We start from the raw sequence: 57671 nt of genomic DNA, 5'->3' as shown, positions 1-57671 counted from the left end.
CGACCTGAACTCCCTGCTCGGCATCCTCAAGCGCATGCGCGGCTGCGAGGGGGCAGATGGGCATCCTTGGCCAGAAACCGATGTGTCGCCCGGCCGACGCGTGAGCCTAGCAAGGAGCGAGCGCGCAATGGTGGGAGCACTGACGGTTCTGGAGTTGCTGCACGCCGCAGACCGCTGCCGGGTAGCAGCGGACCCGGAGCGGCATTTGGACGAGGGCGTTGTGGATGGGCTGTTTCTGGCTTGCCGGGGGCTGGTTGAGTGGGCTTGTCGGGAAGTTAGGCCGGAGTGACCTGCTTCCCGGAGCATACTTACGGCAGACTTCGTCTAGCGCCACGTGGAATAACGTCCGCTTCCGGCCACAAGCGGGACATCGACCAGCACTTGGATGCGGCCCCGCCGCGACGCGACGCGACGTCGCTTCAATTAACGCTTAGAAGCCTTTGTCGTTTGGGAGAGATTTTTCCTATCTTCCGGAACCTGCACCTTTCGATACCAAAGTCTGAAGCCGATGATGGTAATGACCAAGCCAGCCAGCAGACCTCCAGCGCATGCAATTAGGTAGCAATGCATGATACGTCTGGTGTGGATGATCTCCATCAGCTTGATGGCATCGCCTGCGTTCTTAGTCGACATTTCCCTGTTGGCGAGAACGAATTTGTCCAGCTCGGACTTGAATTCATCAAGCGAACGCCTGCTTATCGGCTGACCCGATAGTTCACTTTGGGAAATCAACTCAAGGTGTGTCCTTGTAAAATCAGCCAGGTCCGACGAAAGATTCTCTGATTCATGCTTGTGCATTCGGACCTGAGAATTCATCGAGATCAGCGCACTGTTGTACTTCTGAAAATGGGAGTCTGCAAAGGCAATGCTACCCATTGACAGCACTATTCCTAAAACAGCCATGAACTTGTAGAGGCTGTCAGTTGGTGGTTGCATCATGTTTTGCACCTAGCGAATGAACTTGGCCAAGCCGCTAAGCGGCTTCGGCTCGAATAAATTGTTAGCTCATTGGCCAAAGCTCCTGAGCTGCTGTTGGTAACTGGCCAGACGTTCTAGAAGCTCAGAGCGCTCAGTGTCATCGCGTCGGCGCAGCTCTTCACTGTAGGACATTACGCGGACCGTTGGGAGGTCGTTTGCCGCTCGTGTTGAGTGAGTTTGCACCCGCACAAACGCAAAGCTACCGCGTCTGCCTAGAGCAGGCGCGCAGTTTACCATTTATGGACTAGAGCAGATTGCCTACCCGCTCAAGCAGGTCGAGCTTGGGATGGCGGTCGGTGGAGTATGCCGCAAGCCGGGTATTGCGGAGGCGACGTTCTACCTGTGGCGCAAGAAGCACAGTGGGCCGCGTCCCACCGAGCTCAAGCGCCTGCGATTGCCGGATGAGGAGAGCCACAAGCTCAGGCAGCTGGTGGACGACCCGAGCCTAAACAAGGCGATGCTGCAGGAGGTGGTGACAAAGAGCACTGAGTGCTGCCCAAAAGCGTGCCCGGGCAGGTCAGCGCAGGAGCGATTTGGTAGCAGAGAGCGGCATGCACTGCGGATCGTGTCGATGACGTGCTCAGCGCTAGGGAAGCGGGCTTGTCTTTACGAAATTGTCGGCCGCCGCAGCCGGAGCCGCCGTCGCTGGCAATCAATCAAGGTGGCAACAGCGCCACAATACCATGCGGGGAATGGACCATGCCGTTGACGGCTTGTTCGACGGCCGCCGCTTCCGGGCTCGTGGAGAACATTTCAGACATCGAGAGATTCTTCATCTGTTTCTTCATCGTCGGCCTGGGGCTCGGCGGGCCTCATCGGTTTGATGGCAATCGCGACTGCCTTGCCCGTTTCCAAGGTTTCCCGGATGACATCCCGAAGCACCTGAGACTGACTGGGCCTCGTGCCAACCCACGCCTTGGACACCACGGTGATAAATGAGGTGTTGTCGAAATGGCGCTTTGCGTTCTCATAGGTGATCCGTAGGCCACCTCTTGGCCCTTTGATGCCTGGGTCGTTCTCCAGCAGCTTCCAGTAATCCAGCGGCAGGTACATGCCAGGCACTAGGCCCACATCATCCGGGTTGAATACCAATCTTGGGCAGAGCTTTAGGAAGAACGGGTTTTCGGTGAGCCGGTAGCCGCCAATGTCGGTGTCGGGACCACACGTCTTTAACGCACGAAGCACGGCATCCATACGGTCGATTTCTTCCTTCAACTGCGCGTCGGGCAACCGATAGACGGCTTCAGCTGGCCTATTGCGCCTCTCTTCACGCTCCATTGCTTTGTACTGAACCATGACAAAGCTCTGGTAGGTTTCGTTGAAGTAGATGAGATCGGTGCCGGTTTGCTCTTCGAGTGGAAGGCGGTTGGCAAGGATGACCGTTAGGCGTTCCGACGCGTTCTCGGACTCGAATACCGCCGCGCCGTAGGGATAAGTCTTGATCACATCAAAACCCGGCAGGTTTTGCAGGTCGTTGACCACCATCGGGTCTTCGCGCAGCCGAACGCTGGGCAAGCCGTCCAGAAAGGAGACGGGCGTCTCGTCCGATGGCGCCCATTCCTGAACAGGCTCACGGCTGATGCCGGCAATCGAAAGCGCCGTCAGCACAGCTTCTTTCTGCTGTGCCAAGTTCTCCCTCGTCTTGTCGGGCAATCGCCGGATAAGGACAGTTCTGCTTACACTGAACCGATCCAGCAGGGTGCTGGCTTGGGGCGCAAGCTGGCGAATGGTTTCGACGACTGCGGAGAAGCCTTTCTCGGTCAACAGACCGCCGGATTGAAGCCGCTTGCGCACGGATGCGGCGTTGCGCTTCGGCAGACGATTGAGAATTTTTCGAACAGAGATTGGCTCGGAGAGTACTTCTGCATTATCGATGTTCAGTCGGCTCAGGCCAGTACCGGCGCGCATACCGCGACGCCCCAAACCAATGTGCGTCAACTTTCCCGCGCCAATCACAAAGCAGACCAAAGGTACTGTCCGGCTGTGTTGAAAGTCCGTGACAGGCTCAGCAAATCCCCGCCCCTCGGCCACACATTCAAGGAGTGTGTCCATCCTATCTTTCGTTAGTAATACAGCGAAGCCGCTTGCCTTGGCCATTTGATTAACTCCCTACCGGGCCCGTGGCCTGTTGTGCGGCGTATTCCCTCATGCCATTACGTAAGATTTCGAGGAATGTGTGGTTCCTGCTTTCGGCATCCGCCACGATGGCATCGAAGGACACGACGAAGGTCGGAGTCGGAACCACCGTTCCATCCGGTCGTTCGGTTGGGAACTCCTGGTAGTAAAGCTTCCCCCTGGAGAACAGTGGCGCCCACTTTTGCTGGCGCAGTCGTGTTTCCATTGTGTCGCTGATCTGGATGATCGCGTAGTACCATATTCTCTGGATATTGGGGCAATGCGTCGCCAGTTTCACCGCACGATCAAGCAGCTGATTGATTGCGTATTGATTTTCTTTTTCATCGTCCGTTTTTCTCTTTATTTCGATGACCACAACGTCCACTGCGCGGTTGTCACTTGGATCGGCGGAAAATATCATGGCAATATCCGGCCTACCCGCATCTTCTCCGCATTCTTCGTCAAGCCGTATGGCGTTGACGACAGTATCCATCCGCTTCTCGCTCAGGATGGTACGAAATACCATGAACTTATCATCCAGCAACCAAGCGTTGTTCTGGTAAATCTCCGAAGGCATGACTTCTTTCGAGAACTCCTTGAACCTCGGCACGATGATATTGTGTATTTCGGATTCAGCATTTTCGGCCGTCATTTCCTTCATGCGGCCGATGATCTTGTCGCGGTACAAGATGTATTCGGTCAATGTGCGCGATGAAAGCTCCAGCGACTTCTCATACGCTGCTTCGGTCATTTTCTCGCATTGCAGCACCTGCTTCTGGGCACGAAAGAATTTCTGCTGCGCGATCTCCAGAGCATCATCACGATCAATCAAGCCAACAGTTTCGTTTTCGAAGTAACCCAAGAGATGCGGGAATTGCTCCTCGAACTTTTTCTTTACCTCTTGGTTCTTCTCAGTGATCTTCGGAATTTTGTCCACTAGAATCTTGCCAACTTCTCGGCGCAAAACACGATAAAGACTCGCTTCTTGGAGGCCGCCCGGAAAGATCAGCTTTTGGCGCGAACTGTCGGCATTGGAGTGAAACATTTCTGACTCGAATAGGAATACACCCATATAGCCCGCCGGAAAAGCCGAAGCTGGTATCAGGTTCACGGGAATTGTTCGGCCATCAATGTTGAAGGCGACGAGCAGGCTCCCTCTGCCAGAAACCGGCTCGACGTGATAGTGCATATCAATGGTCGAGAAAGCATCCAGAGAGCTATCTTGGATAGTGATCTTGGTCAGTGAAGGCAAATCATCAGGCGTGATCGTCACCCCGTGTGGAAAGAACTCCTTCTGCGGATTGCTCTCCGTGGTACTCAAGTTGATCCAAATCCTAAAGGTCTTGCCATCACGTTTGCGCGCATCCAGCGTTGGCAGGAACTGCTCAATCAAGAGCGGCTTGATGGCATCTGGCTTCAGATTGTCATAGGACTTTACGCGAGAACCAGAAAACCCGGTGAATGTCAGCGTCGTTCTGGCATCTTGTGCTTGCTCAAGCTGCTGGAGTGGCGCGTTGTCGTTAAAACCCTCTTTAAAGACAAATTCCCTTTGCCACTTGTCCCGCATACTGATCACTTCAACGCGATCAAAATAGTTAAGAAACACCAAGCGCCCAATCCCTTTGTGGAACTTATCCCTAGGCTTCAACAAGGTCTTAAAGCGATCAAAGTTTTCATCATTGAATCCATCACCGTTGTCCGTAACGGTGATCTTCAACGTGTCAGGCCTGTCGTATCTCTGAACATCAATCTCAATGGATACATCGGTCGCCCCCGCATCCAGCGCATTGGCTAGCGCCTCGAAATAAACCAAACTCAACGATGGGTTCGGGAGGAACAGCCTGATGGCCCCAGCGGTTTCAATATCCATTGCCTTCCTCTATTGGATCCATCACTCGATGACGAAGCGCAGCTTGGTGGCATCTTTGCGTTTGCTACAGTCGCTGATCAGCGCATCAAAGCGTTTACGCAAGTCGTCCTGCGTCGCGGGTAAGCCACCTTGCCGCCGTGCCTGCTTAAGCATCGCATTTTGATACCTACTGGGCCGCTGGCTGTCAAACTGTCGGCAAACAACAAGGGCGCCTCTCGGCGCCCTCGTTCTCTCAACTCATTCCCACTCAATAGTAGCCGGCGGCTTCCCCGAGATGTCATAGACAACTCTGGACACCCCCCGCAACTCATTGATGATCCGGTTGCTCACCGTACCCAGGAACTCATACGGCAGATGCGCCCAGTGCGCGGTCATGAAGTCGATCGTCTCCACGGCCCGCAGCGCAATCACCCACTCATAAGCCCGCGCATCACCCACCACGCCCACCGACTTCACCGGCAGGAACACGGCAAACGCCTGGCTGGTCTTGTCGTACAGGTCCGCCTTGCGCAGCTCATCAATGAAGATGGCATCAGCCTTGGCCAGCAGCTCGGCGTATTCGCGCTTCACTTCGCCCAGGATGCGCACGCCCAGGCCCGGGCCCGGGAACGGATGGCGGTAGACCATGGTGCGCGGCAGGCCCAGTTCAACGCCCAGGCGGCGCACTTCGTCCTTGAACAGCTCGCGCAGCGGCTCCACCAGGCCCAGCTTCATGTGCTCCGGCAGGCCGCCCACGTTGTGGTGGCTCTTGATCACATGCGCCTTGCCCGTCTTGCTGCCGGCCGACTCGATCACGTCCGGGTAGATGGTGCCCTGCGCCAGCCACTTGGCGTTCTTCAGCTTGTTCGATTCTTCGTCGAAGATCTCAACGAACAGGTTGCCGATGATCTTGCGCTTGGCTTCCGGGTCGCTCACGCCTTCCAGCGCAGCGAAGTAACGGTCGGCGGCATTGACGCGCACCACCTTTACGCCCATGTGCTCGGCAAACATTTCCATCACCTGGTCGCCTTCCTGCCAGCGCAGCAGGCCGGTATCCACGAACACGCAGGTCAGCTTCTCGCCGATGGCCTTGTGCAGCAGTGCCGCCACCACGGACGAATCGACGCCGCCGGACAGGCCCAGGATCACTTCGTCATCGCCCACCTGTTCGCGCACGCGGGCGATCTGGTCGTCGATGATGTTGGCGGCGGTCCACAGGGTCTGGCAGCCGCACACGTCCACCACGAAGCGGCGCAGCAGCGCCTGGCCCTGCAGGGTGTGGGTCACTTCCGGGTGGAACTGCACGCCGTACCAGCGCTTTTCTTCGTTGGCCATGGCGGCCACCGGAATGCGGTCGGTGGTGGCGGTGATGGTGAAGCCCGGCGGTGCAACGGAGACGTGGTCGCCGTGGCTCATCCAGACATTCAGCTTCGGCTCGCCGCCGTGGTCGCTCAGGCCCTTGAACAGTGCATCCGGGTTGATCACGTTCACTTCGGCGTGACCGAACTCGCGCTGGTCAGCGGCTTCGGTGGCACCGCCCAGCTGGGCGGCCAGGGTCTGCATGCCGTAGCAGATGCCGAAGATCGGCAGGCCGCTGTCGAACACTTCCTGCGGCGCGGCTGGCGCACCCGGCAGCGTGGTCGATTCCGGGCCGCCGGACAGGATGATGCCCTTGGCGCCGAACGCGGCGATCTCGGCCGGGTTATGGTCCCACGCCCAGATTTCGCAGTAGACGCCCAGCTCGCGGATGCGGCGGGCAATCAGCTGCGTGTACTGCGCGCCGAAATCGAGGATGAGGATCTTGTCGTTATGGATGTTGGTCATGGCGCCCCGGCAATGCAGTAGGGAAAACGAAATCAGATTTACGGCGGCAGATGGAGAAAGAGGAACGGGAAGTGCTTCCCCGTTCCTCTTTGCTCGGCCCGCGTCAGGCGCGGTAGTTCGGCGGCTCTTTGGTGATCGTCACGTCGTGGACGTGGCTCTCACGCTGGCCGGCGCCGCTGATCTTCACGAACTTGGGCTTGCTGCGCATCTCGTCGATGGTGGCGCAGCCCACGTAGCCCATGGTGGCACGCAGGCCGCCCATCAGCTGGTGGATGATGCCGCCCACCGGGCCGCGGTACGGCACGCGGCCTTCGATGCCTTCCGGCACCAGCTTGTCGGCGGTGGCGGCGTCCTGGAAGTAGCGGTCCTTCGACCCCTTCTCCATGGCAGCCAGCGAACCCATGCCGCGGTAGCTCTTGTACGAACGGCCCTGGTACAGCTCGGTCTCGCCCGGCGATTCCTCGGTACCGGCCAGCAGGCCACCGACCATGATGGTCGAGGCACCGGCGGCTAGCGCCTTGCCGATGTCGCCCGAGTAGCGGATGCCACCGTCGGCGATCAGCGGGATGCGGTCCTGCAGCGCTTCGGCTACCAGATCAATGGCGGTGACCTGCGGCACGCCGACACCGGCGACGACGCGCGTGGTGCAGATCGAGCCCGGGCCGATGCCGACCTTCACTGCGTCAGCGCCGCTGTCCAGCAGCGCCAGTGCGGCTTCGCCGGTGCAGATGTTGCCACCGATGACCTGCACGTTCGGGAAGTTCTTCTTGACCCAGCTGACGCGGTCCAGCACGCCCTGCGAGTGGCCGTGCGCGGTATCGACCACGATCACGTCCACGCCGGCGGCGACCAGCGCTTCCACGCGGCGATCGGTATCGCCACCCACGCCGACGGCAGCGCCGACTAGCAGGCGGGTCGACAGGTCCTTGGCAGCGTTCGGGAAGTCGGTGTTCTTCTGGATGTCCTTGACGGTGATCAGGCCACGCAGCTCGAACGAATCATTGACCACCAGCACCTTTTCGATGCGGTTGCGGTGCAGCAGCTGCAGCACTTCGTCAGACGCGGCGCCTTCCTTGACCGTGATCAGGCGATCCTTCTTGGTCATGATGTGGCGGACCGGATCGTCCAGCTCGGTCTCGAAGCGCATGTCGCGGTGGGTCACGATGCCGGCCAGCAGGCCGTCGCTGCCCACCACCGGCACGCCGGAGATGTTGTGCGCCTGGGTCAGGGCCAGCACGTCGCGGATGGTGGTTTCCGGGCCGACGGTGATCGGGTCGCGGATGACACCGGCCTCGAACTTCTTGACCTTGGCCACTTCCGCGGCCTGCTGTTCCAGACTGAGATTCTTGTGGATGATGCCCATGCCGCCGAGCTGGGCCATGGCGATGGCCAGGCGGGCTTCGGTGACGGTATCCATCGCGGCGGACAGGATCGGAAGCTTCAGCTTCAGGTCTCGGGTCAACCGCGTTTCGAGGTTGACGTCCTTGGGCAGGATGGTCGAGTGGGCGGGGACGAGCGAGACGTCGTCGTAAGTGAGTGCTTCAGCCTGGATGCGCAGCATCGGCATACCCGAGATGTGGGGAAGCGCGACATTTTACCCTGTTTTCGCGCCGCGTGGCAGGGGGTGGATGCGACGCAGTGTCGCGCGGGCGGCGATTGGTTCAGGGGGCCATCCGGGCCGGCGGCATACTGCCTTTGGTAGGTGCCAACCTTGGTTGGCACCTACCAGGAGCGAGTCATCGGCCTGCCTTTGGTGGGTGCGGACCGTTGGTCCGCACTACCCTTCAGACACCTGTGTCTCCTGCATTGTGCCGACCAACGGTCGGCACCCACCTTAAGAGGATCACTCGGGCCAGCCCTGGAGCGCCTTTGGTAGGTGCCAACTTTGGTTGGCACAAACAGCCAGAGGCCTTCACCCCACCTGGGGTCCAGGTGCCGGACGGATCGTGCCAACCAAGGTTGGCACCTACCAGGAGCGGGTCATCGGCCTACCCCGGCATTGTGCCGACCAACGGTCGGCACCCACCAACAGCAGATCTCCCCAATCGCAGGTCAGCTCAGCGCTTCCGCGGCTTCCAGGGTGTTCTGCATCAGCGTGGCCACGGTCATCGGGCCCACACCACCCGGCACCGGGGTGATCCAGCTCGCCCGCTGGGCAGCGGCCTCAAACCCGACGTCGCCCACCAGCCGGCCGTCATCCAACCGGTTGATGCCGACGTCGATCACCACCGCGCCCGGCTTCACCCACTCGCCCGGCACGATGCCGGGGCGGCCCACGGCCACCACCAGGATGTCGGCGTTGCGCACGGCCTGTTCCAGCACGTCCTTGGGGGTGAACTTGTGGCAGCTGGTCACGGTGCAGCCGGCGATCAGCAGCTCCAGGCCCATCGGGCGGCCGACATGGTTGCTCACGCCCACGATGGTGGCATTGCGGCCGCGCACCGGCTGGTCGGTGTGGCCCAGCAGCGTGGTGATGCCGCGCGGGGTGCACGGGCGCAGGCCGAACTCGCGCAGGGCCAGGTGGCCGACGTTTTCCGGGTGGAAACCGTCCACGTCCTTGCGCGGGTCGATGCGCTGGATCAGCCGGCGCGCATCGGGGATGCCCGGCAGGGGCAGCTGGATCAGGATGCCGTTGATCTTCGGATCGGCGTTGAGCTGGTCGATCAGGTCGAGCAGTTCGGCTTCGGTAGTACCGGCCGGCAGATCGTAGTCATGCGCTTCGATGCCGACCTTCTCCGCGGCACGGCGCTTATTGCGCACGTACACGGTCGAGGCCGGGTCGCCGCCCACCAGCACCACGGCCAGGCCCGGACGGCTGCCACCGGCGGCCACGCGAGCGTCGACGCGCACCTTCAGGCTGTCGAGCAGGTCCTCGGCGATGCGGCGGCCATCGAGGATGCGGGCAGGATGCGGGGCGGCGGAATCGGTCATCGGGAGCGGGCGTGGGGCGGCGGGGACGCTATTGTCCCTGATTCAGGCCCCCTCGCCCACCGCCGCGCGCCGGTAGTGCCGGCCGCTGGCCGGCAACTCCATGACGTCGGAACGTTTCCGTATCTGCCGGCCAGCGGCCGGCACGACCAACCGCCGGCTTCGGCAATTCCCCGCGCGGGTAGTGCCGGCCGCTGGCCGGCAACCTCATAACGTCGGAACGATTCCGTATCTGCCGGCCAGCGGCCGGCACTACCAACCACCGGCTTCGGCAATTCCCCTCACGGTAGTGCCGGCCGCTGGCCGGCAACTCCATGACGTCGGAACGTTTCCGTATCTGCCGGCCAGCGGCCGGCACTACCAACCACCGGCTTCGGCAATTCCCCACCCGGTAGTGCCGGCCGCTGGCCGGCAACCCCATGACGTCGGAACGTTTCCGTACTTGCCGGCCAGCGGCCGGTAGGCTTCGGCAATTCCCCACACGGTAGTGCCGGCCGCTGGCCGGCAACCCCACGACGTCGGAACGTTTCCGTATCTGCCGGCCAGCGGCCGGCACGACCAACCGCCGGCTTCGGCAATTCCCGACCCGGGTAGTGCCGGCCGCTGGCCGGCAACCCCATGACGTCGGAACGTTTCCGTACCTGCCGGCCAGCGGCCGGCACGACCAACCACCGGCTTCGGCAATTCCCCACACGGTAGTGCCGGCCGCTGGCCGGCAACCCCATGACGTCGGAACGATTCCGTACCTGCCGGCCAGCGGCCGGCACGACCAACCACCGGCTTCGGCAATTCCCACACGGTAGTGCCGGCCGCTGGCCGGCAACCTCATGACGTCGGAACGTTTCCGTATCTGCCGGCCAGCGGCCGGCACTACCAACCACCGGCTTCGGCAATTCCCCACACGGGTAGTGCCGGCCGCTGGCCGGCAACCTCATGACGTCGAAACGTTTCCGTATCTGCCGGCCAGCGGCCGGCACGACCGGGCTTTACTCTTCCTCTTCCGGCACGTCCTGCGGGTTCAACGTCTTGCTCGCCCGCTTCGGCGCGGTGAACGGCGTCGGCGTCGGTACGCCCTGGCCGGAGTTGCCGAACACCATCTTGGCGCCGGCATTCAGACCACCACCGGCAATCTCCAGCTCGAAACGCTCGGCATCGCGGCGACGGATCTGCTCGGCAATCTCGATCGCGTCGTCCTCATCCGCACCCAGCTCCACCAGCGCGGCCTGGCCGAACAACACTGCCGATTCAAACGTCTCGCGGATCTGGAAATCGACACCGGCATGGATCAGCCGCAGCGAATGCTCGCGGTCGAACGAGCGCACCATCAGCTTGGCCTGGGGGAACTCGTGTGCCACCAGTTCAACGATGCGGTCGGCGGCCTCGGCCTTGTCTACGCACACCGCAATCGCACGTGCGGTGGCCGCGCCCGAGGCATGCAGCACGTCCAGTCGCGTACCGTCGCCGTAGTAGATCTTGAAACCGAAACGCGCGGCGCTCTGGATCATCTCCACGTCGTTGTCGATGATGGTCACGTCCACGTCGCGCGCCAGCAGCGACTGGCTGGCGACCTGGCCGAAGCGACCGAAGCCGATCAGCAGCACGCTGCCGGAGAGGCCATCGGCCTCGTCCACGCCGTCCATGTTCACCGTCGGCTTCGGCGCCACGCGCTTGTAGAGCAGCACCACCAGCGGGGTCAGCGCCATCGACAGCACCACCACGGCGGTGAAGTTGGCATTGATCTCCAGGTTGATCACGCCGGCCGATGCCGCGGCGGAGAACAGCACGAACGCGAACTCGCCACCCTGCGCCATCAGCACGCCCCGGTCCAGCGCCTGCGCGTGGTCGCTGCCCATGATGCGCGCCACCACGTAGATGCACAGCGCCTTGGCCGCCATCAACGCCAGCACCAGGCCGAGGATCAGCTGCCAGTTGCCGGCCACCACGCCCAGGTCCAGCGCCATGCCGACGCTGAGGAAGAACAGGCCAAGCAGGATGCCGCGGAACGGTTCGATATCCGCTTCGATCTGGTGACGGAAGGTCGACTCGCTCAGCAGCACGCCCGCGAGGAACGCGCCCATCGCCATCGACAGGCCGGACAGCTGCATCAGCAGTGCCGCACCCAGCACCACCAGCAGCGCGGCGGCGGTCATCACCTCGCGCGCCTTCGACTCGGCCAGCACGCGGAACAGTGGGTTGAGCAGGAAGCGGCCGACCAGCACCAGGCCGACGATGGCACCGACGCCGATCGCCACCGACAGCCAGCGCGAGCCCTCGCCATCGGCGCTGCCCGCGCTCGCGCCCATCCACGCCACCAGCGCCAGCAGCGGCACGATCAGCAGGTCTTCGAACAGCAGGATGGAGACGATCTTCTGCCCCGATGGCAGCGCGATGTCACCGCGTTCGGCCAGCAGCTGCATCACCACCGCAGTGGAGGTCAGCACGAAGCCGGTGGCGCCGATGAAGGCCACCTGCCACGGCAGGCCGAACAGCTTGGCGATGCTGGTCAGCACCACCGCACAGGTGACGATCTGCAGCGTGCCCAGCCCGAAGATCTCCTTGCGCAGGCTCCACAGGTGCGAGGGCCGCATTTCCAGGCCGATCACGAACAGGAACATCACCACGCCGAGCTCGGCGGTATGCAGGATCGCCTGCGGGTCGGAGAACCAGCCCAGCCCGAACGGTCCGATCGCCAGGCCGGCGGCGAAGTAGCCCAGCACCGAGCCCAGGCCGGCCCGGCGGAACAAAGGCACCATCACCACCGCCGCGCCCAACAGGGCGACGACCTTGACCAGCTCGCTGGTCGCTGCTTCTACCGCCATGCGGTGTGTTCCCCAAGATCCAGAATCGGGTTCAACAATAGAGCAATGCCGATGACGGCAATAGCACGCATGTTGCGCCGGATTGTCTTGGAGGTGGAACGATGTAGGGAGCCACCCCAGCATCATCCCGAAACCATGCATCCGCGTCGGTGGGTGCCAACCATGCACCCGCTTCGGTAGGTGCCAACCTTGGTTGGCACGAAAACGCCGACCAAGGTCGGCATCTACCAAGGCATTCCCCGGCCAGCCTCACCCACCCCGACAAAACGCGGCGTAATCGATATACCCCGGGAACGGCACGCCCGGCGCGCACACCGGGCACTGCGGGTCCGGCCGGATGCCGGTCTCGCGGAAGCGCATGCCCAGCGCATCGAAGCGCAGCAGGCGGCCGACCAATGGCTCGCCGATGCCCAGCAGCAGCTTCAGCACCTCGGTGGCCTGCAGCACGCCAGCCAATCCCGGCAGCACACCCAGCACACCGGCCTCGGAACAGTTCGGCGCAAACTCCGGCGGCGGCGGCTCCGGGAACAGGCAGCGGTAGCACGGCGCCACGCCACGCTGGCGGCCGGCGTCAAACACGCTTACCTGGCCATCAAAGCGCTCGATGGCGGCATACACCAGCGGCGTGGCGTGCTTGATGCAGGCGTCGTTGAGCAAGTAGCGCAGCGGGAAGTTGTCCGAGCCATCCAGCACCACGTCCACGCCGTCCAACAGCGCATCCACGTTCTCGGAGGTGACCCGCTCCGGCACGGCCTCCACCTCGATCGACGGGTTGAGCGCCAGCAGCCGCTCACGCGCGGAATCGACCTTGAGCTGGCCCACGCTGGCTTCGGTATGCACGATCTGCCGGTGCAGGTTGCTGCGCTCCACGCGATCGTGGTCGGCGAAGCGCAGGTGCCCTACCCCGGCGGCGGCCAGGTAGAACCCCGCCGGTGCGCCCAGCCCACCCGCGCCCAGCACCAGCACGCACGACTGCTGCAGCCGGCGCTGGCCGGCCTCGCCCACCTGCGGCAGCAGCAGGTGGCGCGAATAGCGGTCGTAGAAATCGCGGTCGGCAGCGCTGGCCAGTGGTTGCACCAGCGGCAGCGACTGCTCGCGCCAGGCCACGGTGCCGCCTGTCACGGAAGCGACGTGGGTGTAGCCGGCCTCCCGCAGGAACTGCGCGGCATCGGCCGAGCGCTTGCCACTCTGGCAGATCAACAGGATTTCCTGGTCGTGCTTTGGCAGATGCGCGGCCGGGTCGGCCTGCAGCTCGCCCTTGGCCACGCCGCGCGCGCCCTCGGCCATCCCGCCGGCCCGCTCGTGCGCCTCGCGCACATCGATCAGCACCGCGCCATGGGTCAGGCGCTCGCGTGCCTGCGCGGGGGAAAGCTCTTGGATGCTCATGGCGGCATTATCGCGCAGACACCCTCGACGCGCCCTGCCCCGAACATGGCACCATGCGGGCGTTGCCCCCTGCATCCCGGAACCGCTGCATGCGCTCTGCCACCGAATTCTGGCGTGACCCGCGCATGCCCTTCGTCGAAAGCCGACGGGCGTGCGACAGCCGCGCCTGCCATCGCCCGCACAGCCATGACACCTTCTCGATCGGCGCCGTGGACGCCGGCAGCAGCCTGTTCACCGGCGCCGCGAAAGGGCCGCGTCTGCTGCAGCCCGGCAGTCTGGTCGGCGTGCCCGCAGGCCGCGTGCACGCCTGCAACCCCCTGCCCGGCCAGGTCTGGAGCTACCAGATGCTGCATCTGGACCCGCGCTGGATGGCCGAGGTCCGCGCCGAGTATGACGACCTGCCCGAACCCGACTGGCAGCAGGAACCGATCCGGATTTCCAACCATCGCCCGCGCTACCAGCAGTACTGCCAGCTCAACGAGACGCTGTTCTCCGACGATCCGGTAAGCGTCAAGGAAGCGGCCCTGATCGCGTTCGTCGGCGATCTGGATGAACACGATGGTGTAGCCGTCGCCGGCCCGCTTGAAGATGCCGCGTTACAGCAGCGCTTGCAGCCGGTGATGGACGTCCTGCGCCAGCGGCTCGAACACACCCCGGCCCTGCAGGAGCTGGCATCGCTGGCAGGCATGAGCCGCTACCAGCTGATCCGCGCCTTCCGACGCGCCACGGGCCTGACACCGCACGCCTGGCAGATCGACCAACGCATCCAGGAGGCCCGCCGGCGGCTGTGCGAAGGGCAGGCACTGGCCGTGGTCGCGCATGCGCTGGGTTTTGCCGACCAGAGCCATTTCCAGCGGGTCTTCAAGGCCCACGCCGGTGCGACCCCGGGCCAGTACCGGCGCTGAGCCTGCAATAACGTTCAATACCATCGCGCGGCGCATCCCCAGACTGGCGCCCCAGCCAGCCGCCGCCGGACCCGATGGAACAGTTCCTGGTCATCGCCACCGTACATTTTCTCGCCCTGCTCTCACCCGGCCCCGACTTCTTCCTCGTTGCACGCACCGCGATCACCTCGGGATGGCGCACCGCCAGTGGCGCCTGCGCAGGCATCGCCGTCGGCAATGGCGTCTTCATCGTGGCCGCTTTCACCGGAACGGCCATGCTGCGCGCAGGCAGCGCAGGGTTCATTGCGGTGCAGTTGGCGGGCTGCGGGTTCCTGCTGTACCTCGGCACGCTGTTCCTGCGCCATGCGGGTTCGACGACGTTGCAGGCACCTGAAGCTGCCGCCGGATCGCGAGCGGGTGGTGCCCACGGATGGTGGAGGGCGGCAGGGCTGGGTGCCCTGTCTGCGCTGCTGAACCCGAAGAATGCGCTGTTCTACGCAACGCTGGCGGCGATGCTCAACGGTCCGCAGGCCAGCGCCGCAACGAAGTTCTTCTATGGCGCGTGGATGTTCGGCATCGTCCTGCTATGGGATCTGCTGGTTGCCGCGCTGGTTGGCCACCCGTGGGTGCTGGGTCGATTCGCGCGTGCCCTGCCCTGGCTGGAACGGGCCGCAGGGCTCCTGATGATTGCGCTGGCGCTATGGATCGCCGTGTCGCTGTGGCTGGGCTGATGCCGGTAATTCGCGCCTGTCGCAATAGCGTTCAATACGGTGCGTCCAGCGCAGCCCACACTCGGCACTTTCTGTAGTTTGGTGGCAGGTTTTCGTGCAGCAGTTCTTCATCGTCGCGGTGCTGTACGGCTTCGCCCTGCTCCTGCCTGCGTCGAATCACGCGAAGATCCTGCGCACCGCGATGGGCGCTGGCGGGCGCGCCGCCATGGCCGCATCGTTCGGTATCGCCATCGGTACGGGCACCATCTGCGCCACGGCCTTCGTTGCGGCGGGCATGCTGGGAAACCGCGGCCTGTGGACGCTGGCGATGGAGTGCGCGGGCTGCCTGCTGCTGCTGCGCCTGGCGGGCATGTGCCTGCGCGACGCCGGGCTGACCTCCTTCTCTCCGCTTTCCCTGCAGATGCCCCGGGGCCTGAAGGCCCGCTCCCGTTGGCCGCACGCCGAGGCTGGATGCCTGTTGGCGCTCGCCAGCATCAACAACTGGACGCTGCAGTTCGCGGTTGCAGCCCTGGTCAGCGGCCTCGTTGCCGACATGGATACAAAGGCCGCCTACGTGGCCTGCCTGGGCGGCGTCGCGCTGTCGCTCGGCCTGCTGATGGCCTGGCTCGGCAGCCACCCACGCTGGGCACAGGGGTGTTGCCGATTGCTTCCGTGGCTGGAGCATGCCGCGGGCCTGGTGATCGGCGCAGTGTCGGTGGCGTACCTGGCAGGGGTACTGGGTACCACCCTGGTCTGGGCAAGCCTCACGGGGCAGGCGCAGCTGCCCGAATCGATGATGGCCGCGCCCCGCAGTGCCCCATGCGCGTTGCCGCATTGCCGCGCTCGTCGCAACAGTTCGCCATGATCGAGGACTGTAGACGTAGAGGTAGTGCCGGCCGCTGGCCGGCGACCTCGTGAACACGCCAGGCATCATCGGGTTGCCGGCCAGCGGCCGGCACTACCACAGACAAGAAAGGCGGCCCTGCGGCCGCCTTCCCGTGAATCACTTGCCCTTGACGTGCTTCATCAAGCGCCGCTTGGCCTTGACCTGCCGCTCGGTGAGGACGTTCTTCTTGCCCTCGTACGGGTTGGTGCCCTCGCGGAAGATGAAGCTCACCGGCGTACCGATCAGCTTGAAGCGCTTGCGGAAGAAGTTCTCCAGGTAGCGCTTGTACGACTCCTGCAGTTCCTTCAGGCGCGTACCGTGCACGATGAAGGTCGGCGGGTTTGCGCCGGCCGGGTGCACGTAGCGCAGCTTGGAGACGTGGCCGCGGATGGTCGGCGGCGGATTGGTCTCGTACGCCACTTCCAGCGCCTTGTTCACTTCGCTGGTGGTGAAGGTCTTGTTCGCCGATTCGTGCGCGCGGTGCACCGCACGGAACAGCTCGCGCAGGCCCGAGCCGTGCTTGGCCGAAATGCGCACCGATTCGGCCCACGGCACGAAGCCCAGCTTCAGCGACAGCATGGTTTCAGCCTGTTCGCGCTGGTACTCGGTCAGGCCATCCCACTTGTTGATGGCGATCACCAGCGCGCGGCCGGCGTCGAGCACGGCACCGAGCACGGTGGCGTCCTGGTCGGTCACGCCTTCGGTGGCGTCCAGCATCAGCACGGCGACCTGGCACTGCTCGATCGACTGCATGGTCTTGACCACCGAAAACTTCTCGACGACCTCGTCCACGCGCGAACGGCGGCGCAGGCCGGCGGTATCGATCAGCCGGTACTCACGTCCATCGCGCTCCAGGTCCACCGCGATCGAGTCGCGGGTGGTGCCCGGCACGTCGGAGGCGATCATGCGCTCCTCGCCGAGGATGCGGTTGACCAGGGTCGACTTGCCCACGTTCGGACGTCCGACGAAGGCGATGCGGATACGGTTCGGATCGTTGTCCAGTTCTTCGCCGCTGCCTTCTTCCGGCAGGCGCTGGATCACTTCGTCAAGCAGGTCGTCCAGGCCCTGGCGGTGTGCAGCCGACACGGTCAGCATCTCGCCGAAGCCGTAACGGGCGAACTCCGAACGCACGCTGTCCTCGTCGGTGCCGTCGATCTTGTTGATCAGCAGCAGCGTCGGGCGCGACAGCTTGCGCAGCCAGGCCAGGATCTCGTCGTCCAGCGCCGAGGTGCCCTCGCGGGCGTCGACGACGAACAGGATCAGATCGGCTTCGGCCGCCGCAGCCCGGGCCTGGCGCGTGGTGGCACCCGCCAGGCCTTCGTCTTCCCCGGCAATACCGCCGGTATCCACGACGAGGAAATGGTTGTCCTCGTCGAGGCGGCAGACGCCGTAGTTGCGGTCACGGGTGACGCCAGGCTGGTCATGGACCAGCGCGTCGCGGGTGCGCGTAAGCGCATTGAAAATAGTCGACTTGCCGACATTCGGCCGTCCAACCAGGGCGACCAAAGGCAGCATCGCGATTACTCCAATTTTTAATTTGCCAACCGGAAGGCGGTCAGCTTGCCATCCACGTTCTGCACCAGCAGCACCCCGTCGACGACGACCGGCTGGGCCAGCAGGGCGTCACCGCCGCTCTTCGCCCGTGCCGCCATCGCACCATCGGAGGTCTTCAACCAGTGCACGTATCCCTTGTAGTCGCCGACGACCACGTAATCACCGTGCAGCGCCGGGCCGGTCAGCGAACGACGCGCCAGCTCGGTCTGCGACCACATGGCAGCGCCGGTCGCCTTGTCCAGGCCGAACACGCCACCCTTGTTGTCGGTGACGAACACATTGCCCGACGACACCGCCACGCCACCTGCACCGCCATGGTCACGCGCCCACAGCGGGCGACCGGTCGGGCCTTCGATGGCCATGGCCTGGTTCTTGAAGCTGCTCACGAAGAGGGTGTTGCCCTCCAGCACCGGGGCACCGTCGACATCGGCCATGCGGTCCAGCTCGGTACGGCCTTCGCCGTTGCCAAGGTTCTGTTCCCACAGGGTACGCCCATCCTGCATGGCCAGCGCGGCAACCGCGCCTTCGTCCTTGCCGATGAACAACACGCCCGGACCGGTGACCACCGGCGCGTTGCCGCGCACGGTCAGCGCTGGCAGTTCGCTCGGGTTGAACCACTTCTGCGTACCGTTGCCGGCATCGAACGCGGTGACGCGGCCGTCGTTGCTGCGCACGAACACCAGGCCTTGGGCCACGGCCGGCGCGGCAATGACCTCACCCGGAACACGGGCGCGCCACTTCTCGCTGCCATCGTTGATGTCCAGGGCAATGACCTGGCCATCCAGCGTGCCGATCACGACCAGGTTCTCACCGACACCCGGGCCACCGGACAGGCGCAGCTTCGGCTTCTTCTTTTCCTTCTGCGGCTCCCAGGTCCAGACCTTCTTGCCGGTCTGCAGGTCGATGGCGTGCACGCCACCGGTGATCGCCGCAGCGAACACATGGCCGTTGGCCACGGCCGGGCCCTGGCGCACGCCGATGCGGCGCTCACCCTTGCCAAGGTTGACCGACCAGATCTTGTTGACCTTCACGCTCGGCTCGAACTTGACCAGCTCAGCCGGCTCCTGGGCCTTCTTCGCCGCCGCGTCCTTGCCGGCGAACCAGCCCTTCATGGTGCTGCAGCCGGTCAGGGCCATGCCCATCAGGAGCACGGTGGCGACGCGGGTGATCATGACCTTCTGACTCATCAAACCGACTCCGCAGGGGCGGCGACCGTGCCGCCGGCATCCATAACCTTGGTTTCCAGCAGGCGCCGCTGCGGCGCTGCCACGTCAAGCGACTTCAGCGCCTTCTCGTACTGTGCGCGGGCGTCATCGCGCTTGCCCTGCGCCATCAGCGCATCGCCATGGATTTCCAGGCTGCTGCTGTCGGTGGCGCTGCCCAGCAGCTTGATCGCCTCGTCGCTCTTGCCGGTGGCCACCAGCAGGCGGGCCACACGCTGGTCGACCACGCGCTGCAGGTCGCTTTCGACCTTCACGGCGCGCAGGGTGGCCAGCGCTTCTTCGTTCTTGCCGGCGTCGACCTGGGCCTTGGCCAGCTGCAGCGCCGCGAGGTCGCCATAGATGCTGGACGGGCCCGCTTCGAGCGCCTTCACTGCCTTGGCAGCGTCGTCGAGCTTGTTCTGCTGAAGACCGACCAGGGCCTTCTGGTATTCCACGTTGGCCGAGGCCAGCTTGCCGCCCTGATCCTTCTGGTACCACTGCCAGCCGGCAATGGCACCGATCGCGATGGCTACGCCACCGAGGATGCTGGCGCCATTCTTCCGCAGCCAGCTGCGGACGCGTTCACTTTGTTCGTGCTCGTCGAGCAGATCGTCGATCGCCATGCGTACTCTCGCCCCGCCCATCGGGAGGGACCATTGGGTTTAATCGAAGGTGGTGAAACCGCGCCTCAGTGCGAAACCGGGACTACGGAGCCTTCAGAGGATACCTGAAAGCGTGCCACGTTGGCTCGCTGGTAGGGGGTCAGATCGACGATAGCGCCGTTCTGCTGAACCTGGACCGCCGAGGCGTTGCCCAGGGTCACCCGGGTCACCTGGCCCGGCGTGAAGCTGCGGCTCTCGCCGGACTTGATCAGCGCCTTTTCGACCGTGGCGCCGTCCGGACCACCGATATCGACCCAGCTGTCGCCGCTGAACTGCATCTCCAGCGTATTGGCGGCTGCGGGCGCAGCGGGTGCCGAACGCGGCACCGGGGACAGCGAAGCGACATACGGGGTTGCGGCCGGCTTGCTGGCCGGGGCACTCGCGACTTCAGCCGGGGCTGCCGGCTCGACACCCGCAGCGGACGGGGCCACCGGCACAGCGGCCGGGATTGCGTCCAGCGAGGCCGTGTTCGGCGACGTGGCACTGCCATCGAAATGGCCGCGGGTGGCGAACCACACCGGCACGGCCAGCACGGCGGTGATGCCGACGTACAGCACGCGCCGGCCGAGATTCTCGGCAATGCGGCGCGCACGCGGGGTATGGGTATGGCTGACCAGGGTGGGCGGCACGACAGGACCCACCTGGGCCTGCTCCAGCAGCTGGCTCACATCGACGTCGAGCAGGCGCGCGTAGCTGCGCAACTGGCCGCGCACGAAGACGGGCGCGCCCAGCTTCTGCCACTGCTCTTCCTCCAGCGACCTGACCACCTGGACCGGCATGCGCAGGCGCGAGCCGACATCCTCAAGGGTCAGTCCGGCCGCTTCACGGGCCTGGCGCAGGCGGGTGCCGCAGCCGGCCGCAGTCTCGAGAGCGCTCACAGTCTGGTCATCAATCACAATGCATCAACCCTGGAGTTAGGAGCCCGCTTCCTGCGGAAATTCCTGTCGAATGCGCTGAAGATAGCGGTCAGATGCCGCCCGATCACCCAGCCGCGCTTCGATTTGAGACGCAAGTTGTAACACGGAACGCGTTGCGGGTGCAGCCGCAATCCTACGTTCGGCGAAGGCCCGGGCCTCCATGTAGCGGCCCTGGCGGAAGCTGAGCTGGGCCATGGCCTCCAGCGCGACCGGGTTTCCCGGCAGCGCCGACAGCGCCGCGCGCAGGTCGCGCTCGGCACGCTCGAACTGGCCTGCATCCAGCGCACAGCTGCCGGCATTGGACTGCGCTTCGGCGACGGCGGGATTGCCCGGCGCCCGCTGGGCACGATCGAACCACACCAGCGATTCGGCCGCCTGGCCCTGCTGGCAGAGCCAGGCACCATAGTTGTTGAGCACGTCGCCACGTTGCGGCGCCAGCTCGGCAGCCTTGCGGAAGTTCTCGCCGGCCTGCTGGCTGCGACCGCGACGCTCGTCGATGCCCGCAAGCAGGACCAGGCCGTCGGGGGCCGTCGGCACCAGCTTCTGGGCTTCGCGCGCCTTGCGCTCGGCAGCATCGAGATTGCCGCCCTGGATGTCGCGACCGGCCAGGGTCAGCAACTCCTGCCAGCGCACCTGCTGCCGCACCCCTTCCGGATCACGGACGGAGTAGACCGGCGCCTCGCTCGGGCCAAGCTTGGCCTTGGGATGGGATTTGCAGCCGCCGACCGCGAGGGCCAGCGTGCCTGCGAGCAGAACCAGCCAGAGGCGGTCAGGCCGCGGCATCGCTCCCCTTCCCCGCCTGCAGCGTCTTGTTGAACTCCGCCTGGCGGCGGGTGCGGTCCATCACCTGGCCCTTGAGCTGGCCACAGGCGGCGTCGATGTCGTCGCCACGGGTACGCCGGACCATGGTCAGCACGTTGCTGTCGAGCAGGATCTTCTGGAAGGCGCGGATGTGCGCCTCTTCCGAACGCTCGTAGCGGGTACCCGGGAACGGGTTGAAGGGGATCAGGTTGACCTTGCCCGAATCCTTGGCCTGCACCGCGTTGTCGAACTGGCGCATGAGGCGTGCCAGCTCGCGGGCATGCTCGGGCTTGTCGTTGATGCCCTTCATCAGGGTGTATTCGAAGGTGACCGATTCGCGGCGCTTGTTGGCGCGCAGGTAGCGTGCGCACGAGGCCATCAGCTCGGCGATCGGGTACTTCTTGTTGAGCGGCACCAGGGTCTCGCGCAGCGCGTCGTTCGGCGCATGCAGCGACACCGCCAGCGACACGTCACTTTCGGCAGACAGGCGGTCGATCTGCGGCACCAGGCCGGAGGTCGACAGGGTCACGCGCTTGTTGGCCAGGCCGTAGCCAAGGTCGTCGCGCATCACGCTCATGGCGCGCACGACGTTGTCGAAATTCATCAGCGGCTCGCCCATGCCCATCATCACCACGTTGGTGAGGCGGCGCATCTGGTGCGGGACGTTGCCCAGGTGGCGCGCGGCAACCCACACCTGGCCGATGATCTCGGCGGTGGTCAGGTTGCGGTTGAAGCCCTGGGTAGCAGTGGAGCAGAACGTGCAGTTCAGGCCGCAACCGACCTGCGAGGACACGCACAGCGTGCCGCGGGTCTTGTCCGGGATGTACACGGTCTCGATGGCGTTCTTGCCATCCACGCCCATCGCCAGCAGCCACTTGTGGGTGCCGTCGGCGGAGGGCTTGTCGAACACGATGTTGGGAACCAGCACCTCGGCATGGGCCTGCAGCTTGGCGCGCAGGACCTTGCCGAGGTCGGTCATTTCATCGAAGTCGGTGACGTAGCGATGGTGGATCCACTTCATCACCTGATGGGCACGGAACTTCTTTTCGCCGAGAACCTCGACGAAGAACTTCTCCAGGCCCGCGCGATCGAGGTCGAGCAGGTTCTGCTTGCCAGCCGTGGGTGCCGACTTCGGCAGCGGCTGGATGGCGGGGGACTGTACGACCTCGTTCACGGCATTACTCTCAGCGCGAAACGACTTCGGTGGCGGCGAAGAAGTAGGCGATCTCAATCGCGGCATTCTCGACCGAGTCCGAGCCGTGGGCGGCGTTGGCATCGATGGATTCGGCGAAGTCGGCGCGGATGGTGCCCGGCGCGGCTTCCTTCGGGTTGGTGGCGCCCAGCAGGTCGCGGTGGGCCAGGACGGCGTTCTCGCCTTCCAGGGCCTGGATCATCACCGGGCCGGAGATCATGAACTCGACCAGCGCGTTGAAGAACGGACGCTCGCGGTGCACGGCGTAGAAGCCTTCGGCTTCACGACGCGACAGCTGCTTGTACTTGGCGGCCACGACCTTCAGGCCGGCCTTCTCGAAGCGGGCGTAGATTTCGCCGATGACGTTCTTGGCAACGGCGTCCGGCTTGATGATCGAAAGGGTGCGCTCCAGCGCCATGGGATGTCTCCAATGGAATCGGGCCGCTGATGGCCCGAAGGGTAACATGAAAAAAACCCGCGTCGGGACGCGGGCTTAGCCTGATAAACGTAGGCGAATTGTAAAAGATAATGCGGCGGCATGGTAGTGCCGGCCGCTGGCCGGCATTGGGCGCCCTTCAACCTCGGGGCTGCCGGCCAGCGGCCGGCACTACCCCATTCACCGACCTGAGTGAAATCTGACCGGGTCGGCCGATTTTGCTGCACTGCAAAATGCCATACGGTACCGTCTGGTCCTAGTATCAAACAATCGTTTGATTAAGGTCCGCCCACCGATGGCCAAGCCCGCCCACTTCTCGACCAAGGACCGGATCCTCGGCGCGGCCGAGGAGCTGTTCGCCCAGCACGGCTTCGCCGGCACCTCGCTGCGCCAGGTGACCAGCCAGGCCGACGTCAACATCGCCGCGGTCAACTACCACTTCGGCTCCAAGGAAAACCTGGTCAACGAGGTGTTCCGCCGCCGCATGGACGAGATGACCGGTGCCCGCCTGTCGCAGCTCGAGCGCGCCCGCGCCGAACACCCGGGTGAACTGCGCCCGGTGCTGGCTGCCTTCGTCGAGCCGGCCCTGGCGCTGGCCCAGGAGCGCCAGAACGGCGGCGCCTTCGTGCGCGTGATCGCCCGCGCCTACGCCGAGAAGAACGACAACCTGCGCAAGTTCCTGTCCGACCACTACGGCCACGTGCTGCGTGCGTTCGGCAAGGCCATCGGCGAGTGCGTGCCGGACCTGAGCAAGGAGGAGCTGTACTGGCGCCTCGACTTCCTGGCCGGCTCGCTGACCTATGCGATGGCCGACTTCGGGCTGATCAAGCGTCCCGCCGGTGTCACCGAAGCGGCGCATCGTGCCCATGCCGCCCACGAACTGATCCATTTCGCCGAAGCCGGGTTCCGCGCCGCCGCACGCGCCAGCGCCCTGCCCGCTTCCCTTTGATTCCACCCAGTAACTGCTGACCAACAAAGGCCCTACACCATGTCCAATTCCCTGCTAGTCCGCCGCGCCGCCGTGCTGGGTGCCGGCGTCATGGGTGCCCAGATCGCCGCCCACCTCACCAACGCTGGCGTCGACACCGTGCTGTTCGACCTGCCTGCCAAGGAAGGTCCGGCCGACGGCATCGTGCTGAAGGCGATCGCCAACCTGGGCAAGCTGAGCCCGGCGCCGCTGGCCAGCAAGTCGCTGGCCGAAGCCATCACCCCGGCCAACTACGAGTCCGGCCTGGAGCAGCTGAAGGACTGCGACCTGATCATCGAGGCCATCGCCGAGCGCATGGACTGGAAGCAGGACCTGTACAAGAAGATCGCCCCGTTCGTGGCCGACCACGCGGTGCTGGCCTCCAACACCTCGGGCCTGGGCATCAACAAGCTGGCCGACGTGCTGCCCGAGCAGCTGCGCCACCGCTTCTGCGGCGTGCACTTCTTCAACCCGCCGCGCTACATGCACCTGGCCGAGCTGATCCCGGCCACCACCACCGATGCCGCCGTGCTGGAGGGCCTGGAAGCATTCCTGGTCACCACCCTGGGCAAGGGCGTGGTGTACGCCAAGGACACCCCGAACTTCATCGGCAACCGCATCGGCGTGTTCTCGATCCTGTCCACCATCCACCACACCCAGCAGTTCGGCCTGGGCTTCGATGAAGTGGACGGCCTGACCGGCCCGCTGGTCGGCCGCCCGAAGTCGGCCACCTACCGCACCTCCGACGTGGTCGGCCTGGACACCATGGCCCACGTCATCAAGACCATGGGCGACACCCTGCCGAATGACCCGTGGCATGAATTCTTCAAGTCGCCGAAGTGGCTGGACGCGCTGATTTCCAAGGGCGCGCTGGGCCAGAAGACCGGCGCCGGCATCTTCCGCAAGGTCGGCAAGGACATCGTCGTGCTGGACCTGGAGAAGCAGGACTACCGTCCGGCCGACCGCACCGCCGCACCGGAAGTGGTCGAGATCCTGAAGATCAAGAACCCGGCCGAGAAGTTCGCCAAGCTGCGCGAGAGCCAGCACCCGCAGGCGCAGTTCCTGTGGGCGACCTTCCGCGACCTGTTCCACTACAGCGCCTACCACCTGGCCGACATTGCCGAGACCGCGCGCGATGTCGACCTGGCCATCCGCTGGGGCTACGGCTGGTCGCTGGGCCCGTTCGAAACCTGGCAGGCCGCCGGCTGGAAGCAGGTGGCGCAGTGGATCGCCGATGACATCGTCGCCGGCAAGAGCATGAGCAATGCCCCGCTGCCGGATTGGGTCTTCGACGGCCGCGACGGCGTGCACGCCGCCGAGGGCAGCTACAGCCCGTCGCGCAACGCCAAGCTGCCGCGCTCGTCGCTGCCGGTGTACCAGCGCCAGCGTTTCCCGGATCCGCTGCTGGGCGAGAAGTTCGCGCCGGGCGAGACCGTGTTCGAGAACGACGGCCTGCGCATGTGGCACGACGGTGATGGCATCGCCGTGGTCAGCTTCAAGACCAAGATGAACACCGTGTCCGACCAGGTGCTGGACGGCCTGCAGGAATGCGTGAGCCGCGCCGAGAAGGACTTCCAGGGCCTGGTGATCTGGCAGCAGAAGGAACCCTTCTCCGCCGGTGCCGACCTGGCCGGTGCACTGGGCCTGCTGCAGGCCGGCAAGGTCGACCAGTTCGAGGAAATGGTCGCCAACTTCCAGCGCACCAGCCAGCGCATCAAGTACTCGCTGGTGCCGGTGGTGGCAGCGGTGCGTGGCCTGGCCCTGGGCGGCGGCTGCGAGTTCCAGATGCACAGCGCCAAGACCGTGGCCTTCCTGGAAAGCTACATCGGCCTGGTCGAGGCCGGTGTCGGCCTGCTGCCGGCCGGTGGCGGCCTGAAGGAACTGGCCGTGCGTGCCTCTCAGGCCGCGGGCCCGGGCGGTGACGTGTTCGCCGAACTGAAGAAGACCTTCGAGACCGTGGCGATGGCCAAGGTGTCCAACTCGGCGGTCAACGCCAAGGAACTGGGCCTGCTGCGCAGTACCGACAAGGTGGTGTTCAACAGCTACGAGGCCCTGCACATCGCCAAGGCCGAAGCCCGTGCACTGGCCGAAGCGGGCTACCGTCCGCCGCTGCCGGCACGCCGCATCCAGGTGGCCGGTGACGTGGGCATCGCCACCTTCAAGATGATGCTGGTCAACATGCTGGAAGGCCGTTTCATCAGCCCGTACGACTACGAGATCGCCGAACGCATCGCCACCGTGCTGTGCGGTGGCAAGGTCGACCGCGGCACCCTGGTGGACGAAGAGTGGCTGCTGACCCTGGAGCGCAAGCACTTCGTCGAACTGGCCCAGCAGGAGAAGACCCAGGCCCGCATCGCGCACATGCTGAAGACCGGCAAGCCGCTGCGTAACTGATTGATGGCGGGTGCCGACCCCTGGTTGGCACTCCTCTGCCTCTGGTGGGTGCCGACCGTTGGTCGGCACCCCGGCTAAAAAATTCGAGAGATCACTGCAATGACCAAGCAAATCCAGGACGCCTACATCGTCTCCGCCACCCGCACCCCGGTCGGCAAGGCGCCCAAGGGCATGTTCCGCAACACCCGTCCCGACGACATGCTTGCGCACGTGCTGCGCAGCGTCGTCGCCCAGGCCCCGGGCGTGGACGTCAACCGCATCGATGACGCGATCATCGGCTGCGCCATGCCGGAAGCCGAGCAGGGCATGAACGTGGCGCGCATCGGCGTGCTGCTGGCCGGCCTGCCCAACACCATTGCCGCACAGACCGTGAACCGCTTCTGCTCCTCCGGCCTGCAGGCCGTGGCGCAGGCCGCCGACGCGATCCGCCTGGGCAATGCCGACCTGATGCTGGCCGGCGGCACCGAGTCGATGTCGATGGTGCCGATGATGGGCAACAAGATCGCGATGGCGCCGAGCGTGTTCGACAACGACCACGTGGCCATCGCCTACGGCATGGGCATCACTGCCGAGAAGGTGGCCGAAGAGTGGAAGGTCTCGCGCGAAGACCAGGATGCCTTCGCCCTCGCCTCGCACCAGAAGGCCATGGCCGCGATCCAGAACGGCGAGTTCAAGGACGAGATCAGCCCGTACGAGATCGTCTCGCACCTGCCGGACCTGGCCGACGGCCAGCGCATCATCACCCGCAACAAGATCGCCGACACCGACGAAGGCCCGCGCCCGGATTCCTCGGCTGAAGGCCTGGCCAAGCTGCGCCCGGTGTTCCGCAACGGCCAGTTCGGCGGCACCGTCACCGCCGGTAACTCGTCGCAGATGAGCGACGGCGCCGGTGCCGTGCTGCTGGCCTCGGAACAGGCGATCAAGGACTACGGCCTGACCCCGCTGGCCCGTTTCGTCAGCTTCTCGGTGGCCGGCGTGCGCCCGGAAGTGATGGGCATCGGCCCGATCGCCGCGATCCCGAAGGCACTGAAGCAGGCCGGCCTGACCCAGGACCAGCTGGATTGGATCGAGCTCAACGAAGCGTTCGCCGCGCAGTCGCTGGCGGTGATCCGCGATTGCGGCCTGGACCCGAGCAAGGTGAACCCGCTGGGTGGCGCGATTGCCCTGGGCCACCCGCTGGGTGCGACCGGCGCGATCCGTACCGCCACCCTGCTGCACGGCCTGCGTCGTCGCCAGCAGAAGTACGGCATGGTGACGATGTGCATCGGCACCGGCATGGGCGCAGCGGGTATTTTCGAGGCGCTGTAAGGATCAAGGCGTTGCCGGCTGATTGTTGGTTGGCTGTGGGGCCCGGGTGGGTGAGGCTGCCCGGGACACGCCGTGAACCCCCAGACCGGCCCAGCCGCTGGCGGCTGTGCGTTCGGGCGCTTGCGAAGCAGTGCTTCGCAAGCAAAGCGCCCTCACCCATGGGGGCTTGGCAGCGGCTTGCTAGCGTGCGCAATCCTGCGCACGCAGCAAGGCCGGGGTTGGGCGCCCTGCCCAACCCGCCAGGCGCATGCGCCTGGCCCATGCCGCTGACAGTCCCGGTCAGCCTCACCCACCCGCGCCACCCAACATTCCGCGCGGCGGAGGGTTTAGCAAAAGCAAGGTCAAAAGCTGGGGTCAGAGCCCTTTGCTGCGCAAAGGGATCTGACCCCAACAAGCAGAAAAGGCAGCCTATGGCTGCCTTTTTTGCTTGTGCTCCCGCCCTTGATTCCGCCCTTCCCGTCCGCGCCCGCAGGAAACTTGGCAGGCGGGACGGGTGGGCCTTTGCAGGACCGTTGGCGCCATGGATGGCGCCATCGAGCCCCCATGGATGGGTTTACGGCGTGTCCTGCAAAGGCCCACCCGTACCGCCCACCACGTATCAATCAAGGCGCCGCGAACGGAGCGCTTGATAAACCTTATTCCGCCAACATCGCCGTCAGCTTCTCCCGCGCCGGCCCTGCCAGCTTCGGGTTGTCCAGCGCGAAGCGGATCGTCGCTTCCACCAGCCCCAGGTGCGTACCGCAGTCGAAACGAGTGCCCTCGAAACGGTAGGCATCCACCTCTTCGGTCTTCAGCAGCTGCGCGATCGCATCGGTCAGCTGGATCTCGCCGCCGGCACCGCTGCCGGTCTGCTCCAGCAGCTCGAAGATCTTCGGGCTCAGCACGTAGCGGCCGACCACGGCCAGGTCGCTCGGCGCGTCCTCCGGCTTCGGCTTCTCCACGATCTGCGAAATACGGCCCTTGCGGCCATCGAAGGCCTCGGTCGCGACGATGCCGTAACTGGCGGTCTTGTCGTGCGGCACATCTTCAACGGCAATGACGCTGGCGCCGCTGGCTTCGTTGAGATCGGCCATCTGCTTCAGCGCACTGTCGCCGCGGTTCCAGATCAGGTCGTCCGGCAGCAGCACCGCGAACGGCTCGTCACCGATCACGGCCTTGGCACACAGCACCGCATGGCCCAGGCCCAGCGCCTCGGCCTGGGTCACGAAGATCGCGCGCACGCCATTGGGCAGCACGTGACGGATCAGCTCCAGCTGCTCCTGCTTGCCGGCGCGCTCGAGCTTCTGCTCCAGCTCGTAGGCCTTGTCGAAGTAGTCGGCGACCGCGTGCTTGTAGCGGTTGGTGATGAACACCAGCGTGTCACAGCCGGCCTCGATTGCTTCGTCCACTGCGTACTGGATCAGCGGCCGGTCAATGATCGGCAGCATCTCCTTCGGCACGGTCTTGGTTGCTGGCAAAAAACGCGTCCCCAAACCCGCTACGGGGAAAACTGCTTTGCGAATTCGCTTGCTCATTGGTGCCTGTTGGCCTCGCGTGCGGGAAAGGGCACGACTTTAGCGGATGAAATGTAAGCATCCTGTTCGATTGGCGAGAACTCGGGCATCGTCGCGAACAGGACTTCCTTGATGGTTTCGGTGTCGTAGCTGCACACCGCCTCGCGCAGGCGCGGGACGTTGCCCAGCACCAGATCGCGCGAGAACATGCGCACGCCGGCCTCGAGGACCTTCGGATGCGCGGTTGCGCGGTAGTCCTCATCCGAATAGAACAGCGTCTCGTGCAGCTTCTCGCCCGGACGCAGGCCGGTATAGATGATCTGCACATCCTTGTACGGCTGCTTGCCCGCCAGACGGATCATCTGCTCGGCCAGCAGCCGGATCGGCACCGGCTCGCCCATGTCGAGCGTGTAGATCGCACCGTGCGAGGCCGAGGCCGCGGCCTGCAGGATCAACTGGCAGGCCTCGGGGATGGTCATGAAGTAGCGGGTGACTTCCGGATCGGTGACCGTGACCGGACCACCGCGCAGGATCTGCTCGCGGAACAGCGGCACCACGCTGCCGGCCGAGGCCAGCACGTTGCCGAAGCGCACGGTAACGAAACGGGTGTGCGTGGACTTCTGGTCCAGGCTCTGGCAGATCATCTCGGCATAGCGCTTGCTGGCACCCAGCGCGTTGACCGGATCGACCGCCTTGTCGGTGGAGATGAACACGAAATGCTCGACGCGCGCTTCCAGGCAGGCGCGGGCCACGTTCTCGGTCGCCAGGATGTTGTTGCGCACAGCTTCGCGCAGCTGCCGTTCCAGCACCGGTACATGCTTGTACGCTGCGGCATGGAACGCGGTGTCGACCGGATGCAGCGACAGCGCATGGCGGATCACCGCAGGATCGCCACAGTCGCCCAGCACCGCTTCGATCTCGATATCGGGGAAGCTGCGACGCAGCTCACCCTCGATGGTCAGCAGCAGCAGTTCGCTGATCTCCAGCAGGATGATGCGGCCGGCACCGTGGCGCGCGCACTGGCGGCACAGCTCCGAGCCGATCGAGCCACCGGCACCGGTCACCATCACGGTGCGACCGCCCAACCAGCCACGGATCAGGTTCCAGTCCGGGGTGATCGGCTTGCGGCCGAGCAGATCCTCGATCGCCACTTCCTTCAGTTGGCCGGGCAGCGACTGCCCCTGCAGGATGTCGCTCAGCTTTGGCACGGTGCGGAACGGCACGCCGGTGCTTTCGCAGATGGCGACCACCCGCTGCATGCCTGCGGCATCCAGCGAGGGCATGGCGATCACCAGCAACTTGGCCGCAGTCTCGCGGACCACCGCCGGGGCATCATCGAGGCTGCCCAGGATCGGCAGGCCCTGCAGCTTGGCGCCGCGCAGGTGCGGTGCGTCGTCCAGCAGGCCGACCGGTTCGAAGTTGCCGGAGCGGCGCAGATCGCGGACCAGCGTCTCGGCGGCTTGCCCCGCACCGAGGATCAGCACGCGGCGCGCGCTCGAATCCGACTGCAGTGCCTGGTAATCCTTCCAGGCCCGGTACAGCAGGCGCGGGGCGCCCAGCAGCGCCGACAGCGCGAACGGATAGATCACCAGCACCGACATCGGCACGCCGTCGAAACGCTTCCACATCAGCACCAGCACGATGCCGACCAGGCCGATGAAGCTGGCCTTGAAGATGTTCAGCAGGTCGCTGACGCTGGCGAAACGCCACAGCCCGCGATACAGGCCCACGCGCCAGAACACCAGGCCCTGCAGCAGCAGCACCAGGGTGGTGTCGACATTCCAGAGCGGAAGCGAAGGCGCGTTGGGGAGGATCGAGTACCGCCCGGCGTGGAGCAGCTGCCAGCATGCCCAGACCATGAACAGGTCGTGGCAGACGATGGCCGAACGCGGCATCAGGCCGAGGATTCTGTCCCGCCAGGGTGAAGCCATAAGTCAGGTATTTCCTTGTCGGTGACGCAATCCATTGCGCAGGAGGATCCAGAGGACGCTCAGCGCGAGAAACCACGCGACCGCCAGGACAGCCTCCCACCTCGGCTGCAAATTGGAGCAGACATTAAGCACTGTAATACTGAACAGGCCCAAAGCAAAGTACATCCCTGTCACCTGGGCGTGGCTGGCTCCTGCCTGCACCGCCCGCTGGTAGACGTGCTGGGTATGGGGTTCCATCCAGCGTTGTCCGGAGATGATGCGCGCCGCCAGTGTGAAGCCCGCGTCCACGAGGAACGCCGAAGCCGGCACCAGCAGCAGGATCCAGTTGATATCGGTACGCACCGCAGCGATTGCCAGGACGACGGCGACTGCATAGCCCAGCGCGCCACTTCCGACATCACCCATGAAGATCCGGGCCCGCGGGAAATTGAACGGCAGGAAGCCCAGGCAGGCCAGGCCCAGCGCCACCGCGGCCAGCGAATACGGCCAGGGCAGCACCGGCGCCAGGCCCAGCGCAACAACAATGGCCTGGCTGGCGGCAATACCGTTGATGCCATCCATGAAGTTCCAGATGTTGATCAACGAGGCGGTGAATACCAGCACCAGCCCGGCCAGCAACCAGCTTCCACCATGCACCTTGACCAGGGCGGCCAGCAGCGCGGCGGCAATGAAGTGCACCAGCAGGCGGCGCATGGCCGGCAACGGCCGGTGGTCGTCCCACCAGCCGATGCCCGCCACCAGCACCAGGCCCAGGCTGGCCACCAGCAGGCTCGGTGTCGATTCAGGCCAGACCCACATCGCTGCACCGGCGGTGACCAGCAGGCTGATGACGATGGCGATGCCACCACCGCGCGGCGTTGCCACGCTATGGCTGCGACGCTCGCCGGGCTGGTCCAGCAGTTGCTGGCGCAGGGCATAACCCCGTGCCGCCCAGGTCAACCCCGCACTCAGCAGGGCCAGCCCCAGCAGCGCGCCCATCACGAGCCACGGCATGGATCAGAGCACCGCGTAGTTCAGCAGTGGCTTGACCGTGCCCCATTCCTTGCAGCTCGGGCACTGCCAATGGTGGGTACGTGCACCGAACCCGCAACGGGTGCAGCGATAAGCGGGATTGCGCACCAGCAGCTGGTCGGTGATGTGCTTGAGGTCATGCAGGGTCGCTGTGGAATCGGCGCCCTCGGCCAGGGTCAGGTCGATCAGCGCCGATTCGCCACGCACCGACGGACGATCCTTGAGCTGGCGGCCAAGGTAGGCTCGGGCCGGAGCCACGCCCTCCTGCTCTTCCATCAGCCGGGTCAGGGCCAGCACCGGGGCGATGCCACGGTAGTGCTCGGTCATTTCCGACAGGAACGCACGTGCGCCGCCCAGGTCGCCGACCTTGCGATAGTTTTCCATCAACGCCGGCAGCAGCTCGGGCAGGTACTCGGGGTCGTTGCGCGCGGCACGTTCGAATGCACGCACCGCGGCTTCAGCGTTGCCCGCATCCGTCTCGAGGCGACCTTCGATGATGCCGGCGCGCACCGACATGGCGTCGGCCTGGTAGGCGCGGGCGATCGCCGCCCTCGCCTCTTCCAGCTTGCCGGCACCGCGGAAGCGTTCAGCCAGTTCGCATTCGAACTGCCCGATCAGCTTGCCCATCGGCTCGCCGGTGACGTCTTCGAAGCGGGTGGCGTTGTCGATCGCCTTTTCCCAGTCACGCTCGGCCTGATAGATGCCGATCAGGTGCTTGAGCGCCTGCGGGGCGCGCTGGTCGAGCTGTGCCAGCTCGGTGAACACGGTCTCTGCGCGGTCCAGCAGGCCGGACTTCATGTAGTCCTCGCCCAGCGCCAGCAGGGCCTGCACGCGCTGCGCGTCGCTCAGGTCGTGGCGGTTGACCAGCCCCTGGTGCAGGCGGATGGCGCGGTCGACTTCACCGCGGCGGCGGAACAGGTGGCCCAGCGCGACCTGGGTCTCGAAGGTTTCCTTGTCCAGCTCGGCGATGTGCAGGAACAGTTCGATGGCCTTGTCCGGCTGCTCGTTGAGCAGGTAGTTCAGGCCACGGAAGTAGGTGCTGGACAGGCGGCTGACCTGGTTGTCACCGTGGCGCTGGCCACCGCGCCGGCCGATCACCCACCCGGCCAGTGCGGCCAGCGGAACGAACAGGAAAAACCAAAGCCACTCGGTGACGAAATCCATCTTCGATCAGCGTCCATCAAAAGATTGGGGGGAAACACCCGCGGCCGGCGTTGCCGCCACGGACTTGTTGGCACGGCGCAGCTGGCTGTAGAGCGGAATGACCACGCTCACCAGTACCAGGCCGGCACCGACCACGACACCCACCAGCAGTGCAGCGATCAGCGCCACGCCCACCGAGGTGTGCAATTGAGTGAAAAGCAGGTTGATCGACATCGCGGTCATGTTGACCGCACCAATGATCAGCCCAAGGATCAGGACCGCCAGCAGGACCAGCAGACGAAAGACCTTCATGCGACAGCTCCAGTGGCAGGAGTCCGTAGCTTATCCGACCCGCGGCTGGATTCGCACGCGGTGGCGCGACGGGGCTCAGGCCGGATCGGCGTCCAGCGGCAGCACACTGCTGACCCGCTCGCGCAGTTCCTTGCCCGGCTTGAAATGGGGGACGTGCTTGCCCGGCAGGGCAACCGATTCGCCGGTCTTCGGGTTGCGACCCAGGCGCGGCGGACGATAGTGCAGCGAGAAGCTGCCAAAACCACGGATTTCGATGCGATCCCCGGCGGACAGCGATCCGCCCATCATTTCCAGCAACGACTTCACCGCCAGATCGACATCATCGGCCTTCAGGTGCGCCTGGCGGCGCGCAAGGATTTCGATCAGTTCGGATTTGGTCATCACCGGCTCACATCAGGGGCATCTCAGCCTGAAACGGCCCGGGCAGAAGCCCGGGCCGTCCAGGAAACAACAAACAGCGTAAGGCCGATTACTCGGACTTGTTGCCGTTCAGCTGTGCACGCAGCAGCGCGCCCAGCTGGGTGGTGCCGCTGGAAGCCGAAGAGGACTGGTATTCCTCCAGCACTTCGCGCATTTCCGCGTCGTCCTTGGCCTTGATCGACAGCTGCAGGGTGCGGCCCTTGCGGTCCATGCCCACGAACTTGGCTTCGATCTTGTCGCCGACCTTCAGGTGCTGGGTGGCGTCGTCAACGCGCTCGTTGGCGATGTCGCGAGCCGAAACGTAACCCTCGATGCCGTCAGCCAGCTCGATGATCGCGCCCTTGGCGTCGACTTCCTTCACCACGCCTTCGACCTTGGAGCCCTTCGGATTGGCAGCCATGTACTGGCCGAACGGATCCTGCTCCAGCTGCTTCACGCCCAGGGAGATGCGCTCGCGCTCCGGATCGACAGCCAGGACGACGGCGTCCAGGGTATCGCCCTTCTTGAAGTTGCGAACGACGTCTTCGCCGGTGGTGTTCCAGCTGATGTCGGACAGGTGGACCAGGCCGTCGATGCCGCCGTCCAGGCCGATGAAGATGCCGAAGTCGGTGATCGACTTGATCTGGCCCGACACCTTGTCACCCTTCTTGTGGGTGGCAGCGAAGGTTTCCCACGGATTGGCGGCAACCTGCTTCATGCCCAGCGAGATACGGCGACGCTCTTCATCGACGTCCAGCACCATCACTTCGACTTCGTCACCAACCTGCACAACCTTGGACGGGTTGACGTTCTTGTTGGTCCAATCCATCTCGGAGACGTGCACCAGGCCTTCGACGCCCGGCTCGATCTCAACGAACGCACCGTAATCGGTGACGTTGGAGACCTTGCCGAAGACGCGGCTGTTGGCCGGGTAACGACGGCCGATGTTGTCCCACGGATCCTCGCCCAGCTGCTTCAGGCCCAGCGAAACGCGGTTGCGCTCGCGGTCGAACTTCAGCACGCGGACGTCCAGCTCGTCGCCGACGTTCACGACTTCCGACGGGTGACGCACGCGCTTCCACGCCATGTCGGTGATGTGCAGCAGGCCGTCGATGCCGCCCAGGTCCACGAACGCGCCGTAATCGGTCAGGTTCTTGACGACACCCTTCAGGATCGCGCCTTCCTGCAGCTTGTCCATCAGCTGCTCGCGCTCTTCCGAGTGCTCGCTTTCGACGACAGCGCGGCGCGAGACCACGACGTTGTTACGCTTGCGGTCCAGCTTGATGAGCTTGAACTCGAGTTCCTTGCCTTCCAGGTAGGCCGGATCGCGCACCGGGCGCACATCGACCAGGGAACCCGGCAGGAAGGCGCGGACATCCTTGATGTCCACGGTGAAACCACCCTTGACCTTGCCGCTGATGCGGCCGGTGATGGTTTCGTTCTTTTCCAACGCTTCTTCCAGCTCGTCCCACACCATCGCGCGCTTGGCCTTCTCGCGCGACAGGACGGTTTCGCCGAAGCCGTTCTCGATCGAGTCGAGGGCGACCTTGACGATGTCGCCTTCGGCGACGTCGATTTCGCCAGCGTCGTTACGGAACTGTTCGATCGGCACGATGCCTTCGGACTTCAGGCCAGCGTTGATCACCACGACGTCGCCGCGGACTTCAACAACGGTACCGCTGACGATGGCGCCCGGCTTCAGCTTGGCCAGGTTGGCCTGGCTGGCTTCAAACAGTTCGGCAAATGATTCGGTCATTAGATTTACTCTGTTGGACACATGGGTCGGTGGCGTCCCCTTCAGGGGAATGGCGACCGCCCGCCTGTTGGTCGACCCCGGAAACGCAGGTCGTGTGTAGTAGGAAAACCGCCACGCATCATTGCGCGACGGAGCTGGTACAGCACTGCTTTGCGCGACCACCACCGATGCAGCTGGCAGTGCTCCCGCGCGAACGGATCAGGCAGCCGGAACCGGAAGCAGATCCATCACTCGGGCAACGACATCATCGATGCCGATGCCTGTGGTGTCGATGAGGACAGCATCGTCTGCCGGCTTCAGGGGCGCCACGGTACGCTGGGCATCACGGGCGTCGCGGGCCATGATCTCGCGCAGGAGGTCATCAAAGTTAACAGAAACCCCCTTGTCTTTCAACTGCTTATGCCGGCGCTCGGCGCGCTCCTCGGCACTGGCGGTCAGGAAGACCTTGTAGGGGGCGTCCTTGAAGATCACCGTACCCATGTCGCGGCCATCGGCGACCAGGCCGGGCAGCTCCCTGAATGCGCGCTGGCGCTCCTTCAGGGCGGCCCGGACCTCAGGAATTGCGGCAATGGCCGAGGCCAGCGCGCCGGTGGTCTCCAGGCGCAGCTCGTCGGTGGCATCGGTGCCGTTGACCATGACCCGCATCGACTCGCCCTGTTCAACAAACTGAACATGGGTGTCGAAGGTGCAGCGCACCAGCGCCGAGGCGTCAGAGGTGTCGATGTCGGCCCAGCTCGCGGCCACGCCCACCGCGCGGTACAGCGCCCCCGAATCCAGGTAATGCCAGCCCATCCGGCGCGCGATGATGCGGCTGATGGTACCCTTGCCGGCCCCGGAAGGGCCGTCGATGGTCAGGACGGGAGCGAGTGGATTCATGGGGTTCCCAGAGCGTGTGAAGGGGTCATTCTAGCCCCTGCCAGACACCCCCAGCGGGATCTTTTGTGCAACCACTTGAAACCACGAGGAAAAGCCCGGTAGAATGGCGGGCTTGAACGAGCGTCAACTGCCGATTGTCTTTCGCATATCGCGGCCACGCTCCACCCGAACAACTACTGTTTACGCCGAGGTATGCCATGAAAGTCCTGTCCTCCCTGAAGTCGGCGAAGGCCCGTCACCGCGACTGCAAGGTCGTCCGTCGTCGCGGCAAGATCTTCGTCATCTGCAAGTCGAACCCGCGTTTCAAGGCGCGTCAGCGCTAAGCCCAACAGCCTTCACGGCTGCGGCTGGCCCTACGCGGGGCCGACCCGATGCAAGAAACCGCCTTCGGGCGGTTTTTTGTTTATGCGGCTTTTTCCTGCTGATTTTGCTGTAATCGCCTTTCTTGACCACTGGGGAGTAGATCGAGATGAAGCGTTACCTGTCCGCCCTGGCCGTGATGGCCACCCTGGCCGCCGCCACACCGGCGCTGGCCGATACCCTGCTTGTTGACCGCGCCCGCGAGAAGCCGGCCGGTGCCCTGCCCGTGCGCGGCCAGAGCATGCAGCAGGTACAGGCGCAGTTCGGCGCGCCGAGCGAACAGCTGCAGCCGCGTGGTGGGCAGAAGCGGCAATGGCCGACCATCAACCGCTGGGTGTACCCGCAGTTCACCGTCTACTTCGAGAAGCAGAAGGTGATCGACGTGGTGGCCAACCAGGCGGACCCGAACGAAATCGGCCCGAAACCGCCGATCCGTTGATCCCTTTACCCGCCGTGGGCGGGCCTGTGTAGCGAGACCATGAACCAGACCCTTCGTTTTCCTGCCGAGTGGGAAGCCCAGAGCGGCGTCCTGATTGCCTGGCCCACCGCCGACACCGACTGGGCCGACCGCCTGGGCCAGGTGGAAGAGACCTACATCGCCCTGGTCGCGGCCATCACCCGCTTCCAGCCGGTGCTGATCTGCGTGGCCGACGACGATGTGGAGACCTATGCCGAAATGCGACTGCGCTCCAACCGCATCGACATGGACAAGGTCCACTTCACCACGGCCGCCTACGACGATACCTGGCTGCGCGACTCCGGCCCGATCACCCTGCGCCGTGCCGACGGCGGTTTCCAGCTGCTGGATTTCCGCTTCACCGGTTGGGGCGGCAAGTTCGACGCCACCCTGGATGACCAGCTGGTGGGCGTGCTGGACCACGCCGGCGTGTTCAACGACGCGCCGGTGCGCAGCATCCCGTTCGCGCTGGAAGGCGGCGGCATCGAGACCGATGGCGAAGGCACCCTGCTGACCACCTGGAAGTGCCTGCACGAGCGCCATCCGGACCGCGACCGCGCCAGCCTGAGTGCCGACCTGGCCGACTGGCTGCAGCAGGACCGCGTGCTGTGGCTGGACCACGGCTATCTGGAAGGCGACGACACCGACGCGCACATCGACACCCTCGCCCGCTTCGCCTCGACCGACAGCATCGTCTACCAGGCCTGTGACGACGAGAGCGACTCGCACTACGCCGAACTGCAGGCGATGGGCAACGAGCTGGCCGCACTGCGCACCAAGGATGGGCAGCCGTACCGCCTGTTCCCGCTGCCGTGGGCACAGCCGGTGATCGACGAAGGCCGCCGCCTGGCTGCGTCGTACGCCAACTACCTGATCGTCAATGGTGCAGTGCTGATGCCGGCCTATGGCGACCCGGCCGACGACCTGGCCCGCGATGTGCTGGCCCAGGCGCACCCGGGCCGCGAGATCGTGCAGGTGCCCTGCCGCTCGCTGATCTGGCAGAACGGCAGCCTGCACTGCATCACCATGCAGCTGCCGGAAGGGCTGTTGAAGGCATGACGGTAGTGCCGGCCGCGGGCCGGCAACCCCGCACTGCCTGATGGATCCACGGGATTGCCGGCCCGCGGCCGGCACTACCGATCGCACCCATTCAGCGCGCGACACGCCGTCGCCGTCCATCCGCGCTAACATGCTGGTTTTCCCCCGCAGGAACGCCCCGCATGAACTCGCGCAGCCCCCTTACCGTCGCCCTGATCCAGGAGCGCAACCACGGTGATGCCGCCGCCAACCTGGCGGTGATCGAAGCACGCGTGGCCGAGGCGGCTGCGCAGGGTGCCAAGCTGGTGCTGCTGCAGGAACTGCATAACGGTCCGTACTTCTGCCAGCACGAATCGGTGGACGAATTCGACCTGGCCGAGCCGATTCCGGGCCCCAGCACCGAGCGCCTGGGCGCACTGGCGAAGAAGCACGGCGTGGTGCTGGTCGGCTCGCTGTTCGAACGCCGCGCCGCCGGCCTGTACCACAACACCGCCGTGGTGTTCGAGAAGGACGGCACGCTGCTCGGCAAGTACCGCAAGATGCATATTCCGGACGACCCGGGCTTCTACGAGAAGTTCTACTTCACCCCGGGCGACATCGGCTTCAAGCCGATCGATACCTCGGTGGGTCGCCTTGGCGTGCTGGTGTGCTGGGACCAGTGGTACCCGGAAGCGGCGCGCCTGATGGCGCTGGCCGGTGCCGAACTGCTGCTCTACCCGACCGCAATCGGCTGGGACCCGGACGACGTGCAGGACGAGAAGACCCGCCAGCGCGACGCCTGGGTGCTGAGCCACCGCGGCCACGCCGTGGCCAACGGCCTGCCGGTGCTGAGCTGCAACCGCGTCGGCCACGAGGCCTCGCCGCTGGGCGCCTCCGGCATCCAGTTCTGGGGCAACAGCCACGTGCTGGGCCCGCAGGGCGAGTTCCTGGCCGAAGCCGGCACCGATGCCACGGTTCTGCTGTGCGATGTCGACCTGCAGCGCAGCGAGCATGTGCGCCGCATCTGGCCGTTCCTGCGCGACCGCCGCATCGATGCCTACGGCGACCTGCTCAAGCGCTACATCGACTGAGCCGGAGTCCGCGCATGGCCGTCCTCATCCGTGATGCCGGTCCGGCCGACATCGCCGCGATCACCGCGATCTACGCGGTGGAAGTGACCGACTTCGTCAACACTTACGAGTACGACATCCCGGACGCGTCCGAGATGCTGCGCCGCATGCGCGACATCATCGACCGCGGCTTCCCCTACCTGGTCGCCGAGATTGACGGCCAGGTGGCCGGCTATGCCTACGCCAACACCTACCGCACCCGCGTTGCCTACCAGTGGACCGTGGAAAACTCGGTCTACGTCGATGCCGCGTTCCAGGGCAAGGGCGTTGGCACCGGCCTGCTGCAGGCGTTGATCGACGCCTGCGTGGCGCGTGGCTACCGGCAGATGGTGGCGGTCATCGGCGAACCGACCAATACCGCTTCAATCAAGCTGCACGAACGCTTCGGCTTCGAGCTGGTCGGCGTGTTCCGTGGCCTCGGCCGCAAGCATGGCCGCTGGCTGGATACCGTGCAGATGCAGCGCGCGCTCGGCGATGGCGCCGACACTGCACCTTCCAATGAATGAACCCATGACCGAAACCCTTCCCGAGACCGGCGACGACCTGTTCGCCGGCCAGCCGGTACGCGTTGTTGAACGCGACGGCGTGCGCTACACCCTGCTGGGCACCGCCCATGTCTCACGCGCCAGCGTCGAGGCGGTGGAGAAAGCCATCGACAGCGGTCGCTTCGACGCGGTGGCCGTTGAACTGGACCCGCAGCGCCTGCAGGCGCTGAGCGACCCGGACACGCTGGCCAAGCTCGACCTGGTCGAGGTGATCCGCAAGGGCCGCGTCGCCCTGTTCGCCGCCAACCTGGCACTGTCCGCCTATCAGCGCCGCCTGGCCGAACAGCTCGACATCGAGCCGGGCGCGGAACTGAAGCGCGCGGTGGAACTGGCGCGCGAACGCGACCTGCCGGTGCACCTGATCGACCGCGAGGTCGGCCTGACCTTCCGCCGCGCCTCACAGCGGTTGGGTTTCTTCGGCAAGCTGAAGCTGGTTGCCGGTCTCGGCGCCGGTCTGTTCTCGTCCGAGGAGGTGGGCGAGAATGAGATCGAGAAGCTCAAGCAGGGCGACATGCTGGAATCGAGCTTCGGCGAGTTCGCCAGCGAGAGCCCGGCACTGTACGAGACCATCATCGGCGAGCGCGACCGCTACATGGCCACGCGCCTGCGCGAGGAACACAACCCGCAGCAGCGTGAAGTGCTGGCGGTTGTCGGTGCGGGTCACCTGGCAGGCCTGGCGCGTTACCTGGAAACCGACACCGAGGCACCGGCACCGCTGCGCGCCGAGCTGGAGGCGGTGCCGAAGAAGCGCAACATTCCGTGGTTCACGCTGGGCATCCTGGCCATCGTGGCGACCGGCATCGGCGTGGGCTTCTACCGCGGCGGCCTCGGCGTGGGGACCGAACTGCTGGCGACCTGGGCGATGTATACCGGCGGCCTGGCGGGCCTGGGCTGCCTGCTGGCAGGCGGTCACCCGCTGAGCATCCTCACCGCGATCGCGGTGGCCCCGTTCAAGCCGTTCCGCCTGAGCATCCCGACCGGCGCATTCTCGGCGCTGGTGGAAGCGCGCCTGCGCAAGCCGGCGTACGAAGACTTCCTGAAGCTGCGCGACGACGCGCAGAGCCTGAAGGGCTGGTACCGCAATCGGGTCACGCGCGTGGTGCTGACGTTCATGCTGACCAACATCGGCAGCATGCTCGGCCTGTGGCTGACCACGTTCAAGGTGTGGGGCAAGGTGGCGGGTTGATTGTTCCGTGTAGCGTCGAGCCAAGCTCGACTGCGCTCTGGTAGGTGCCAACCTTGGTTGCCACGCCATGCCCGGCAAAAAAAGGGGGAGGCCGCCCCACTACGACCGGCCTCCCCCACACCACAACACGTTGACGTGTATTAGAGCCGGGCAGCGCCCGGCTCTACCATCTCCAGGCCGCGTGCGCGGCGGACCAGCCGCGTCACGGCACTGCGAAGGTCATCCAGCACCGCATAGATGGTCGGCAGGAACAGCAGGCTGACCACCGTGGAGAACGCCAGGCCGCCGGCAATCGCGCGCGCCATCGGCGCGTACTCCGGGCCGTTGCCGAACATCTGCGTGTTGGTCAGCGAGATCGGCACCATCGCCAGGATCGCCGTGCCCATCGTCATCATGATCGGGCGCAATCGCTCGCGTGAGCCCTCCACCAGCGCCTGCGTGCGTCCCATGCCGCCGCGCCGCAGGTTGTTGATGTGCTCGATCATCACGATGCCGTTGTTCACCACCACGCCCATCAGCACCAGGATGCCGATGAAGGACATGATCCCGAACGAGGTGCCGGTGATCCAGAACAGCCAGAACACACCGAAGATCGAGAACAGCACGCCGCTCATGATCGCCGCCGGGAACAGCAGCGACTCGAACACCGCCGCCATCACCACGTAGATCATCACCAGCGCGATCAGCAGGTTGAACACCATCTGCTGCATCGCTTCGTCGTCGTTGCCGTAGTCGCCGCCATCGAAGGTGAAGCCATAGCCGGCCGGGAAGTTCATCGGCTTGAGCACCGATTCCATCGCCTTGCGGCCATCGGGCGCGGTGACCTTCTCGGCCAGGTTGGCCTTGATGGTGAGCGTGGTCTGGCGGTTGGTACGACCGATCTGGGTCGCCGATGAACCGACGTCAACGGTGACCAGGCTCAGCAGTGGCACGCTGCGACCGTCGCCGGTGCGCACGCTGAAGCCGGCCAGGTCTTCCGGGCTGCTCTGCTCGGCGCCAGCGAAGCGCACCCATACCGGCACTTCATTGTCGCCGCGGCGGAACTCGCGCATCGGCGCACCGCGCAGGGCCAGGCCGACGAAGCTGGCGACCTGCTCGGCATTGAAGCCGAATGCGGCGGCACGCTCGCGGTCGACGCGCACCTTCAGCTCGCCGCCCTTCTCGCCGTTGTCGATGCGCACGTCGCGCAGCTCGGCACGCTGGGCCAGCAGCGGCACCACTTCCTGGCCGATCTCCTGCAGCATCGAACTGGAGTCGCCCACCAGCTGCACCTGCACGCCCTGGTTGCCGCCACCGCCGCCATCACCGCCCTGGTTGCCAACGAAGTAGTCGGTGCGGGCCGACTTCGGCAGGCCCTTGCGCAGCTCTTCCTGCAGCGCCTTGATGTCCTTGGCGTACTTCTCGTCCAGGGTGACCACGGTCGAGCTGCCTTCCTGCTCGCTGTACCAGGAGTACACCTGCTTGACGTGCAGGCGCTCGCGGTTGGCGTCGATCCAGTTCTCCACGCGCGCCACTTCCTCGGACATCTGCCGATAGGTGTAGGCGCCCTTCCACATGTAGCCGATGAAGATGTCCTTGCCGCCATCCCCACCGAACATGTCGACCTTGGTCAGCTTCATCGGCACCAGGCTGACCAGCACCACCAGCACGATGCCGAGCAGGCTCCAGCCGCGATGGTGCAGTGACCAGTCCAGCAGCCTGGCGTAGCGGCGCTGCAGCCGCGCGATCAGGCCGGTCTGCGAGTGCACCAGCTTGGGCGTGGCCATGCGCGCGGACAGCATCGGGATCAGGCTGACCGCGACCAGCCACGAGGCCAGCAGCGAGACCGAGATGGTGATCGCGATCTGCGCCATGAAGATGCTGATGTTGTTGGTCTCGCCAAACAGGTTCGGCACGAACACGATGCAATGGCACAAGGTGCCAGCGCTGAGCGCGATGGCCACGTTGCGGGTGCCGATGATCGAGGCCAGGCGCGGCTGTCCCGGCATGCGCTCGCGCTCCTGGTAGATGCTCTCCACCACCACCACGGCGTTGTCGACCAGCATGCCCACCGCCAACAGCAGGCCCATCATGGTCAGGATGTTCAGCGTCACCCCGACGAAGTACATGAAACCCAGGGTGATGGTGAAGCAGATCGGAATGGCCAGGGTCACCATCAGCGTGGACGGCCAATGGCGCAGGAAGAAGAACAGCACCGTGATCGACAGGATCAGGCCGACCGCACCGGCCTCGGCCAGTTCCAGCAGCGAGGAGGTCACCGCCTTGCCCTGGTTGTCGATCACCTTGATCTGCACGTCGCGCATCGACGCTTCGGCACGGATCGCTTCAACCTCGGCCAGCGCCGCGCGCGACACCTCCACCAGGTTGGCACTGCGCTCCTTGAAGATATCCAGCCCGACCGCCGGGTTGCCGTCCAGGCGGCGCCCGTAGTTCATCCGCGCCGGCTTCAGGCGCACGTCGGCGATGTCGCCCAGGCGCAGGCCCTTGGCGTTGATCACCAGGTCGCGCATTTCCTGCAGGTCGGTGATCTCGCCCACCGGCTGCACGCGCACGCGCTGGCCGTTGTCGTCGATCTGCCCGGCCGAGATCGAGAAGTTCAGCGTGCGCAGGCGGTCACTCAGCTCGTTGATGCTCAGCCCATGCGCGTTGAGCCGGTTCGGATCAATGGCGATCTCCACCTCGTTCGGCGGCGCGCCGGTAATGTCGACGCGGGCCACGCCGGGGATACGCTCGATGCGCCGCTTGAACTCGCGGTCGAGCATGTCGTAAGCGGTGGTCAGGTCGCTGGTGCTGGCCAGGCGCACCTTCAGCACCGGCTGGTCGCTGCTGGACCACTTGAACACGTTGTAGCGCTGCAGGTCGTCGGGCAGATCGCTGCGGATTGCATCGATGCGTTCGCGTGCATCGGAGGCGGCGATGGCGATGTCGCGGTCCCAGTCGCTGAACTCGATGAAGATCAGCGCCGCCTCGGAGGTGGCCGACGAGCGCATGCGCTTGATGCCGGTCATCGTCGCCAGCGATTCCTCCACCGGGCGGATGATGGTCCGCTCCACTTCCTCCGGGGTTGAACCGGTGTACGGAATCTGCACGAACAGGAAGGGCGCGGAAATGTCCGGCAACGCTTCCAGCGGCAACCGGAACGAGGCGATCAGGCCGATCACCACCAGTGACACGAAGCACATGATGGTGGTGACCGGGCGGCGGATGGAGAACTCGGCAACACTCATGCCGGCTCCTCCGCACCCGCCGCGCTGCCTGCCGCGCCCGACTCGATCTCGCCGGCGTGCTTGCGGCCACGCTCGCGGTAGTAGGCGTCACCACGGCGGTCCATCAGGTCGTAGACCACCGGGATCACCAGCAGGGTCAGCAGGGTCGACACCAGCAGGCCACCGATCACGGTGATCGCCATCGGCGCGCGTACTTCGGCGCCCTCGCCCATCGCCACCGCCAGCGGCAGGAAGCCGAACAGCGTGCACAGCGTGGTCATGATGATCGGCCGCAGGCGCGAGCGTGCACCTTCCACCAGGGCCTCGTGCTTGGCCACGCCGGCCTCGCGCAGCTGGTTGACCTTGTCGATCAGGATGATCGCGTTCTTGGTGACCAGGCCGACCAGCAGGATCAGGCCGATGAACACCACCACCGAGATGGGCTTGCCGGTCAGCATCAGTGCCAGGATCGCGCCGACCAGCGCCAGCGGGATGGTGAACAGGATCACGAACGGATGCAGCAGCGATTCGAACTGCGAGGCCATCACCAGGTAGACCAGGAAGATCGCCAGGCCGAAGGCGAAGATCAGCGACTTCGCCGCCTGCGCCAGTTCCTCGCCCTGGCCACCGATGTGCAGGCCGACACCCGCGCCCAGCGGCTGTTCGGCCACCATCTGCTGCACTTCGCGCATGGCCGCGCCGAGGTCGATGTCGCGCAGGTTGGCCGAGACCACCGCAACGCGGGTCTGGTCGGCGCGATGGATCTCGCTGGGGCCAGTGGTGGCAACCACGTCGGCCACCGCATCCAGCGTGACCGGCCGGGAGCTGCCCGGATTGACGATCAACCGGCGGATGCTCTCCACGCTGGCGCGGTCGCCTTCCTGGGCACGCACCAGCACGTCGATCTTGCGGTCGCGGAAGCTGTAGCGGGTGGCCACGTCGCCACGCACCTTCTTCACCACCACGTCGGCGATCTGGCGGGTGGTCAGGCCCAGCGCACCGGCACGTTCCTGGTCGAAGCGGATCTGGATTTCCGGGAAGCCCTCTTCCACCGTGGACTTCACGTCGGCGTAGTGCGCATTGCCACGCAGCATCGCCGCCAGGCGCTGGCCAGCCACTTCCAGGGTCGCCATGTCCTGCCCGCGCAGCTCGATTTCCAGCGGCGTGGAGAAGCTGAACAACGCCGGCCGCGCGAAGTCGACCTGTGCCCCCGGATGCTGGCCCATGCTGTTGCGCAGGCGCTCGGTGATCTCGGCTTCAGTGCGTGCATTGCCACCGCCTTCCATCACTACGGTCAGCTTGCCGATGTTCTCGCCGCTCTCGGTCGGGCTGGCATCCAGGCGGGTGCCGCTGCCACTGACGCCGTACAGCGAGGCCACGCCTTCACCCTTGCCATGCGCCAGCTGCAGCTCACGCACCAGCGCATCGGTCTGCTTGAGCGGTGTGCCGGCCGGCAGCTTCACCGTCATCTCGAAACGGTCCTGCGCCAGCTGCGGGATCAGGTCGGCACCGAGCATCGGCACCAGCGCCATGGTCGCCACGAAGATGATCGTGGCCACGCCGAGCACCTTGCCCGGATGGGCCAGCGCGCTCGGCAACAGGCGCAGATAGCCGCGCTCGGCACCGGCGTAGGGCTTCATTGCCAGGTCGCTGGCCTTGCGCATCACCGGGCCGACCACTGCCACGACGCCCCGCCACGCACGTACGACCAGCCAGGCCAGCGCATAGAAGCTCCAGCGCGCGGTTGCGACGGCACCACGACGGCCCAGCGCCACCGGCTTCTGCCAGCGGTTCTGCGGCTGCCACGGTTCGTTCGGCGCCTCTTCCGGGAATGCCAGCGGCGGCCGGCCCTTCAGCGAGCTCAGCATCGGAATCAGCGTCATCGACACCAGCAGCGAGATCGCGATGGCGATCGCCACGGTCAATGCCTGGTCGCGGAACAGCTGGCCGGCGATGCCATCGACGAACACCAGCGGCAGGAACACGGCGATGGTGGTCAGGGTCGAGGCAACCACCGCCATGCTCACTTCGCGGGTACCGACGATCGCTGCCTGCAGGATGCCCAGGCCACGCTCGCGGGCCTTGGCAATGCTCTCCAGCACCACGATCGAGTCGTCCACCACCAGGCCGGTGGCCAATGCCAGGCCGCCCAGCGACATCACGTTCAAGCTGAGGCCGAGCTGGCCCATGAAGAAGAACGTGGCGATGATCGAGACCGGCAACGACAGGCTGATCACGAACGTGCTCCAGCCATCACGCAGGAACAGGAAGATGATCAGGATCGCCAGCAGGCCACCGATCACCGCATCCTTCTTGACGTCGGCGATGGCGTGCTCGATGAAGCGCGACTGGTCCTCGATGGTGGTCATCTCGACGTCGGACGGGAACGTGCCCTTGATCTGCTCCAGGCGCTTGCGCAGCGCTTCGGCGGTGGACACGGTGTTGGCGTCGCCTTCCTTGTAGATGGCCAGTTCAACCGATTCCTTGCCGCCCAGGCGGATCACCGCTTCGCGTTCCTTGTAACCCTGGCGAACGGTGGCCACGTCCTTCAGGCGTACCGGAACACCGTTGGCGACCACGCTGGAGCCAGCACCGGACGATGCGCTCTGCGCCGCCGAGGCCGCTGCGATGGCCGCGGCCGAACCGGTCGACGCGGCGATGTTGAACATCTGCTGCAATGCCGAGTCGGCTGCACTTCCGTTCGAACCCTGGGTGGTGACCAGCAGGTTGCGGATCTCCTCCAGGTCGGCGAACTGGTTGACGGTACGCACCAGGAAGCGCTGCGACCCCTCCTCCAGGCGACCGCCGGAGATGTTGATGTTCTCGTCCTTCAGGCGCTTGATGACGGTGTCGATCGGCAGGTTCAGCTGGGCCAGCTTCTGCTGGTCGATGTCGACCTGGATCTCGTCTTCCAGGCCACCGCCGACCTTGACCGCTGCCACGCCGGCAACCGGCTCCAGCTTCTTCTTCAGGTCTTCATCGGCATAGCGGCGCAGGCCGGTCAGCTCGCGGACCGCATCGGCATCGCTGGTCGGCGCCACCTTGTTCGACAGCACCAGGCGCATGATCGGCTCGGTGGACGGATTGAAGCGCAGCAGCACCGGGGCCTTGGCCTCCAGTGGCAGGTTCAGCGCTTCCATCTTGTCACGCACCTCCAGGCTGGCCTGGTCCATGTTGGTGCCCCAGGCGAACTCCAGCACCACGTCGCTCTGGCCGGTGCGCGAGACCGACTTCAGCTTGCGCAGGTTCTTGACCACGCCGACGGCCTCTTCGACCGGCTGGGTGATCAGGGTTTCGATTTCGGTCGGCGCCGAACCGGTGTACTCGGTGCGCACGGTCAGCGTCGGGTAGCTCAGGTCGGGCAACAGGTTGACCTTGAGGTTGCCCAGCGCGATCAGGCCGAACAGCAGCAGGGTGACCGTGCACATGGCGATGGTCACGCGGCGGCGGGTGGCGAATTCCACCAGGCCGCCGCGCATGCCGGCGGCGGCGCCATCGCTCGCCGGCGAGGCACCGTGGTCGTGGCCCGGGGCGGTCATTGCTTGCTCCCGGCCTTGTCTGCCGGCTTGGCGGCCGCTGCGACCGTCTTCGCCTTTGCCTTCGGATCGGCGATCACCTGCACCGCGGTACCGTCGCGCAGCGCGACCTTGCCGGCGGTGACCACCTGATCACCGGCCGCCAGGCCATCACGGATCTCCACCCACGGGCCCTCGGCGTAACCCAGCTTGACCGGAACGCGTGCGACCTTGCCTTCGCGCACCCGGAACACCGCCGGCTCACCGTCGTCGAGCAGCGCCAGGCGCGGCACCACGAGCGCATCGGCACGCTGGTCGTAATCGATGCGGATGCGCCCGAACATGCCGGGCTGCAGCGCGTGCGCGGCGCCATCGAAGGCGCTGACCACGCGAAACGTGCCACTGCCCGAATCCACCACCGGCGCGATGCGATCGACGGTGCCGGTGAAGCTCTGGCCCGGCAGCGCATCGGCGGCCAACGTCACCGGCTGGCCGGCACGCAGCGTGGCCAGCTCGCGTTCGGGCACGTTGAGGGTGGCTTCCAGGCGCGAGTTGTCGACGATGCGGAAGATCGGCGTGTTGATCTGCACGAAGTTGCCGGTCTTGATCGAGCGCGATGCGATCACGCCGGAAATCGGCGCCACGACGGTGGTGTAGGACAGCTCCAGCGTCGCCAGACGGTACTGCGCACGGACGTTTTCCAGATCAAAGCGCAGCTGGTCGACATCGGCAGCACTGACCATCTGCTGGCCAACCAGTTTCTGTGCACGCTGGTAGTTGTTTTCCAGCTTGCGCATCTGCGCTTCGCTCTGGGCTACGGCCAAGCGTGCGCGGTCCGGGTCCAGGCGCACCAGCGGCTGGCCGGCGGTGACCCGCTGGCCTTCCTCGACCAGCACCGCCAGCGCCACACCGGAGGTCTTGGCCACCACCTGCGACTCGGCGCGTGGTTCCAGCGCGGCGGTGCCTGTGTAACTGGCCGCGACCGCGCGATGGCTGGCCACGGCCACTTCGACCGGGACCGCATCGACCTTCTTCTCCTCCTTGGTCTCGGCGGCCTTGGCTTCGGAATTGGGCCCTGCGGCGCAACCGCCCAGCAACAGGGAGGTGGAGATCAGCAGTGCGGCAGCGCAGATTCCGCTGCGACGGCCGGACGGGAAGGTTGGGTGCGACATCGTCAGGTCCCTGGAGGATGCGTGGACAGGTGTGGTAGCAAAGTAATGCACCACTTCACGGCAACACCATATCCCAAAGGTCATGGTGTCTTCACGCCGCTGGTCGGCCCGCCCCCATTTCAGCTAGATGAAACCTGAGGCTATACTCGGGGCGTTCCGTACCCCACGCCGGAACGACCAGACCCGAATCCCCGGAAACGACACCATGCGCCCGCAGCCGCTCGCCGCTTGTCTCGCTCTGGCCGTCCTCCTGCCCCTTGGGGCCGCCGCACAGCCCGCTCCTGCTCCTGCCACACCCGCTCCGGCCCCGGCTCCTGCCGCCGCGCCGGCGCCTGCCGCGCCCACCGGCAACTTCGACAATGGCCGCGTGCTGGCCTACACCTGCCAGGGGTGCCACGGCATCACCGGCTACAAGAACGCCTACCCCAGCTACCGGGTGCCGAAGATCGGCGGCCAGACCCAGCAGTACCTGGCCCAGGCCCTGACCGAGTACCGCCAGGGCAAGCGCCGGCATCCGACGATGCAGGCGCAGTCGATGAGTTTCAGCGAACAGGAGATCGCCGATCTCTCTGTTTACCTGTCCACCGTCAAGTAAGGCCCGCCCATGTCGAAAGCCGCGCATCCGCTGCGTCACGCCATCGCCCTGTCCGTTGCCCTGCTGCTGGCGGCCTGTTCACAGTCGCAGGTGGAAAACAGCGAGACATCCGCCGCCGACCCGGGCCATGCCAGTGGCGAACACGGCTCTTCTTCTTCGGCTGGCCTGCCTGCAGGTCGCGAGGCCGCCGGTGAAGCCCGCGCCAAGGTGAAGGGCAAGGCCACCAACCAGAGCTGCATCGACTGCCACGGGGCCGATGGCAATGCGCCGATCGATCCGACCTATCCGAAGCTGGGTGGGCAGTACGGTGACTACCTGGCGCATGCGCTGCAGGCCTACCGCGCCGGTGACCGCCAGCACATGTTGATGACGCCACAGGCGAAGGACCTGAGTGATCAGGACATCGCCGATCTGGCGGCGTATTTCGGCAGCCGGCCGAGCCAGCTGCGGGATCTGCACGGGGTCAAATGACCGCAGGCCCCGGTGGGTGCGGATCGTTGATTGGTAGGTGCGGACCGTTGGTCCGCACTGATGCCACCATCCACGCATGGCGTGGATCTACTGATTCTCGACTTGATCAACCGGCGCACTGCTGGCGCCGACCGATACTCAGCCTTCCAGCTCTTCCCAGCGCGCGTAAGCGGCATCCAGCTCGGCCTGCACCTTCGCCAGCTGCTGGGTGTGCGCGGTCACTTCGGCGCTGCTGCGGGTGTAGAACGACGGGTCGTTCATCGCCGAGGTCAGGCCTTCGACATCGCCTTCCAGCTTCTCGATGGTCTTCGGCAGCTGCTCCAGTTCGCGCGCTTCCTTGTAGGCCAGCTTGCGCTTGGGTGCGGCCGGAGCTGCGGTAGCCGGGGTGGCCGGCGCAGCGGCCGCCGGCTTGGCCGCAGGGGCCGCGGCAGGCGCTGCGATGCTGGCCGCATAACGCTGCCAGTCGCTGTAGCCCCCGACGTACTCGCCGATCACGCCGTCGCCTTCCATCACCAGCGTGGAGGTCACCACGTTGTCGATGAAGTCACGGTCGTGGCTGACCAGCAGCAGGGTGCCGGTGTATTCGCCCAGCAGCTCTTCCAGCAGCTCCAGCGTTTCCACGTCAAGGTCGTTGGTCGGTTCGTCCATCACCAGCAGGTTGGACGGCTGCGCGAACAGCTTGGCCAGCAGCAGGCGGTTGCGCTCGCCACCGGACAGGCGGGTAATCGGCGCACGCGCACGTTCCGGGGTGAACATGAAGTCCTGCAGATAGGCATGCACATGCTTGCGCTTGCCGTTGAACTCGAGGAAATCGCGGCCTTCGGCGACGTTCTCGATCGCGCTCCAGTCTTCGCGCAGCACCGCGCGGTACTGGTCGAAATACGCGATCTGCAGGTTGGTGCCGGCGTTGACTTCGCCCTTGGCCGGCTGCAGTTCGCCCAGCAGCAGCTTGAGCAGCGTGGTCTTGCCGCTGCCGTTGGGACCGATCAGACCGATGCGGTCGCCGCGCATGATGGTGGTGGTGAAATCGCGGACCATGGTGCGCTCGCCGAAGGCGAACGAAATGTCCTTGACGTCGATGACCTTCTTGCCGGAACTGACGCCCTGTGCGGCTTCCATCTTGACGTTGCCGCTGAGGTCGCGACGCTGCGAACGCTCCACGCGCATCGCCTTCAGGCGGCGCACGCGGCCTTCGTCGCGGGTGCGACGGGCCTTGATGCCCTGCCGGATCCAGACTTCTTCCTGCGCCAGCAGCTTGTCGAAGCGGGCGTTCTCCTGCGCCTGCGCGTTGAGGCGCTCTTCGCGGCGGCGCTCGTAGTTGGCCCAGTCGCCTGGCCAGCTGGTGACCTGGCCGCGGTCGATCTCGACGATGCGGGTGGCCAGGGCACGCAGGAAGCGACGGTCATGGGTGACGAACACCACGCTGCCGCTCCAGCCCTTCAGGAACGCTTCGAGCCAGTCGATGGCCTCGATGTCCAGGTGGTTGGTCGGTTCGTCCAGCAGCAGCACATCGGGGCTGGACACCAGCGCGCGGGCGAGCAGCACGCGGCGCTTCATGCCGCCGGACAGGCGGCCGAACTCGGCCTCGCCATCCAGGTCGAGCTTGGTCAGGGTTTCGCTGACGCGCTGGTCCAGGCCCCAGCCGTTGGCGGCATCGATCTTGGCCTGCACGTTGCCGAGGGCTTCGCCATCGAAGACTTCGGCATGGCTGAGGTGGTGGAATTCGGCCAGCCACTGGCCCAGCTCGCCAAGGCCGTCGGCGACGACGTCGAACACCGAGCCGGCCGCGCCGTGCGGCACTTCCTGCTCCAGGCGGGTGACGCGCACGCCCTGCTGCACGCGGACTTCGCCGTCATCGGGCTTGTGGTCGCCGGACAGCAGCTTGAGCAGGGTGGATTTGCCGGCGCCGTTGCGGCCGATCAGGGCGATGCGTTCGCCCGGCTCGATCGACAGTTCGGCCTTTTCCAGCAACAACGGGCCGCCGACGCTGAAGTCGACGTTCTGCAGAGTAATCAGAGGCATCCGGATATTGTACGGGTTGGGGCGTCGGCCGGGTTGCACCCGGCACCCGCGGTAGTGCCGGCCGCTGGCCGGCAACTTCAACGGCAACGTCAAAAGCCGGTTTCCTGAGGGATGCCGGGGCGGCATTCTGCTCTGGTGGGTGTCGACCTTGGTCGACACGGCAGATCCAGGCCACGCGTGGATGAGCGCTGCAAGGCCTGTCGATCTGTCGGGGTCGGATCCCGTTGCTGCGCAACGGGCTCTGACCCCTTCGTGGAATTCGCGCAGTGCAAGACCGATCCCTGCTACTCCACGTCCCCCAGCAACGCCTGCAACCCCGGCAGCCACTGCTTGCCGGGATGCCGTACCAGCCACAGGGTGCGCCGCAACGGAGGCAGCGGCGTCTCGAGCACGCGCAGGCGGCCCAGGGCCAATGGCTCTTCCAGCGCGTGACGCGAAAGACAGGCCAGGCCGAGGCCGGCGATGGCGGCCTGCTTGATTGCTTCGGTGTTGCCCAGTTGCAGGGTCTGGGCGAAGCCACGCAGGTGCGGCAGCAGCGCCTGTTCGACAGCTTCGCGGGTGCCGGAGCCGGGCTCGCGCAGCAGCCAGCGTGCGCGGCGCAGTTCGTCCAGCGACCAGCTGGCGGGGGCATCGGCGGCAGCCACGATCACCAGCGAGTCCTGCTGCCACGCGGTCACCTGCAGGCCGCGCTCGTGGCACGGGCCTTCGATCAGGCCGGCGTCCACGTCCAGGCGCTGCACGGCAGCGACCACGCCGGCACTGTTGTCGATGCGCAGGTCGACCTCGGCCTGCGGCGCCTGGCGCAGCAGTTCGGCGATGCGTGGCGGCAGCAGGTAGTTGCCGATGGTGGTACTGGCGGCCAGCACCAGCCGCAGCGGTGCCCCCTGCGACGGGTCGCCGCCGGCGGCCAGCTGACGCTCCAGGTCGGCGGCGTTGACCAGCAAGGTGCGCGCCGGCTCCAGCAGTGCGCGGCCATGCCCGTTCAGCGCCAGGCGGCGGCCGATGCGGTCAAACAGCGGGGTGCCGAAGTGCGCCTCCAGCTCCTGCAGCGCGGCGCTGCTGGCCGACTGCGAGAGCGCAATGGCCTGGCCGGCAGCGGTGGTGCTGCCATGGTCGGCGATGGCGACGAAAACCTGCAGCTGGCGCAAGGTCAGGCGCATGGCACTTACCTTCTTGATGGGTAGGTTTCACCCATATTATTCGTTTTACAGGTCAGCGACAGACGCGCACGCTTGCCCCATCACTCCAGCCCTGCCCCTGCCATGAATGCCCCTGCCCTCTCACCCTGGTCCCTGCCCGCCCTGCGCCAACGCTGGCAGCCGCGTCTGCCCGGCCTCGTGCTGGTAGGCCTGATCGCGGCGGCGTCGCTGTATCTGGCCGAGCTTCCGTGGCTGCAGGCGCACGGCTTGAGCGCGCTGACCGTGGCGATCGTCGCCGGCATCGTGGTCGGCAACACCTTCTACCCGCGGCTGGCACCGGGCAGCGCGGCCGGTGTCGGCTTTTCCAAGCACTGGCTGCTGCGCGCCGGCATCGTGCTGTACGGGTTGCGCCTGACCTTCCAGGACATCGGCCATGTCGGCGTCACTGGCGTGCTGATGGACGTGCTGGTGGTTGCCAGTACCTTCGGCCTGGCCTGCTGGCTGGGCGTTCGCGTGTTCAAGATGGAGCGCGAGGCAGCCATGCTGATCGGCGCTGGCAGCGCGATCTGCGGTGCGGCAGCGGTGATGGCCGCCGAGCCGGTGGTGCGTGGCCGCGCTGCGCATGTCACCGTCGCGGTCTCGACGGTGGTGGTGTTCGGCACGCTGGCGATGTTCCTGTACCCGGCGCTGTATGCACTGGTGCAGTCGCACGGCTGGCTGGCAATGGACGCGCGGCAGTACGGCCTGTTCACCGGTGCGACGGTGCACGAAGTGGCACAGGTGGTGGCGGCCGGCCGTGCGGTCAACGAAGCGGCAGCTGACACGGCGGTGATCACCAAGATGGTGCGGGTGATGCTGCTGGCGCCGTTCCTGATCGCGCTGTCACTGTGGCTGGCCCGTGGCGGCAAGGCCAGCGCCGATGGCAGCAAGGCGCGCATCGTGGTGCCGTGGTTCGCGTTCGGTTTCGTGGCCGTGGCCGGTTTCAACTCGCTGCATCTGCTGCCGGCCGGCCTGCAGGCCGGGCTGGTGCAGCTGGACACGGTGCTGTTGGCGATGGCGATGGCGGCGCTGGGCCTGACCACCCACGTCTCGGCGCTGCGCCAGGCAGGCCTGAAGCCGCTGCTGCTGGCGCTGATCCTGTTCGCCTGGCTGCTGTTCGGCGGCCTGGCAATCCACCAGGGTGCGCTGGCGGTGCTGGGCTGATCAGGAGCGCGCCGACCAGGGTCGGCACCTGCCAGTAGATTCACGCCGTGCGTGGATGACGACTCCGACGGGGTCAGAGCCCTTTCCTGCGGAAAGGGCTCTGACCCCACCCCATTGGGCGGGACCGGCCTTGCGGGCAGGTACAATGCGCCATGACTGACTTCTCGACCCTGCCGCTGAGCCCGGCCCTGCAGCCCGGCCTGGATGCCCTCGGCTATACCACCCTCACCCCCGTGCAGGCGCAGAGCCTGCCGGCCATCCTGGATGGCCGCGATGTAATCGCACAGGCACCCACCGGCAGCGGCAAGACCGCCGCCTTCGGCCTGGGCCTGCTGCAGTCCATCGACCCCAGCCTGATCCGCGTGCAGGCGCTGGTGCTGTGCCCGACCCGCGAACTGGCCGACCAGGTCGGCAAGCAGATCCGCAAGCTGGCCACCGGCATCCCCAACCTGAAGCTGTTGCTGCTGGTCGGCGGCGTGCCGCTGGGCCCGCAGCTGGCCTCGCTGGAAGGCCATGACCCGCACGTGGTGGTCGGCACGCCCGGCCGCGTGCAGGAGCTGGCACGCAAGCGCGCGCTGAATCTTGGCGCGGTGCGCACGCTGGTGCTGGACGAGGCCGACCGCATGCTCGACATGGGCTTCGAGGAGCCGATCCGCGAGATCGCCGGCCGCACCCACAAGGACCGCCAGAGCCTGCTGTTCTCGGCCACCTTCCCCGACAGCATCCGCGCCATGGCGCGTGACCTGCTGCGCGACGCGGTGGAAGTAACGGTGGAAGGCGCCGACCAGGCACCGGCGATTCGCCACCTGTTCTGCGAGGTGGAACCGGCGCACCGCCAGAAAGCGCTGGCCGGCCTGCTGCTGAAGTACACCCCGGAATCGGCGGTGGTGTTCTGCAACACCCGCAAGGACGTGGACGAAGTTGCCAACTCGCTGCAGCAGTTCGGCTTCTCCGCACTGGCCCTGCATGGCGACATGGAACAGCGCGACCGCGAGGAAGTGCTGTTGCTGCTGGCCAACCGCAGCTGCAACGTGCTGGTGGCCAGTGATGTGGCCGCACGTGGCCTGGACGTGGAAGAGCTGGCGGCGGTGATCAACTACGAGCTGCCGACCGACGTGGAAAGCTATCAGCACCGCGTGGGCCGTACCGGCCGTGCCGGTGCCAGCGGCCTGGCGATCAGCCTGGTGGCCGGCCGCGAGAAGACCCGCGCCGAAGCGATTGAAGCGCAGATGGGGCAACCGCTGGACTGGCAGAAGACGCCGCTGGCAACCTCGCGCCCGGCCGAACTGCCGCAGGCCGCGATGCGCACGCTGCGGATCGACGGTGGCAAGACCGACAAGCTGCGCCCAGGCGACATCCTCGGTGCGCTGACCGGTGATGCCGGCCTGTCGAGCAAGTTCATCGGCAAGATCGCGATCTTCCCGACCCGCTCCTACGTGGCGATCGCCCGTGAGCAGGCCAACAAGGCCGTGGCCAAGCTGGAAGCCGGCAAGATCAAGGGCCGTCGTTTCCGCGTGCGGATGATGTGATTGAAGCAGCGTTGCCAACCACGGTTGGCAACGATCTGACCTGGTAGTGGCCAACCTTGGTTGGCCCATTCCGCGGCGTCAGTCGCGAAAAGTGCTGCCAACCACGGTTGGCAACTACCGGTTCCCGGCCATTCGCTCTGGTAGATGCCAACCTTGGTTGGCACCTGCCCTTCGATCAGAACACCAGTTCGGTGTGCAGCGGCAGATCCGATTCCCAGCGGGCGCGACCACCCAGGCCGTCCAGTTCGACCAGTACACCGGCACCGACCACGTTCACGCCCAGGCGGCGCACCAGCGACAGCGCAGCGACCAGCGTGCCGCCGGTGGCCAGCACGTCGTCGATGATCGCCACGCGGGCCCCGGCCGGCAGGGCGTCGGCGTGCACTTCGATGCAGTCACTGCGGTATTCCAGCGTGTATTCCTCGCGCAGCACCTGTCCCGGCAGCTTGCCCGGCTTGCGCACCGGCACGAAGCCCACGCCCAGTTCCAGCGCCATCGCGGCGCCGAGGATGAAGCCACGCGATTCGATACCGATCACCGCGTCCAGCTTCTGGTCGCGCCAACGGTCGGCCATCGCGGTGATGGCACCGCGGAAGTCCTCGCTATGGGCGAGCAGCGGCATGATGTCCTTGAAGAGGATGCCGGGCTTGGGGAAGTCGGCGATGTCGCGCAGGCGGGAGGCCCACTGCGGAGCGACGAGGGCGTCGGTCATGTCACGTTGGCTATCTGATGGCGGCATAGGGTACCTGTTCCGGGCGCCGGCTGCCTGTTGGGGGTGTTCGGCCGGGCTGCGCCCGGCACCTGCAGAGGCTTCAAGCAACGGCAACGGCAACGGCAGAAGCGGGTTTCCTGTGGGATGGCGGGGTGGGTCCGGTGGCGGGGGCCGCTGCAAGTACGTCCATGTAAGCTCGGTCGCCGCATCCATGCGGCTCACGCCCCCGCAACCGGACCCACCCCGCCTTCGACAGTTTCCTGCGACCTGTCGTAGATCCACGCCATGCGTGGATGAATCTTCATCGAAATCGAATATTTCGAGAATTGAACAAAAAGCATCCACGCATGGCGTGGATCGACCGTGTCGACCAAGGTCGACACCTACCCACAGCAACGGGAATCTGTCGGAGGCGGGGCGGTGTCGGAGTGCGGGGTGTCAGCCGCATGGGCCCGAGGCATGCCTCGGGCGGGTTGGGCAGGACGCCCAACCCCGGTCTTGCCGTGTGCGCAGGAAAGCGCACACGAGCAAGCGGCTGCCAAGCCTTATCTGATGAAAATCTGTCAGCGTAGGTGTCGAGAGCCGGCGTGGGCCGCCGTACGAGCCTGGATCTCGACGATCGCCATGTAGCTTGGCGCCCACGCCGGAATCTCCCTTGATCCGCCCGAACAGTTGCTGG

The 57671-nt window shown here is 65.5% G+C and carries 47 protein-coding genes and 1 pseudogene (1 of these 48 running past the window's edge); 18 read left to right on the top strand and 30 right to left on the bottom strand.

Features of this window, described 5'->3' with window-relative positions; genetic code table 11:
- Positions 1 to 289, top strand: partial view of a hypothetical protein gene (locus AC5P78_RS17900; protein ID WP_046430208.1) — the 3' portion only. 68 nt of this gene lie to the left of the window's left edge; only the last 289 of its 357 coding nucleotides appear in the window; the start codon falls outside the window, past its left edge; the stop codon is at positions 287 to 289.
- Positions 290 to 423: 134 nt separating this feature from the next.
- Here the strand turns inward: AC5P78_RS17900 and AC5P78_RS17895 are convergent, their stop codons facing one another.
- Positions 424 to 936, bottom strand: coding sequence for a hypothetical protein (locus AC5P78_RS17895; protein ID WP_495217311.1), 513 nt, complete (start codon positions 934 to 936; stop codon positions 424 to 426).
- 328 nt (positions 937 to 1264) lie between these two features.
- On the opposite strand from AC5P78_RS17895, the pseudogene AC5P78_RS17890 reads away from it, so the two are divergent.
- Positions 1265 to 1351, top strand: a pseudogene (locus tag AC5P78_RS17890) (hypothetical protein); the annotation flags it as partial.
- A 380-nt stretch (positions 1352 to 1731) separates the two neighbouring features.
- Here the strand turns inward: AC5P78_RS17890 and AC5P78_RS17885 are convergent.
- The 8 genes from AC5P78_RS17885 to moeB all read right to left on the bottom strand — a co-directional run bounded on the left by AC5P78_RS17885 (position 1732) and on the right by moeB (position 13899).
- The gene (locus AC5P78_RS17885) at positions 1732 to 3030 is read right to left on the bottom strand and encodes a hypothetical protein (RefSeq protein WP_414498258.1); all 1299 of its coding nucleotides are present in this window, start codon (positions 3028 to 3030) and stop codon (positions 1732 to 1734) included.
- A gap of 49 nt (positions 3031 to 3079) precedes the next feature.
- Complete coding sequence (locus AC5P78_RS17880; protein WP_495217310.1) at positions 3080 to 4963, bottom strand: ATP-binding protein; 1884 nt, start codon at positions 4961 to 4963, stop codon at positions 3080 to 3082.
- A 21-nt stretch (positions 4964 to 4984) separates the two neighbouring features.
- A complete protein-coding gene (locus tag AC5P78_RS17875) occupies positions 4985 to 5116 on the bottom strand; it encodes a DUF6079 family protein (RefSeq protein WP_220084136.1) in 132 nt (43 codons plus the stop codon).
- A gap of 84 nt (positions 5117 to 5200) precedes the next feature.
- Positions 5201 to 6766: a glutamine-hydrolyzing GMP synthase gene (gene guaA / locus AC5P78_RS17870; RefSeq protein WP_414498257.1), complete on the bottom strand. Its 1566-nt coding sequence runs from the start codon at positions 6764 to 6766 to the stop codon at positions 5201 to 5203.
- Between the two features lie 103 nt (positions 6767 to 6869).
- A complete protein-coding gene (gene guaB / locus AC5P78_RS17865) occupies positions 6870 to 8327 on the bottom strand; it encodes an IMP dehydrogenase (protein WP_014036909.1) in 1458 nt (485 codons plus the stop codon).
- A 491-nt stretch (positions 8328 to 8818) separates the two neighbouring features.
- Positions 8819 to 9697, bottom strand: coding sequence for a bifunctional methylenetetrahydrofolate dehydrogenase/methenyltetrahydrofolate cyclohydrolase FolD (gene folD, locus AC5P78_RS17860; protein ID WP_005416247.1), 879 nt, complete (start codon positions 9695 to 9697; stop codon positions 8819 to 8821).
- A 983-nt stretch (positions 9698 to 10680) separates the two neighbouring features.
- Positions 10681 to 12513 carry a monovalent cation:proton antiporter-2 (CPA2) family protein gene (locus tag AC5P78_RS17855; protein ID WP_235643689.1) on the bottom strand — a complete coding sequence of 611 codons (1833 nt, stop codon included), beginning with the start codon at positions 12511 to 12513 and terminating at the stop codon, positions 10681 to 10683.
- A gap of 249 nt (positions 12514 to 12762) precedes the next feature.
- Positions 12763 to 13899 carry a molybdopterin-synthase adenylyltransferase MoeB gene (moeB, locus tag AC5P78_RS17850; protein WP_414498620.1) on the bottom strand — a complete coding sequence of 379 codons (1137 nt, stop codon included), beginning with the start codon at positions 13897 to 13899 and terminating at the stop codon, positions 12763 to 12765.
- Positions 13900 to 13988: 89 nt separating this feature from the next.
- Here moeB and AC5P78_RS17845 point away from each other — a divergent pair, with 89 nt between their 5' ends.
- From AC5P78_RS17845 to AC5P78_RS17835, 3 genes are all read left to right on the top strand, one after another.
- Positions 13989 to 14804: a helix-turn-helix domain-containing protein gene (locus tag AC5P78_RS17845; protein WP_024956137.1), complete on the top strand. Its 816-nt coding sequence runs from the start codon at positions 13989 to 13991 to the stop codon at positions 14802 to 14804.
- A 74-nt stretch (positions 14805 to 14878) separates the two neighbouring features.
- The gene (locus AC5P78_RS17840) at positions 14879 to 15514 is read left to right on the top strand and encodes a LysE family translocator (protein ID WP_414498619.1); all 636 of its coding nucleotides are present in this window, start codon (positions 14879 to 14881) and stop codon (positions 15512 to 15514) included.
- A gap of 94 nt (positions 15515 to 15608) precedes the next feature.
- Complete coding sequence (locus tag AC5P78_RS17835; protein WP_165710366.1) at positions 15609 to 16358, top strand: lysine transporter LysE; 750 nt, start codon at positions 15609 to 15611, stop codon at positions 16356 to 16358.
- A gap of 138 nt (positions 16359 to 16496) precedes the next feature.
- Here the strand turns inward: AC5P78_RS17835 and der are convergent, their stop codons facing one another.
- The 7 genes from der to ndk all read right to left on the bottom strand — a co-directional run bounded on the left by der (position 16497) and on the right by ndk (position 23125).
- Positions 16497 to 17894 carry a ribosome biogenesis GTPase Der gene (gene der, locus AC5P78_RS17830; RefSeq protein WP_012479950.1) on the bottom strand — a complete coding sequence of 466 codons (1398 nt, stop codon included), beginning with the start codon at positions 17892 to 17894 and terminating at the stop codon, positions 16497 to 16499.
- 17 nt (positions 17895 to 17911) lie between these two features.
- Entirely contained in the window at positions 17912 to 19120 is a 1209-nt protein-coding gene (gene bamB / locus AC5P78_RS17825) for an outer membrane protein assembly factor BamB (protein ID WP_495217309.1), read from the bottom strand.
- Complete coding sequence (locus tag AC5P78_RS17820; RefSeq protein ID WP_005409299.1) at positions 19120 to 19758, bottom strand: YfgM family protein; 639 nt, start codon at positions 19756 to 19758, stop codon at positions 19120 to 19122. The genes bamB and AC5P78_RS17820 overlap by 1 nt, the downstream gene beginning before the upstream one ends.
- A 65-nt stretch (positions 19759 to 19823) precedes the next feature.
- A complete protein-coding gene (locus AC5P78_RS17815; RefSeq protein ID WP_197584634.1) occupies positions 19824 to 20693 on the bottom strand; it encodes a RodZ domain-containing protein in 870 nt (289 codons plus the stop codon).
- 18 nt (positions 20694 to 20711) lie between these two features.
- Entirely contained in the window at positions 20712 to 21497 is a 786-nt protein-coding gene (locus tag AC5P78_RS17810; RefSeq protein ID WP_005409297.1) for a tetratricopeptide repeat protein, read from the bottom strand.
- Positions 21484 to 22689, bottom strand: coding sequence for a dual-specificity RNA methyltransferase RlmN (gene rlmN, locus AC5P78_RS17805; protein WP_005409296.1), 1206 nt, complete (start codon positions 22687 to 22689; stop codon positions 21484 to 21486). Before rlmN ends, AC5P78_RS17810 begins: the two co-directional genes overlap by 14 nt.
- Positions 22690 to 22699: 10 nt before the next feature.
- Positions 22700 to 23125: a nucleoside-diphosphate kinase gene (gene ndk, locus AC5P78_RS17800; RefSeq protein ID WP_005409295.1), complete on the bottom strand. Its 426-nt coding sequence runs from the start codon at positions 23123 to 23125 to the stop codon at positions 22700 to 22702.
- A 313-nt stretch (positions 23126 to 23438) separates the two neighbouring features.
- Here ndk and AC5P78_RS17795 point away from each other — a divergent pair, with 313 nt between their 5' ends.
- From AC5P78_RS17795 to AC5P78_RS17785, 3 genes are all read left to right on the top strand, one after another.
- Positions 23439 to 24092 (top strand): TetR/AcrR family transcriptional regulator, encoded by a 654-nt coding sequence (locus AC5P78_RS17795; protein WP_183153909.1) that lies wholly within the window; start codon positions 23439 to 23441, stop codon positions 24090 to 24092.
- A 39-nt stretch (positions 24093 to 24131) separates the two neighbouring features.
- Positions 24132 to 26504: a 3-hydroxyacyl-CoA dehydrogenase/enoyl-CoA hydratase family protein gene (locus tag AC5P78_RS17790; protein WP_010484579.1), complete on the top strand. Its 2373-nt coding sequence runs from the start codon at positions 24132 to 24134 to the stop codon at positions 26502 to 26504.
- Between the two features lie 99 nt (positions 26505 to 26603).
- Positions 26604 to 27812, top strand: a complete 1209-nt coding sequence (locus AC5P78_RS17785; RefSeq protein ID WP_065183247.1) for an acetyl-CoA C-acyltransferase — start codon at positions 26604 to 26606, stop codon at positions 27810 to 27812.
- Positions 27813 to 28447: 635 nt separating this feature from the next.
- Here AC5P78_RS17785 and galU read toward each other — a convergent pair.
- The 8 genes from galU to cmk form a co-directional block, all read right to left on the bottom strand.
- Positions 28448 to 29326 (bottom strand): UTP--glucose-1-phosphate uridylyltransferase GalU, encoded by an 879-nt coding sequence (galU, locus tag AC5P78_RS17780; protein WP_005409291.1) that lies wholly within the window; start codon positions 29324 to 29326, stop codon positions 28448 to 28450.
- Positions 29323 to 31236, bottom strand: a complete 1914-nt coding sequence (locus tag AC5P78_RS17775; RefSeq protein WP_005413043.1) for a polysaccharide biosynthesis protein — start codon at positions 31234 to 31236, stop codon at positions 29323 to 29325. Before AC5P78_RS17775 ends, galU begins: the two co-directional genes overlap by 4 nt.
- A gap of 3 nt (positions 31237 to 31239) precedes the next feature.
- The gene (locus AC5P78_RS17770) at positions 31240 to 32229 is read right to left on the bottom strand and encodes an MraY family glycosyltransferase (protein ID WP_049397758.1); all 990 of its coding nucleotides are present in this window, start codon (positions 32227 to 32229) and stop codon (positions 31240 to 31242) included.
- A 3-nt stretch (positions 32230 to 32232) separates the two neighbouring features.
- Positions 32233 to 33411 (bottom strand): lipopolysaccharide assembly protein LapB, encoded by a 1179-nt coding sequence (lapB, locus tag AC5P78_RS17765; RefSeq protein WP_049428020.1) that lies wholly within the window; start codon positions 33409 to 33411, stop codon positions 32233 to 32235.
- Positions 33412 to 33417: 6 nt separating this feature from the next.
- The gene (locus AC5P78_RS17760) at positions 33418 to 33702 is read right to left on the bottom strand and encodes a lipopolysaccharide assembly protein LapA domain-containing protein (protein WP_005409287.1); all 285 of its coding nucleotides are present in this window, start codon (positions 33700 to 33702) and stop codon (positions 33418 to 33420) included.
- A 75-nt stretch (positions 33703 to 33777) separates the two neighbouring features.
- Positions 33778 to 34083 (bottom strand): integration host factor subunit beta, encoded by a 306-nt coding sequence (locus AC5P78_RS17755; RefSeq protein WP_005409286.1) that lies wholly within the window; start codon positions 34081 to 34083, stop codon positions 33778 to 33780.
- Positions 34084 to 34171: 88 nt separating this feature from the next.
- On the bottom strand, positions 34172 to 35857 hold the full coding sequence (gene rpsA / locus AC5P78_RS17750; RefSeq protein WP_005409285.1) for a 30S ribosomal protein S1: 1686 nt from the start codon (positions 35855 to 35857) through the stop codon (positions 34172 to 34174).
- 198 nt (positions 35858 to 36055) lie between these two features.
- Positions 36056 to 36733 carry a (d)CMP kinase gene (gene cmk, locus AC5P78_RS17745; RefSeq protein WP_005409284.1) on the bottom strand — a complete coding sequence of 226 codons (678 nt, stop codon included), beginning with the start codon at positions 36731 to 36733 and terminating at the stop codon, positions 36056 to 36058.
- A 197-nt stretch (positions 36734 to 36930) separates the two neighbouring features.
- Between cmk and ykgO the strand changes: the two genes are divergently transcribed.
- From ykgO to AC5P78_RS17715, 6 genes are all read left to right on the top strand, one after another.
- Positions 36931 to 37056: a type B 50S ribosomal protein L36 gene (gene ykgO / locus AC5P78_RS17740; RefSeq protein ID WP_005409283.1), complete on the top strand. Its 126-nt coding sequence runs from the start codon at positions 36931 to 36933 to the stop codon at positions 37054 to 37056.
- Between the two features lie 176 nt (positions 37057 to 37232).
- A complete protein-coding gene (locus AC5P78_RS17735; RefSeq protein WP_227837998.1) occupies positions 37233 to 37532 on the top strand; it encodes a hypothetical protein in 300 nt (99 codons plus the stop codon).
- Positions 37533 to 37571: 39 nt separating this feature from the next.
- The gene (locus tag AC5P78_RS17730) at positions 37572 to 38609 is read left to right on the top strand and encodes an agmatine deiminase family protein (protein WP_012479943.1); all 1038 of its coding nucleotides are present in this window, start codon (positions 37572 to 37574) and stop codon (positions 38607 to 38609) included.
- Positions 38610 to 38770: 161 nt separating this feature from the next.
- Positions 38771 to 39658 (top strand): carbon-nitrogen hydrolase, encoded by an 888-nt coding sequence (locus AC5P78_RS17725; protein WP_005409280.1) that lies wholly within the window; start codon positions 38771 to 38773, stop codon positions 39656 to 39658.
- 14 nt (positions 39659 to 39672) lie between these two features.
- Positions 39673 to 40203, top strand: coding sequence for a GNAT family N-acetyltransferase (locus AC5P78_RS17720; RefSeq protein WP_005409279.1), 531 nt, complete (start codon positions 39673 to 39675; stop codon positions 40201 to 40203).
- 4 nt (positions 40204 to 40207) lie between these two features.
- Positions 40208 to 41428, top strand: coding sequence for a TraB/GumN family protein (locus AC5P78_RS17715; RefSeq protein WP_005409278.1), 1221 nt, complete (start codon positions 40208 to 40210; stop codon positions 41426 to 41428).
- Between the two features lie 140 nt (positions 41429 to 41568).
- On the opposite strand, the gene AC5P78_RS17710 is transcribed toward AC5P78_RS17715, so the two are convergent.
- The 3 genes from AC5P78_RS17710 to AC5P78_RS17700 are packed head-to-tail and all read right to left on the bottom strand — an operon-like array spanning position 41569 to position 49321.
- On the bottom strand, positions 41569 to 44655 hold the full coding sequence (locus AC5P78_RS17710) for an efflux RND transporter permease subunit (RefSeq protein ID WP_076739221.1): 3087 nt from the start codon (positions 44653 to 44655) through the stop codon (positions 41569 to 41571).
- Positions 44652 to 48173, bottom strand: a complete 3522-nt coding sequence (locus tag AC5P78_RS17705) for an efflux RND transporter permease subunit (protein WP_162292054.1) — start codon at positions 48171 to 48173, stop codon at positions 44652 to 44654. The genes AC5P78_RS17710 and AC5P78_RS17705 overlap by 4 nt, the downstream gene beginning before the upstream one ends.
- Complete coding sequence (locus tag AC5P78_RS17700) at positions 48170 to 49321, bottom strand: efflux RND transporter periplasmic adaptor subunit (RefSeq protein WP_005413036.1); 1152 nt, start codon at positions 49319 to 49321, stop codon at positions 48170 to 48172. Before AC5P78_RS17700 ends, AC5P78_RS17705 begins: the two co-directional genes overlap by 4 nt.
- Positions 49322 to 49526: 205 nt before the next feature.
- Between AC5P78_RS17700 and AC5P78_RS17695 the strand changes: the two genes are divergently transcribed.
- Both AC5P78_RS17695 and AC5P78_RS17690 read left to right on the top strand, forming a co-directional pair.
- Positions 49527 to 49916, top strand: coding sequence for a c-type cytochrome (locus tag AC5P78_RS17695; RefSeq protein ID WP_005413034.1), 390 nt, complete (start codon positions 49527 to 49529; stop codon positions 49914 to 49916).
- A 9-nt stretch (positions 49917 to 49925) separates the two neighbouring features.
- Positions 49926 to 50387: a c-type cytochrome gene (locus tag AC5P78_RS17690; RefSeq protein WP_012479939.1), complete on the top strand. Its 462-nt coding sequence runs from the start codon at positions 49926 to 49928 to the stop codon at positions 50385 to 50387.
- Between the two features lie 138 nt (positions 50388 to 50525).
- On the opposite strand, the gene AC5P78_RS17685 is transcribed toward AC5P78_RS17690, so the two are convergent.
- Both AC5P78_RS17685 and AC5P78_RS17680 read right to left on the bottom strand, forming a co-directional pair.
- A complete protein-coding gene (locus tag AC5P78_RS17685; RefSeq protein WP_005409272.1) occupies positions 50526 to 52409 on the bottom strand; it encodes an ATP-binding cassette domain-containing protein in 1884 nt (627 codons plus the stop codon).
- A 284-nt stretch (positions 52410 to 52693) separates the two neighbouring features.
- Positions 52694 to 53569, bottom strand: a complete 876-nt coding sequence (locus AC5P78_RS17680; RefSeq protein WP_111189185.1) for a LysR family transcriptional regulator — start codon at positions 53567 to 53569, stop codon at positions 52694 to 52696.
- Positions 53570 to 53671: 102 nt separating this feature from the next.
- Between AC5P78_RS17680 and AC5P78_RS17675 the strand changes: the two genes are divergently transcribed.
- Entirely contained in the window at positions 53672 to 54751 is a 1080-nt protein-coding gene (locus AC5P78_RS17675; RefSeq protein WP_032966638.1) for a YeiH family protein, read from the top strand.
- A gap of 152 nt (positions 54752 to 54903) precedes the next feature.
- Entirely contained in the window at positions 54904 to 56280 is a 1377-nt protein-coding gene (gene dbpA, locus AC5P78_RS17670) for an ATP-dependent RNA helicase DbpA (protein WP_005413029.1), read from the top strand.
- A gap of 175 nt (positions 56281 to 56455) precedes the next feature.
- Here dbpA and AC5P78_RS17665 read toward each other — a convergent pair whose 3' ends face one another.
- Entirely contained in the window at positions 56456 to 56992 is a 537-nt protein-coding gene (locus AC5P78_RS17665; RefSeq protein ID WP_032964924.1) for an adenine phosphoribosyltransferase, read from the bottom strand.
- Positions 56993 to 57671 lie beyond the last annotated feature (679 nt).

The organism is Stenotrophomonas sp. YJH_SMC_133 (assembly GCF_059370655.1).
Note: the sequence above shows the minus strand (reverse complement) of the source record. Positions and strands in the feature narration are given on the sequence as shown.

Coding starts and splice junctions, on each gene's coding strand:
- AC5P78_RS17755 (WP_005409286.1), bottom strand. CDS start 34,083: ATGACCAAATCCGAACTGATCGAAATCCTTGCGCGCCGCCAGGCGCAC.
- AC5P78_RS17855 (WP_235643689.1), bottom strand. CDS start 12,513: ATGGCGGTAGAAGCAGCGACCAGCGAGCTGGTCAAGGTCGTCGCCCTG.
- AC5P78_RS17690 (WP_012479939.1), top strand. CDS start 49,926: ATGTCGAAAGCCGCGCATCCGCTGCGTCACGCCATCGCCCTGTCCGTT.
- rpsA (WP_005409285.1), bottom strand. CDS start 35,857: ATGACCGAATCATTTGCCGAACTGTTTGAAGCCAGCCAGGCCAACCTG.
- AC5P78_RS17705 (WP_162292054.1), bottom strand. CDS start 48,173: ATGACCGCCCCGGGCCACGACCACGGTGCCTCGCCGGCGAGCGATGGC.
- AC5P78_RS17770 (WP_049397758.1), bottom strand. CDS start 32,229: ATGCCGTGGCTCGTGATGGGCGCGCTGCTGGGGCTGGCCCTGCTGAGT.
- AC5P78_RS17715 (WP_005409278.1), top strand. CDS start 40,208: ATGACCGAAACCCTTCCCGAGACCGGCGACGACCTGTTCGCCGGCCAG.
- der (WP_012479950.1), bottom strand. CDS start 17,894: ATGCTGCCTTTGGTCGCCCTGGTTGGACGGCCGAATGTCGGCAAGTCG.
- AC5P78_RS17685 (WP_005409272.1), bottom strand. CDS start 52,409: ATGCCTCTGATTACTCTGCAGAACGTCGACTTCAGCGTCGGCGGCCCG.
- AC5P78_RS17675 (WP_032966638.1), top strand. CDS start 53,672: ATGAATGCCCCTGCCCTCTCACCCTGGTCCCTGCCCGCCCTGCGCCAA.
- AC5P78_RS17710 (WP_076739221.1), bottom strand. CDS start 44,655: ATGAGTGTTGCCGAGTTCTCCATCCGCCGCCCGGTCACCACCATCATG.
- AC5P78_RS17730 (WP_012479943.1), top strand. CDS start 37,572: ATGAACCAGACCCTTCGTTTTCCTGCCGAGTGGGAAGCCCAGAGCGGC.
- AC5P78_RS17795 (WP_183153909.1), top strand. CDS start 23,439: ATGGCCAAGCCCGCCCACTTCTCGACCAAGGACCGGATCCTCGGCGCG.
- AC5P78_RS17720 (WP_005409279.1), top strand. CDS start 39,673: ATGGCCGTCCTCATCCGTGATGCCGGTCCGGCCGACATCGCCGCGATC.
- AC5P78_RS17840 (WP_414498619.1), top strand. CDS start 14,879: ATGGAACAGTTCCTGGTCATCGCCACCGTACATTTTCTCGCCCTGCTC.
- AC5P78_RS17760 (WP_005409287.1), bottom strand. CDS start 33,702: ATGAAGGTCTTTCGTCTGCTGGTCCTGCTGGCGGTCCTGATCCTTGGG.
- AC5P78_RS17775 (WP_005413043.1), bottom strand. CDS start 31,236: ATGGCTTCACCCTGGCGGGACAGAATCCTCGGCCTGATGCCGCGTTCG.
- moeB (WP_414498620.1), bottom strand. CDS start 13,899: ATGAGCATCCAAGAGCTTTCCCCCGCGCAGGCACGCGAGCGCCTGACC.
- ndk (WP_005409295.1), bottom strand. CDS start 23,125: ATGGCGCTGGAGCGCACCCTTTCGATCATCAAGCCGGACGCCGTTGCC.
- AC5P78_RS17820 (WP_005409299.1), bottom strand. CDS start 19,758: ATGGCGATCGACGATCTGCTCGACGAGCACGAACAAAGTGAACGCGTC.
- AC5P78_RS17785 (WP_065183247.1), top strand. CDS start 26,604: ATGACCAAGCAAATCCAGGACGCCTACATCGTCTCCGCCACCCGCACC.
- AC5P78_RS17790 (WP_010484579.1), top strand. CDS start 24,132: ATGTCCAATTCCCTGCTAGTCCGCCGCGCCGCCGTGCTGGGTGCCGGC.
- galU (WP_005409291.1), bottom strand. CDS start 29,326: ATGAGCAAGCGAATTCGCAAAGCAGTTTTCCCCGTAGCGGGTTTGGGG.
- folD (WP_005416247.1), bottom strand. CDS start 9,697: ATGACCGATTCCGCCGCCCCGCATCCTGCCCGCATCCTCGATGGCCGC.
- AC5P78_RS17735 (WP_227837998.1), top strand. CDS start 37,233: ATGGCCACCCTGGCCGCCGCCACACCGGCGCTGGCCGATACCCTGCTT.
- AC5P78_RS17875 (WP_220084136.1), bottom strand. CDS start 5,116: ATGCTTAAGCAGGCACGGCGGCAAGGTGGCTTACCCGCGACGCAGGAC.
- dbpA (WP_005413029.1), top strand. CDS start 54,904: ATGACTGACTTCTCGACCCTGCCGCTGAGCCCGGCCCTGCAGCCCGGC.
- AC5P78_RS17695 (WP_005413034.1), top strand. CDS start 49,527: ATGCGCCCGCAGCCGCTCGCCGCTTGTCTCGCTCTGGCCGTCCTCCTG.
- AC5P78_RS17810 (WP_005409297.1), bottom strand. CDS start 21,497: ATGCCGCGGCCTGACCGCCTCTGGCTGGTTCTGCTCGCAGGCACGCTG.
- AC5P78_RS17700 (WP_005413036.1), bottom strand. CDS start 49,321: ATGTCGCACCCAACCTTCCCGTCCGGCCGTCGCAGCGGAATCTGCGCT.
- cmk (WP_005409284.1), bottom strand. CDS start 36,733: ATGAATCCACTCGCTCCCGTCCTGACCATCGACGGCCCTTCCGGGGCC.
- guaB (WP_014036909.1), bottom strand. CDS start 8,327: ATGCTGCGCATCCAGGCTGAAGCACTCACTTACGACGACGTCTCGCTC.
- guaA (WP_414498257.1), bottom strand. CDS start 6,766: ATGACCAACATCCATAACGACAAGATCCTCATCCTCGATTTCGGCGCG.
- lapB (WP_049428020.1), bottom strand. CDS start 33,411: ATGGATTTCGTCACCGAGTGGCTTTGGTTTTTCCTGTTCGTTCCGCTG.
- AC5P78_RS17885 (WP_414498258.1), bottom strand. CDS start 3,030: ATGGACACACTCCTTGAATGTGTGGCCGAGGGGCGGGGATTTGCTGAG.
- ykgO (WP_005409283.1), top strand. CDS start 36,931: ATGAAAGTCCTGTCCTCCCTGAAGTCGGCGAAGGCCCGTCACCGCGAC.
- bamB (WP_495217309.1), bottom strand. CDS start 19,120: ATGAGTCAGAAGGTCATGATCACCCGCGTCGCCACCGTGCTCCTGATG.
- AC5P78_RS17665 (WP_032964924.1), bottom strand. CDS start 56,992: ATGACCGACGCCCTCGTCGCTCCGCAGTGGGCCTCCCGCCTGCGCGAC.
- AC5P78_RS17895 (WP_495217311.1), bottom strand. CDS start 936: ATGCAACCACCAACTGACAGCCTCTACAAGTTCATGGCTGTTTTAGGA.
- AC5P78_RS17680 (WP_111189185.1), bottom strand. CDS start 53,569: ATGCGCCTGACCTTGCGCCAGCTGCAGGTTTTCGTCGCCATCGCCGAC.
- AC5P78_RS17845 (WP_024956137.1), top strand. CDS start 13,989: ATGCGCTCTGCCACCGAATTCTGGCGTGACCCGCGCATGCCCTTCGTC.
- AC5P78_RS17725 (WP_005409280.1), top strand. CDS start 38,771: ATGAACTCGCGCAGCCCCCTTACCGTCGCCCTGATCCAGGAGCGCAAC.
- AC5P78_RS17880 (WP_495217310.1), bottom strand. CDS start 4,963: ATGGATATTGAAACCGCTGGGGCCATCAGGCTGTTCCTCCCGAACCCA.